Here is a 55136-nt window from a genome sequence, read left to right as displayed (position 1 = left end):
CGCCATTCACGGCTGCCACAACCTCACCTTTGCGACGGATGACCCAACGGGTCGTTGTGGGCGGAGGGAGTGTTTCCAGCGTAAGGGGCTCACCAAGGGGGCCAATGACCTGCGCGGGCCGGAATTTCTGGTTCTCGATCATCTTACACCTGTCATCGCAGATCGGCTTGGAGGTCGCGCCTCCGTTGGCGAAGAATAGCCATGACACGCTTGTTTTGAGGTGAAGAAAACTGATTAACGCCGCATGCGCCAGATTAGCGAGGTGTGCGATCATGACTTGCCGCTAGCCTCCCCCGCCTCCCCACAGCGGGGATATCGAGCCAATCCTAGTGGGATTGACTGTCGCATCTGGTCTGACGGCAGTCCCAATCGATATGATCAGCTTCAGAGTTCGGAAGAGCCTCGGCAGACGTTGCCCCTCTTGGTGTGTTCTGATCGCAATTCGCAGCGGTGCGCGCAGAGCGGCGGGGCTGGTTCCTGTGAAAACCGCACGGAAATCCGATGGCCAGTCCGTTACGGATCGATTTTAATGGCCTCCGGCCGAGGCTTTCTTGCATTTCTTAAGAAATTTGGCCTAGTTTGAAGGCAGCCGTGGAGACATGGCCGGAGGCGTGGAAACCTTCTTAGAGTTAGAGCCGGTCAAGCTTCTTGACCGGGTGGCGGACGCGTATGTCCAAGGCCACCCGGCCCAAAGGCGTCCGCGCCTGAACTAACTCTCAGGTTTCCAACACCCGGTTTCGGGGGCCGGCACGTCTCCGAATAGGGGGCGTGCCGCCGGCTGGGCACTTCCCAATCAACTCTCGAGCCGGGACGATGAGAAACGAGTAGGGACAAGGTGTGGACAGCCATCTGCCGGTTGGACGACTTGCTCAAGCACTGGAATCCATGTCGCGAGAGAGCGCCTGGGTTGCAATTGTGGCGACGACCGCTCTGCTCACCTGGGCGAATTCGAGGTTCCCGGACGCGGGGCTCGCACCGCTATACATACCCGCAATCTGCGCAGCATGCTGGTCCTTGGGCGAGCGCGCCGGCTATTTTGTCGCGCTCGTCTGCGCAGTCTCGGCCATCATGCCTCATCTTCCGATGTCGGATTCTTCGCCATTGGCATTGGCAGTCAGGACGACGGTTCGGGTTGGAACCTACCTTTTCGTGGCCGCCACGATTGCGAGTTTCCGGCGCTCGTTTGATCGTCAGCGTCATCTTGCCCTGCGAGATCGAATGACCGGCGCGCTCAATGGGGAAACATTCCACTCCTACCTCGAGGAGACTCTCGACGCTGCGCGCGAGGACCAAGGGATCCTGCTGCTCGCCATTCTCGACCTCGACGATTTCAAGGCGATCAACAACCAGCACGGGCATGCCGCCGGCGATACGGTCCTTCGCACCTTCGCACGCGGCGCGAGAGAACTCGTGCGGCGGGATGATGCGTTCGGCCGAATAGGCGGCGATGAGTTTGTTCTCCTCCTTCGCGTCCGCCCATCCGATGCCGGGGAGAGCTTCGCACGCACTCTGCACGGAAGAGTGTCGGTCGTCCTTGCAACGGGAGAATATCCTGTCACCTGCAGTATGGGTGCACTGATCATCCAGCCTGACAATGGGCAGAACGCGGCATCGCTGATGAACGCGGTCGACCAGATCATGTACCGGGCCAAGCGTGGCGGCAAGAATGCGGTCGAGATTGGATGGGCCGAGCGCGCGCAGGAGATTAAAACCCGGGAAATGCCACTCAGCACCCGTGAGCAGATCGCGTGACAGGGCAGCGTTCTGATCTCGAGCGGGCCATCAACCTGATGACGGAAGTGCGCCGGATCCTGGATCGATGGGGGCTCAATGTCGCGGCGGCTCATCTCGAGCGCGCGCATGATGTCGCTGCGCAGGCGGTTTTGGCGCCGTTGGAGGGGCAGGCCGACGAGGCAGGATCTGCGGACCGCCTCCCGCTTGATCGGACCGCGATCCTTGCCCTTGGGGGCACCTTTGCCGTCATTGCCGCCGTTCTTGGCCGTGCCAACGTCATTCCGATGCGTGAACTCGCGGAAATTCTCGCCATCTATGCGACGACGACATCGGAGACCGACAATTCGCAAGGGCTCCTGATCGCATGCTGGGCGGGCATTCTGCGCGAAGCAGCCGAAGTTGGAGAAAAAGGCTAGAGGGGCGGTAGATATGCGGCATCTTCGTCCGGCGCCCGGGTAGCTGCCGACGAGGAGAGCGGGAACCCGGGGTGGGTCGGGTTCCCGCTCAACAGAATCCAAACGGACGTTCATCGCTGAGATGTCGAGTATGTCCTTGTTACCGGCTTCTCCGTCTCGGCGCCGACATAAAAGCGGGAAGGGAAATGGAGGTGCAACATGATGCATTTTACCGAGCGCGTGCTGACGGACGAGTTAGCCGAAGCCAAGTGCCTTCTTCAGCGTGCGTTGGCCATCCTCGATGCGCACGACGAACACGCTGCGGCATATTGCGTCTGCGATGGCATTGAACGGTTGATCGGAGCACCAAGCACAATCGAGCAATGGTATCTGATGACCGGAAGGGATCCAGAGGGAGAACCCTTGGATGACTCGGCCTGAGGCTACAAGAATGGGTTTGAACTCTGCTGAGGGTACCCTGGCCCGAACCCAACGCGATAGTCGCGTCAATTGTGTGGGCTCTATCAAGAAGCTAGAAAGCGACCGAAAAAAGGCGACACCACTTGGATGCCGCCCTTTCGAGTTCAAAAGGGCTTCGAATTTTCATTCTGCCCCTCGGGTCGCGATGAATCGTTACCATTGCGAGACGATATGATATTGTATAAATACGACACAATGGGTCTCACACGGTGATTTTACATCGAGTGTCAATTGGCAAGTTCGTTAGTCTTAGTCCGCCTCTTCGATGCTACAGATTATGTCGAATTCTTTTCAACAGTGGCCACGCCGGGGCTCGGTCAGCGCAATAGGCTGGTTGCAACATCTTGATATCGCTTCGGGTGAAGCCCATCATGTGACGGGAACCGGAGCATATCGAGGGTTTCGTCGCGAAAACTAACGGCTACCGAGCTCACGACATAGGAGCGAGGACGCGAATAGGGCAGAATCCAGATAACGCGGCGTGAGCTGATCGATGATCGAATGCGTATGAGTCGTTCCGACAGAAGGCCATCCGGCATATCGTTCGAGCCGATCGCTATTACGGTGACACCGAAACGTCTTGCGGGTTTCCGCCAAGCCAAAATCTGCTTGGCTGTCGCGCCTTCAGCCGCGACGACTGTGCATGGCCGCGCGAGGCGGGCATTGGTGAATTGAGCGGTGCCGACTGCGAGGCTGTCGCCTAAAAAGAGGCATTCGAACATCAGGCCAACCTCCTCAACCAGTGTCCCTCAGGGCGCCAAGGCTGCCAATGGCGCCCTGAAGAATGCTGCAGATGGCACTTTCGAGACTATCGGCGACATTGGTTATGTCACGTGGAGTTGCTGATCGCGCTCGGCTAGCCGCTTTTTTTCACGCGTTCGCCAGCACCTTTTCAAGCGCGGCACTTTTAAGGCATTCAATCGGGTTCATCGGCAGCTATGTTGTCGATGAAGCCCTCGAAGAGCCCTATGACGTGGCGTGACGAGATGGCCTGTTCGAAATCTCGCGGATGCACGAACTCGTCGCGAAACCACGGATATATGTCCCCGGCGAAGCAGCTGGTCAGCCATGTTATCACCGATTGCACGCCGGACGAGGAGGCCTTGGCCGGATTGGCCACGCAAAATATCTCGCGCCGCAATCGAACGTCCAGGTCCAGTGGACGCACCCGCCTGCTGATCGCACGGGCGTAGGTTGGGAGGATGCCAATGCCTCCGCCGGTCGCAATCGCTCGAAAATGAGCGGAACTGCTGTTGGTCCTTATGCTTATCAGCCCCGGCACTTCCGAGCGTCCCAGGATGAAGGGCAAGAGGTACGAGGCGACCTGGTCTGCCTCCTGCCATACGAGCTTATGGTTCGGCCATTCGTCAACAGATGTCGGGGTGCCCGCAACCTTCAGATAGCTCTCTGCGGCGAAGGGCATGAGATGCAAGCAGCCGATATGGCGGACGATGGCCGTCCCTTCTGCGGGGGGCTCGAGTTGTACGGCCAGGTCACATTCGCCGCCGGCAACATCGCTGCGACTCATGTCGCAGTGGAGATCCACGTCGAGGCCAGGATTTGCGCGCTGGAACTCCACGAGGCGAGGCATGAGCCAGTACGTACCCAGGCCCTCCGTAACGGCCATACGGATTCGCTCGCGTTCGCCGGCGGAAGGACGAACTGCCTCCGCGCTCTGCCGTGTCAGCCGCATCTCTCGGGCGGTGAGGAGCAGCTTCTCGCCGACCCGCGTCAATCGCAATCCGGAGGGGCCGCGCTGGGCGATGACTTCGCTCAGCTTGTCCTCGATTCGCTGCAGCCGGCGGCGGATCGTCCCGACGGCGCGGCCGGTCTTCGACGCACCAGCCCGCAGGCTGCCCGCCTCGACCACGTCGAGAAAAAGCTCCAGATCGGTCCAGTCGACGAGCTTGAGCTTTTCCTGAAAGGACTTGTTACCGGAAGAGGAGCGTGTCTCGGATCGGCGATTGCCAACTTTGGCCGATGGGATGGGTATCTTTCTAGCGTTTCGCGCTTTCTTGGACGTGGGCAAACCGCTCTCTCCTCTATTTCGGATCACAGCAGAATCCGCTGCAAGAGAGTTCATGCGATCTTTCAAAATCAATAATAAGTTCGGTCAATCCGGATGTTTCTGTTTGGGTCAACGTTTGCGAGGAGATCCGGAACCCGGATGTGTCAGTCATTCCCTGGCGCCGTGACATTTAGGCACATCGATGGCGGGGTGCGTCAAAAGTGAACCCGCCATAGCGAAAGATGACCTCGCCTCAAGGTAAGCAGATGTAGGTATTTGGGTAACCCTTTCAGTCACGAAGGGGGATGCATGTACCGGGCGAACATACAAACCGCGGCGATCGACGGCTTCCACACGATGGCATTTTCCGAGCGTGTCCAGAGGCTATGTGCTGCTGGTGATAGGACAATTCCCGTGACGCGGGCGGCGAGTTTGGATGAAGCACTTGCCGCATTGGCTTTTGCGAGGCGCCAACTCAGGGGCTTGGTACCCAACGATGTCGCTGCGGCCGCTATCGCGCATAACCGGGAGATTTTTCATATCGTGGGGGAGCAGGACGAACGATCAGATCGACCGGCGTTCCTCGCGTATCTCCCTCTAAATCGGCAGGGAGCTTCGGCGCTTGTAAACCGACAGTTCAGCGGAATGGAGCCGGACCTGACGATGGTCTGCCGAGCTGATGAACGGCCCCACGCAATCTACATCTGGCTGATGTTCGCCCCCGGCACGCTGACGCCGACGCTCCGTGCGCTGGCTCCCCTTCTCGGGCGCCTCGCGCCGGAAGGTTGTCCGCTTTTTACGCGAGGAGTGACTGGACATATGTCTCGTCTATTCCCTGCCTTGGGTTTCATTGAAGCGCGCCACGTCTACCCAAATGCTGCAGCGGATCTGCTGGCCTTGTCCCCCCGTTCGGGGTTTCCGCTCTTTGAGAACGAACTGGTTGCACGACCTGCCGGCGCGATCACGGTGCGCGTAGCGCGCACGATGGAAGACATTCTGAAATGCTTTACGGTCCGGTCGGCGACTTACATGGCGGAACAGGATTGCCCGTTCGACGAGGAGTTCGACGGAAATGATTTTTGCGCGACACATTTCCTCGGCGAGATCGATGGTGAACCGGCGGGCTGTATTAGGGTGCGCTATTTCGCGGACTTCGTAAAACTGGAACGTCTCGCTGTGCGGCATGAATTCCGGAACTCGAGGTTGTCTTTTCGCCTCGTCAGGGAGGCGATTAGCTATTGCCGTCGCAAAGGATATCGCCGCGCCTACGGTCATTCTCGCAGCGACCTGGTCCGCTTCTGGGGTATATTCGGTTTCAGGGCAATTGCGGACCGACCGCGCTTCACCTTCTCCGAGGTCGAATATGTCGAGCTCGAGGCGAGCCTCGCGGCGACGGAGGATCGGCTCGCCATTGGTGCCGACCCCTACATACTGATCCGTCCGGAGGGAGATTGGGATCGGCCTGGTCCGCTGGACCGATCGTCATCGCGGCCCGCATCCATCGGGTCGCGCAGGCGCAATCGCGGACCGTCTGTCGAGCGCATGGCGCAGAACCTTACATCCTCCTCCACGGCGGGTGCATAATGTCAGGGTCGGAGAGGCAGCGGGACCGCTGGGCGCCAGTTCCCGACATAGAGGACCCGGGCGTCGCATGCGGTTGCGCAGGCGGTCTCGCGCGAGACGTGTCGGCAGATCCGGAGTGCGCTCTGCCCGGTGCCCGGCTGGCACATTGGGCGCTGATGGCCCGGCGCTTACGGGAAGAGGTGATCGGCAGTGATCTCTTCTCCGACCCCGCATGGGACATCCTGCTGGATCTTTATGCCGCGCTTGGACGCGGTGTATGCGTGAAAGCCAGCAGCGTCTCGCTGATTGCTGGCGTGCCCCCAAGCACGGGCCGCCGCTGGGTGAGCAAGCTCATTGATCTTGGCCTCATTGAGCGCGCGAAAGGGCAGCCGGATCAGCGCTTCACCTATCTCGGGCTCAGTGCGAAGGGACGGGAGATCATGGAAGTCTTCATGGACCGCCTGGCAGGTAAAGGCATGCCACCCTGTTGCATCGCTAGATTAGGCTGTCCTTATCGCTCGAGCGACCAGGCCGTGGGATGAACGGCTAAATGGCCGCAGGGCGTGCCTCTTGGTTTGGCGCGATTGACGGCCCGCTGAAGGCTACTCCGTCGTCGACGCCGCAGTCTATGTCGTCGAGCAGATCCAGTCCCTCGTCCAGCCGCCGGATGAATCCAACGGATGCACTGTGTGTCGCGATCCGATGCCATGCTCAGCTTGGCCTCTCATCGGGAATGGCGGGACTCCCGCTCGGGCGCTGCCACTTCGCAGCTTCGCGCAGCGCGCAACATAGGCGTCCTAACCGGCCAAGAATTTGTTCGGAGCGTCTGAAATTCAGGCCCGCGCCCATTGCGGTGATGCGCGCATGGTCACTTGACTTGTCGTGCGGCGGAATGTCGGGAAACCATGGATAGGATTTATTCGTATATATCGAATATATACAGGGCTGCCATGCATCAGCTTACCCAGATCGAACTGTCCAACTGGCTAGCGCTTTATCTCGCCGCAGGCTTGTGCTGCGCGCTCGCCTTCGCGCTCGCCTGTGCCACTGCCGCTATCGAGATTTACCGGGACCGTTCATGGTCGACGATCAAATCCGTCAGATCCGCGGTGCTTTTCATACCTCGGACATGGTGGCGCTGGCAGAAGCTCTATTTGACCTCGACCCCGGTGACTCTCGGTATCGTAAGCTTATTCGCTGCGTCGATGAGGTGGGGCTGATCGCGGCAGTCTGGCCGTGCTGTCTGGAATAGGATGATAGTTCGAGCGGCAGTGCGTCGAACGAGCTCTCCTCTGATCAAAGCCCGAACGCGCGCGACACCATCGGTCCTATCCGATCCTCATTCGCGTCTTTCTGGGAAATGCAAAGTAGGGGTGCTATCTGCTCCATACGCGGATGGGTGGTGGCCTTTGCTGCAAGATAGGCATCGTCCGTCGACCCCATCGCTTCGACCACGAGCTGCCGGATTTCCCCGGTGCTGCGGGAGCGCGCTTCAAGCAGGAAGTCGGGACGACATGAGCCAATGTCGGTGAGCGTGTCGAAAACAGGCTTTTCGAGCACAAGATCGATCTGTCGTCGATCGAAGTCGCGCCGGAGCTGGAGCAGGTCGCGCAGGACGGTGCGCTCAAACTCTGAGTCAACCGGAATGAAACGCCTTCCCGAGAAGATTGGCTGGGCATAGCCTCGAAGCGGGGCATATCCGTGCGCTTCGGGATATTCGCCGGCCACGATGAGGACCAGATAGGGGCCTTTGATCGTGTTGCCCCGCACGGATGGCGATTGCACACGGTTAGCGAGCACAACCGGGTCGCAGCCCGCCACCTGGATTGTCGATCCACGAAATTCCTGGGCGAAGAGCGCGAGAAAAGCCTGCGGAGCATGCGCGCGCGGCCAGCGCCGCGCAAGTTCGCGCAGGCTCGCATAGACCCGTTTGCTGTGGAGCGCCTGTGCGTGGGTCCAGAAGGCGCGACCAAGCTCCATTCCCGGCGCGATCTCGACCCGCTTGGCCGCCTTGGTCAGACATCGAAACTCATCGCCGATAGAGTGGTCAGGCGCCTCGTGCGAGAGGGGCATCGTGCGATTGAGGCCCGCGATATGGATGAGGCGCCAGAGAAGGCGGGCCAGACGCGGCACGGAGGCTTGGCGGGTTCGATCGTCGCTGCTCTCTTCTTCTGGTCGTTGTGCCAGCTTCTCCGGCGCGGGCCTCAGCACTTCAAAATAACCCGCGGGGGGATCGGCGGGGCTCTCGGGCGTGCGAACCTCGGTGACCCGGTTTGTCGCCTGGTCGCGAAAGAAGGGGCAATCCGGCAGGTGCTCCGGCCGGTTGGGGCTGGTGAGGCGACGGAGGTAGTAGGTTTCCGCCTCTGATAGGAAGGCTGGAGTGAGGATCGGCGGGGCTGCCTCTGGAGCCAGGCAATCGCAGGCGATCCATTTTTCGCCGAGCCGAGCTTGCTGGACGAGCATTATCCCGGCTTCCTCATCATGCCGGGAGCCCTTGCCGACGTACCACCTCACAAGCGCGTCACGAACGGGGGCGGGAAGTGGAATACGACCAGCGCCTCGGCCATCGCTGTGGCGTGCGATCAACCACATTTACCTGCCCCCCGCGAACAGGGAAGCCTGTCTGAAGCGCCCAACGGTGGATTGACAAGCTGGCATCTGCTGATCTTCCCTTTCCTCAGTTCGCAAAAAGGGAGGTCTTTATGCGTGTGTTTCTCCTGGGCTTGGTTGCGGCGAACCTCGTCTGCTCCGCACAAACGCAGGCCGCGCCGAGAACTGCACAGACCGCGCGGAGCGTGCAGCTCATTGCGATGGGGGCGACAGCAAAGCCAGATCCCGGCCCACCGGCTCCGCCAGACGATCAAGCCGTCGGCGGCGCCCCGCCGGCTGATTTCAAGGTGCATGACCTCAGCCGCCGTTGGGTCGAATTCGAGATGGCCAACAGTTTCGCTGGCGAGAATACCGCTCATCCGCCGTTGCAGGACGAGGACCCGTTCGCGCATGTCGGAGTTGCGCAGCCGGCCGTGCATCCAGCAGAGATGCCACCTTATCCAATGTCCTCGATCCCAGTGCCGATCTGGATGCGCGGAGGACCGGTGTTCGCCTCGGCCGCCTCCAGCTACGTGCCGGGCTGCTACGCGCCCGGCTACAGACCCACAGGCTTTCTCGCCTCCGATGCCGAGATCCGGCGGGCGAACTACTACGGCATGATGAGCAATATCGCCTGCCAATACGGCATTCCCGTGGGACTGTTCGACGCGATGATCATCCGGGAAAGCCGCTATCGGCCTGATGCCTTCTCTCCCAAAAGTGCCTTTGGACTGACGCAGCTGATGCCGGGTACGGCGGTCGCGCTTGGCGTCAACCGTTACAGCGTGGAAGAGAATCTGCGCGGTGGCGCAAAATATCTGCGTCAGCAGCTCGACCGCTTCGGCCACTACCATCTCGCGCTCGCCGCCTACAATGCTGGTCCGGGACGGGTTCGGAATGGACTGGTGCCTCGGATCACCGAAACGCAGGCCTATGTGGATAATGTGCTGCTGAACTGGTCTCGTCTGAGCGGCATCAACCGGCCGGTGACGGTCGTTCCACGGGTCCGGGGAGCGCCAGCGAGCGCCGATCAACGCGCATTCGGCCGGACCGCGGCAGTTTCCACTTTCTAAGGAGACGAGGGGTTGACGCGCGCGGCCGGCATTCAGGCCGCTTGCGCGAGATGGCTCAGCGCCAGAGCTCATCGCGCTGGGTGATTACGGTGCGGCGGCCCATGACGAACGCGACCGCCTTGGCGATATCCTCGATCCATCCGTTGCGGAGGATGGCTGCCCATTCGGGCCGCGCTTCGGTGCCATCGAGGCCGTTCATGGTCTCGAGTGTCTGCACCAATTCCTTGCCTAGGTCTTTGACGATATCGCCAACGAGATTGATGACGCTGTCGTAACGCGCCTTATCCGAGGGATCGAGGTCGCGTAACGCTTCGGTGCGCATGAACGCCTTGAGGATATTCGTTCCCAGCGCCAGCAGGATCGCCTCCAGTTCATCGACTGTCATGGAGAGGCGCTTCTGCGGGGTCTGATGAAGAATGCGGCCCAGCCTTGATTTGCTGATGCCGGTTTTCTCGGCCAGGGAACGATGCCGTGTATCGTTCGCGGCCATCAGGTCGCGGATCAGACGAATATAGTCTGGCTCAAACGAACCGACAGACAGCGATTCCGAGGTTTCCGACATGCAGATCCCCACCACACCTTTCCGGTGGATGAAGAGAACATGACAGATTCTTCATTTGCAAGCCTGCTTGGGGCCAAAATGAGCGGCATTCAAATCACTGAGAGCCGGTCACATCTCGCCTAGTGACGCGGGCTGCTCGGCGGAATGGCAATTCTGGCCGGTATCACCCGTTCCAGGTCCATTTTTGCCAGCACCCGCGCCGCTTTCTGTTCGACGACATAGTCGAAGAGCAACACGGAGAGGGCATCGCCGACGGTGAGATCGGCGTCGAGTTCCCTGCTGAGAAGGTCTTTAACGTCATCCAGGCAGTCAGCGCTGGTCTGTGAAATTTGAAGTTCGATGCGGATCTCGCCTTGGGTTGGAATTGCGACCAGATGCTCTTTCAGGGTGGTCATGTCGCGATCTCGGATTCGCGAAAGGCTTCCGATCCGAGCCTCCAGGAGGCGCTCAAGGGTTTGGTAGGACTTTGTCTCGTTGGATCTGAGCCGGAGACTTTCCGTGGTCAGGCGAAAAAGATGCTCGGAAATGTCGAGCGTGCAGCCTGGAATGTCAGCGCCGATCGTGCCCACGTCTTGATTAGCCTCGTATCGAAAGGGCCCGTTGATCGTCGGGCGCTGCGGAGGGTTAATGAAACGATAATGGTTAACATTTTACGAGTCCGCCCTGCGAATCTATCGCCGTTACGTCGCTTTCGCAATTCTGAGGCAGTGTGCCCTAGAGCGCGGGCGAGGCGTCCCAAATCTGGGGCAGTATGGCCTGAAACCGGGGCGCGGTGTCCCGCTAAGGCGATCGCTCGTCAGCTAAGCATACAAAATTTTACGATTCGCAAACGGTCGGATCGACGTTCGGTTGCACAGCCGCGAGCCGATTGGTCACCCTTTGCTTGGGCGCGGTTCCGTCGCGTCTCCAACCGAAGGAAATCCACATGCAGTCTGTCCTCAAAAAGAGCGGACACGCGGAGCTGGCGATCCTCGCCCTCGCCGTGCTTCTGTTCGCATTCCTCTTCTTCGCAGGCCCCGCATTCGCCGGTGCCGACACGACGTTCAACACCGCGCTGACCAAGTTCACCGACTTCCTCGAAGGGTCCGGCGGCAAGATCATCACCGTGCTCAGCCTGGCCGGCGGCATCGTGGCGCTCGCATCGGGCCGGTTCTCGATGGGCCAGATCGCCATTCCGGTCGGTGTCGGTGTGGGCGCCGGTACCGGCATTCCGATCGTCACCTCCACCGTGACCGCAACGATCTGAACCGATCCTAGGCCCCGCGCGGAGTAGCAGCTCCGCCGGGGCGCAAGGAGGGGGTGGTGCAATGGCCGCAGACAAGTACGTCATTCCAACTCATCTCGATGATCCCGAGCTGATCGGGCTGTGGACCCTCGATGAGTTCCTGGCGATGGTTATTCCGTTCGTCTGGGGGATCCTGTCTCAGCACATCCTCATCGGCATGCTTCTTTCGGGTGCGGGCTGGTGGGGTCTCAGAAAAGCTAAGGCGGGCCGGGCGACATCTTGGCTGCTTCACCTGGCCTATTGGCATCTGCCGGCCGGTTTCACCGGTCTCAGAGCCACGCCACCCTCATATCTTCGACTGATGGCGGGGTGATATGGAACTTTCCTACAGCCATACGAACAGCCAGCGTATCCTGCGCCAGCGTAACATCCTGGCCGTCGCTGCGGCCGCGCTTGGCGTGCTCACCCTGCTGCTGTTCACAGTCAGCCTGTCACGCGATCGGGAGGTCGTGCTGCAGCCGGTGCTGCGATCTTCGCTGACAATCAGCTCCGCTGGCGTCAGCCACGAATATCTCGAGATGATCACACGCGACACGGTCGTGCTGACGCTCGACCGCAGCCCGCAGAATCTCGAATATTGGATGAATGCGGTACTCGATATTGCGAGCCCGCGAACGCAGGGCAAGATCAAGGCCGATCTGCTCAAGATCGTCAGTGAGCAGCGGGGCTCGTCGATTTCGCAGTTTTTCACGATCCAGAAGATGGAGATCGACACCAAGAACCTCCGTTCGGAGGTGACCGGCGAGCTTCACACGATCGTCGGGGACAAGGTCATCTCCAACGAGAACCGCACCTTCCGCTACGACTGGGAATATTCCGGCCTGTCGCTGAAGCTGGTCGGGTTTGGAATGGTGAAGACCGGCGCCGCCAAAGACCAACAGGGGAGCGACCAATGATGCCGGTCTATGCCATCGGGAGTGCCGCCCTCGGCACTGCCTTCCTCACGCGCGTCTATTGCCATGCGAGCCGCTTCATCGGCGCCGGTCTCGTCGCGCTGGCGATCTTCCTGATCGCCGAGCCGGCCTTCGCCGATCAGACGATCATGGCGAGCGACAGCGCCCAGGTCGATTGCACCGCGTCGGCCAAGGATCTCACCCGCATCAGCCTCGTCGAGGACGAATTCGCGAGCGTGTCGAAGATCTCGACCGGCAATCCGCAGGACGACTTCTCGGTCGTCAACGAGCCGGTGCGCGGCGACATCTATCTCTCGGTACCCGATGGCTTCGGGCGTCCCGCGCTCTCCTTCTTCGCGACAAGCAAGCGCGGCTATGTCTACAAGTTCGTCTGCCGCATCAGCGGCGACCAGGCCGCCCAGGTGTTCGTGTCGAACCCGGCGATCGCAAACGAGCGGGCCGCGGAGAACGGTCCCACGAACCAGCTTGGTCCGCAGGATGCGGCGGTCGAACTTGTCCAGGCGATGTACTCCAACGCCGTCGCGGACGGATATGAGATGCGCCAGCGCACTCTTCGCCCGGTCTATGTCGGGACTCTCAAGGTCCAGATGATCGCCGAGTATCGGGGGTCAGAGCTGACCGGCAGGGTTCTCCGGATCGAGAACAAGGGCGACCAGAGCGTCGAGCTCACCGAGAGCATGATCGCTCCATCGAGCGCGCTCGCCGTGTCGATCGCCGACAGCAAGCTGGCGCCGGGCACGGTCACCACGGCCTATCTCGTCTCGCAGAATGGCCCCAGCCCGCTGGCTGGCCAAAACACTCTCACGGGAAGGTGAGGACATGGCTCTTTCCGACATCCTGAACCGCAAGCGCCGCCCGCTCGATGATGGCTCCGAAGAGGGCGTCTCCCCGGTCGCCGGAGACCTTGGCGGCAATGACGCGGTTCGCCGCCGTCAACGCCTGCTCCTGGCCGGCGCTGCGGGCGTGGGTCTCGTCATCTCCTCTTTCTGGATTTTCGGCGGTGACGACAACAAGTCCAAGCTCGCCGATGATAGCGTCAGCGAGGTCAACGTCTCGACCAAGGATCTCGTCAACCGCAATCTCTCCCAGCAGGAGTGGATGGCGCTTTCCGAGAATCGCTTCCAGTCCACCGAGAACCAGCTCAAGTCGATCGACGGTCAGAACCACCGGCTCGAGATGCTGACGGCGCAGGTCGAGGCCCTGAAAGGCCAGAACCAGGCGATGCAGGCCGATGGTCAGCGCGTGCTGTCAGCCTATCAGGCCGAGAACGAACAGCTGCGTCGGCAAGTTGCGGACCGGCGCGCGGCGCAGGCGCCGACGCCAGGGCCCTCAGCGATGTACGGCCCCAATGGACCGCAGGCCTATCAGCGTCCCGACGGACAGGGCAGCGCACAGGGGGCCGCTCCGGTTGCCTCGCCCGCCGAGGTGAAGCTCGTCAATTTCACCACGGCCGACAGCGGAAACGCTTCGCGGGTCGCCAAGGGCAACACTGTCTCCGCCGACAGCGTCAACTATCTGCCGCCCAACAGCTTCGCGCGCGCGAAGGTCATCGTCGGCGTCGATGCCAGCGCCGGGGTCAATAGCCAGAGCGATCCCTTGCCAGTGGTGCTGCGCGTCACGGGCCCGGCGCGCTCGGTCTACCAGAATGGCCGCCTGCTCACGACGAAGATCGAGGGGTGCCTCATCAACGGCGCAGCCCGTGGCGATCTCTCGAGCGAGAAGGTCTACGTCAAGCTCCAGAAGATGACGTGCCCGCAACCCGGGGGCCGCTATGCCGTGTCCGAGGTCAAGGGCTTCATCGCCTTCGGCGGCAAGACGGGCGTGCGCGGCCGAGTGGTCTCGCGCGAAGGATCGCTCGTGACGCAGGCCTTCCTGGCAGGTCTGGCCGGCGGGTTCGGTCGCGGCTTCTCCGCCAACGCCAACTCCGTCTTCCAGGGCACCAATATCACCACCAACGGCCAGCGCCAGAAGCTCTCGACCGGCGACATCCTGGAAGGCGGTTTTGGCGAAGGCGTCGCCCAGACCGGCGACATGGTCTCCAAATATCTGATCGAGCGCGCCGAGCAGTACCAGCCGGTGATCGAGATGCCGACCGGCATCGACGTCGAAATCGTTTTCCTGGAGGGTGTCTATGTCCGCAATTGACCGCATACGCACGCTGGCGCGTCCATCGCGCCTGGTCCTCACCACGCTTCTTGGGCTCAGCGTTGCCGGTATCGCGCTTGCGGCCGACACCAACAGCCCGGAAGATCGGGTCCGGCTGCTGCTGAAGACGCGGTTGCCCAAGACGCCGGTCACCGCGATCGATTGCGGGAAGATCAGTGGCCTGTGCGAAGTCACCGCAGGGGCCAATCTGTTCTACGTGGACACCGGGGCGCGCTTCCTCGTCATCGGGCGTGTCTATGACATGCAGACCCGGCAGGACATCACCGCCGCCCGGCTGCTCGAAATGAACCCCGACATGCTGGTTGGGGCAGCCGCCAAGGCGAATGCCACCGCAAATGCCGGCGGGGACGACGAGTCCGCCCAGCTTGCGGCGGCGACACCGGGCCGCACCGAGAAGCTTGCGCGGCCAGAGGTGCCGCAGAAGCTTTCGCTGGCTGAACTGCCGCGCGAGGGTGCGATCGTTTGGGGCAACCCTTCGGGCCAGACCGTCACGATCTTCACGGACTTTCGCTGCGGCTACTGCCGGGCGCTCACGAGCGTGCTCAAGGACATGAACGTCCGGGTCGTCGAGCGGCCGATCTCGGTGCTCGGAAGCCGCGACGTCGCCGATCGCGTCTACTGCGCGAAGAACCGCGAGGCCGCGCTCCATGCGGCCTATGCTGGCGAGGATCTGAAGGCGGGTCCGTCCTGCGACACGTCGGGTCTCGACGCCAACGAGGCCTTCGCCCACCGCCATGGTCTGAGTGGCACGCCCGTCATCGTTCGCGGCGACGGCGCGGTCATCGAGGGGTTCCGGCCGCGGGCCTTCCTCGAGAACTGGCTCAAGGGAGGGCAGTCGTGAGCCGGCGGCCTGCCATGCAGTCCAGGCACAGGCGGCAGCGCCTTTGTCTCACCGCTGGGCTTGGCTTCACCAGCCTTCTCGCGCTGAGCAGCTGCGCCAGTTTCGGAGGTAATGTGCGCGGGAGTTTCTCCTGCGCGGCGCCGGACGGCATTTGCGCGCCGAGCTCGACGATCGACGATCGGGCGCTTGCACTCATTTCGGCAGACCCTTCGGACGGTGATGCCATGCCCACCGGCAATATACGGCAGCCGATGCGCGGCCGGACCAACCGGGCGCAGGTCGGCCATCCGGCGCGCCTGGCATCGGCGGACGCCGGACGCACCCAGGAGAAGGTCCTGAGGATCGTCTTCCAGCCCTATATCGACGAGCGCGGGCGGCTTCATGAAGCGAGTGCGGTCCATGCGGTGGTCGCGCGCGGCGAATGGCAGCAGCAGGCGCTGACGGAGGTGGCCGTGCCGCCGCGGCGATCTGCCGCCGCACAGGGCTTGACGGAATCGCTGGCTGACGCGGTCGACCGCGTCGACCCGCCGCTGGACAGTTTTGCGCTTTCCGATCCCGACGCCCCGGGTCCGGCGGCGGTGGCAGCCGCGCGGGCGCGCAAGCCCGATGCGGTCCCAGATCCGGTCAGTGCGATCAAGGCGGATGTCCGCGCGCGTCTCGCTCCCAAGGCGCAAGCGGCATCCCGCCCGGGAACGGCGGCGGCTTTGAGCCACACACCGTCGGCTGCCGCCTCGCCGGTGCTCCAACCCCCCTCCGGAGCATCGACGGGCGGCAGTCCCCAGGCGAAGGCATCTCCGACCCCAGCGCCAGTCCCGGCGAGCGGAACCGGCGCCGCCGCCGTTGCCCACGTCAAGGCCGATCCCCGTTACCAGGAGGTCGCGACCGGGGCCGCGAAGGGCGCGCGGGATGCCGCCGCCGCGCAGTCGGGAGTGCAGGCCGCACCCGCCGCGATCGCTCCGACCGTGAAGGCCGCGAACTTCCCCGCTGCCGTCCAGGAGGATAAGTGAGATGGCGGGGGGCGTCTTCGAAAGCCTGCTTGCCGGGATACTTGGCGACGCCAAGCGGCCTGACGCCGAACGGCCGGAACTCGGTGTCCCGATGCTCGCGCACTGGCTGCCCTATCGAAGCTATGATCCCAAAACCGGGATCTTTTACAACAGCGCCTCTCGGGGTTTCGTGATCGAGGCGGCGCCGCTCGTTGGTGCTGATGAGCGGACGGGTGAGATCCTCACGCAATTCCTGTCGGAAGCGATCCCCGCGCCCGGCTGCCTGCAGTTCCACCAATGGATGAGCCCGCGGATCGGCGAGCGTCTCTCGAAATGGTATCTGCCGCGCTATTCGGCACGCGGCGTCTACGAGCGGATGGCCAAGCACCGGGTCGATTTCCTGACCGACGGGGTCTGGAAATCGTTGTCGGCCGATGCGCCCTTTTCGTTGCGCAACCACCGGGTCGCGATCTCCTATTCGACGCCCGAAACCTCGAGCGTCACGACCGAGGAGATCGTGGCGGTCATGGACGGCCTCATCTCGGCGCTGGCGTCGATCAACGTCTCGGCCCGTAAGATGGACCCGCCGGCGCTGATCGCCTGGATCGACGACATCACCTCGCCCACGACCGCGGCCGGCGAGGATGTCGTCAGCTACAATCCGCTTGATCCCATCGCCGACCAGGCCATCCGCCGCGACGTCGAGCTGCATGTCGAGCCCGACCGCATGCTGCTGCGGACCGAGCGCTTCCGCCCCACCGGCAAGACGATCGACGAAGCACCGGAGATCGGCGAGATCCTGCCCGACGTTTTCGACGTCCGCTCCTTTTCGGTCCGCAACCTGCCGGCGCGCTGGGCGCCTTGGGACGTCGCGCGCCTGATCGGCGACATGTTCACCGATAAGCTGCGGATGCCCTGTCCGATCGCGACCAACCTCTGCGTCGAATTTCCCGACCCGATGGCCGCGAGCAACAAGGCGAGCTTCAAGTTCATGCGAACGACGAGCCTCGCCGATTCCAAGTCCTCGCGTTTCCTCCCGCAGCTCAAGGACCAGAGCCAGGAATGGCGCTATGTGAATGACGAAATCCGCCAGGGCCGCAAGCTCGTCCGCGTATTCTTCAGCGTCACTTCCTTCTCGCCCAAGGGCAGGGGCGATGCCAACGAGCGGGTGCTGAAGTCGGTCTACGGGGCTGCGGGCTGGGACCTTCTCGACGATCGATATCTGCAGATCATGGGGCTGCTCTGCGCGATGCCCATGACGATGGCGAATGGGCTTTCGCGCGACCTCGAGCGCATGAAAAGGATGCGCACGTTGCTGACCACGACGGCCGCCAATCTCGCGCCGATCCAGGGTGAGTTTCTGGGGAGCCAGGTTCCGCATCTGATGCTGATCGGGCGGCGCGGCCAGCCCTATTTCTGGAGTCCCTTCGAGAACAAGGCGGGCAACCATAATGTCGCCGTCGTCGGCAAGTCCGGGTCGGGCAAGTCGGTGACGCTCCAGGAACTGTGCGCGTCGCTGTGCGGCGCCGGCGCGCGTGTCGTCGTGATCGACGATGGCCGCTCGTTCGAGCACTCGGCCAAGCTGCAGGGCGGCGCCTTCGTCGAGTTCACCATGTCGTCGGGCTTCTGTCTCAACCCCTTCAGCATGATCGACGAGGAGCTGGCAAGGCAAGACGAGGACTATCTGCTCGACTGCATGGCGATGCTGAAGGCCATCGTGAACCAGATGGCACGTCACATCGACCGGCTGAACGACACCGAGCGGGGCCTGATCGACGGCGCGGTCAATGCGGTCTGGGAAGAGAAGGGAAGGGCCGGTTCGATCGACGATGTGATCGCCGCGCTCGATGCGACCGGCAACCACCAGGCGAGCGACCTCGGCATCGCCATGCGGCCGTTCTCAAGCGGAGGCACCTATGGCCGCTTCTTCCAGGGCGAGGTGTCGTTCGAACTGTCGGCGCAGCTCACCGTCTTCGAGCTTTCGGACCTGTCGTCGCGCGAGGAACTGAGGAGCGTGGTCCTAACCGCGATCATGTTCATGTCGCAGCAGATGATGCGCAAGATCGATCGTTCGATCCCCAAGGCGCTGCTGCTCGACGAAGCGTGGCAGATGCTGCGCGGCGGCGCGATGGCCGACTTCATCGAAACCTATGCGCGCACCTGCCGCAAATATGGCGCCTCGCTGGTGACGGCGACCCAGTCGCTCAACGACTATTACAAATCGGCCGGCTCCGTTGCCGCGCTCGAGAATTCCGATTGGTTCGTGATCCTCCAGCAAAAGCCGGAGACGATCGCGGATTTCAAGAAGCACGACCGCTTCGAGATGGACGATTACACCGACGCGCTGCTGCGCTCGCTCAAGATCAACGGCCGCGAATATTCGGATATCCTGATCAAGGGCCCCGAGACGCTGGCCGTCGGGCGTCTGGTGCTCGATCCCTTCTCGGCCACGGTCTATTCGTCCAGTCCCGCCGTCTACGCCGCGATCGAGGATCTGGTCGCGCAGGGCCTCAGCATGGACGAGGCGATCGAGCGGATCGCCTTCCCCGACAATCCCGAGAAATGGGCCTCGCACGGCGATGCCGAGCTCGCGCAGGCGGCGGAGTGAGCAATGGCCACCAAGAGCCCACAGACTAAGGTCAGGACGCGCAGCCATCCCTGGGTCGACACGCGCGCCCTGCTTTACTTTGGACTACATTTTGCGGGATTCCTGGCCTCGACCCTGCTGATGACCTGGGGTCTCTTCGCTCTGTTCTTTCTCGCGCTCGGCGGCTTCTCGCTCGACGGGCTGATGAACCAGCTCAACAACCTGACCACCCGCTACGTCATCGCGACGCCGCCCCGCGTCGCGTCCTTCAAGACAGTCTTCGCCGTGGCCCATGTCATCCTCTCTGCAGGGCTCATCGTCCTGCGGCGCGGCAGGATCATGCCCCCGGCCCGGACGCAGGGAGATCCCCGCCATGGCTGAGCAACCCGAACTCGATCTTCCCGCGCCGCCGGCGGCCCCTCTCGAGCCGGCAAGGGCGCCACGACGGACTTACTTCGCCGGCTATAGCCGGATGCAAATCCTTGGCGGACTGATCCTCCTGGCTGCAGCCATCTGGGGCATGTGGGTGACGAAGACGCTCGTCACGCCGAAGCAGGATCATATCGTCTCGGCCCGTCTGTCATCGATTGTCGGCGAATATGTGCAGGCCCTGGCGCGCTCGGCATCGCCACCGGCGCAGGTCGAAGCCGAGATGCGCACCTTCATGGCGTCGCTCGACAAGGAACTGCAAAGGCGCAGCGCCGGCGGCCAGATCGTCCTCGTCGGGGAGGCCGTGCTGACGAAGAACGTGCCGGACATCACCGACAGCCTGAAGAATGCGGTCTATGCTTCGGGCGTGCCACGGCCTCGTCAGGCGTCGGCCGAGGAGCTCCAGCAGCTCGAACAGCAGGCAATGGCGGCCGCTCAGCCGCAAGTCGTTCCCCAGGCACAGATCGCCGGGCAGTTGCCGGGGGCTTCTGTGCCGATCGATCCGATGCTGGCGGCGCAGGGCATGCAAACCGGGCCCATGCAACAGCAGGCTGCGCCGCAATATGCCCCGCCGGCGGCGCAGGTGTCCACCTTCGGAGGTCCCGATGGCAGCGGCGGCCAGTAAACCCGCTGCCGCGCCGGCTCCAGCCTGGCGGCCGCGGATGCGGCTGTGGCAGCTCTTCGGCCTTTTCGTCGCGGGCAGCATCGTCCTGAGCGCGATCGCCGAGTGGCGCAGCGACCATCTCCTGCTGATCAATACGACGGACTCGCTGCCGAACTGGGCCTTCCTGATTCAGCGCCACAAGCTGCCGGCGCGCGGCGACTATCTGTTCTTCGACCCGCCGCAGAGCGCGCTTCTGCGCCGCCATTTCGGCGCGAAGCCCCGGATGTTCGGCAAGATCGTCTACGGCATGCCGGGCGACACTATCAGCCATGCCGGTAGCGAGGTCGCCGTGAACGGCCGCACGGTTGCGCGGATGAAGCCGCTCACGCGGTTCGGCGAGCCGCTGACCCCGGGCGCGACCGGGGTCGTGCCACCGGGATGCTATTTCGCGGCGACGCCGCACAAGGATGGCTTTGACAGCCGCTATGCCGAGATCGGCTTCGTCTGCGCGCGCCAGGTCATCGGAACCGGGGAGCCCATCCTATGAGGATGCTCGTTACAGGCGGCCTCGCCGTCGCCGCGACGGTCGGAGCGCTCGTCGTCATAGGCCCGATGCGATCGGAAGCGAAGGATTACGGCCAGGCGGCGCAGACCTTCCCGGTGATCGAGCCTGATCTGCTCTCGACGATCGAGAACCGCCTGAAGCGCGCGGAGGCGAGCGGCGAGCTCGCGCGCACGAACGAGATGTTTGCCAAGCGCGTCGAGGCCAAGGTCCGGCGGCCCGATCCCGTGTCGGGCATCACGCCCGCGCGCACCGCCCGAAGCTGGGACTTCGATCCCTCGATCACGATGGAACGCGACATTCGCGACCAGAAGGGCAATCTGATCGCCGCCAAGGGCCAGCGGATCAACCCGCTCGATCTCGTCACGATCCGGCAGGACCTGGTCTTCATCGACGGCGACGACGCCGACCAGCTTTCCTGGGCCACGGCCCGCTATTCCGACATCAAGGCCAAGATCATCTTTGTGAATGGCTCGCCGATCGAGCAGATGACCGCGAAGAAACGGCGCTTCTACTTCGACCAGGAAGGCAAGCTCACCTCGCGCTTCGGCATCGAGCACACGCCTGCGGTCGTTGCCCAAGCTGGCAAGGTGATGAAGGTCACAGAGGTCGTCCTCAGGACGGGAGGCCCCAGCTGATGCCGCTGTGGCTCGACATGCTCCGCACGCCGATGGCGGCGCCTGAGACGGCCGATCTTCGGCGGCTGCGACGGATCTGGCAGCTTCTCTGCCTCCTGTTGGGCGTCAGCGTCCTTGCCCTGCAGCCCTTGCTGCGCCTGATCGGCCGGGCGGCGCCCTGCGCGATCGCCGCGCTGCTCATCGCGGCGGTGTTGACCACCGCGCTCTACCTCGCGCGCAAGCACCGCGCCGACTCCGCTTTTCTCGACGCTGCCGGGGAGGATCAGTGATGCGCGCCGTTCGATCCGCTGTGCGGCTCTTCGTGATGATGATCGCGGCCTTCGTCCTCGCGCCGAGCGCCGAGGCGGCCGGACCGACCTGTCACGGGAAATTCGTTAATCCGATCACCGATGTGTGCTGGTCCTGCCTGTTTCCGCTGTCGGTGGGCGGCCTCAAGATCTGGCCGAGCAGCCGGCCCGATACCTCCAATCCGGCGTCGCCCATCTGCCTGTGCGGCAGTCCCATTCCGCGGATCGGGATTGCGGTCGGCTTCTGGGAGCCCGCGCGCCTCGCCGACGTCACGATGAAGCCCTGGTGTTTCCCGAACCTGGGCGGCATGCGCATCGCGCCGGGTTTCGACATCGGACAGGGCTATTTGACGGGCCCCTCCATGGTCGGCGGCCGATCCCAGAGTACCGCGAAGTGGCACGTCCACTGGTATGTCTACCCGCTGCTCTACTGGATGGAGATACTCACCGACTTCGTCTGCTTCGAGCAGGCGAGCTTCGACATCGCCTATATGACCGAGATCGATCCGCTCTGGCAGGACGACTCGCTGACGGCGCTGATCAACCCGGAGGCGATCGTCTTCGCCAATCCGATCGCGCAGGTCGCCTGCGCCGGCGACTGCATCGCCGGCACCGTCCATCTCCCACTCGACCCGCTGTTCTGGTGCGCGGGCTGCCAGGGCAGCATGTATCCGCTGAACGGCAACGTCCCGTCTTCGATCGGTCATGTGCAGTCCTCGCGGCTCGCGCTGTCGCGCTTCGCCTACAAGATGCACCGCGAGGCGCTGGCCTGGGGCACGATGGGCTCGGCCGGGCTCTGCAAGAAGTACCTGATGCCGATCATGCGGAAGCAGCAGTACCGCTTCCAGATGGTCAACCCGATCCCGACGGTGAGTGGCCGCTTCGCCTGCTCCGCGATCGGGGCATCCACCATGCCGCCTGACGCAGGCCGCGCCTATCCCGCCGGCGGCGAGGACATGGGCTACCTTGTCTGGCGCAAGCGCAACTGCTGCGTCCTTTAGGAGGAACGATGCGCACCTATCTCTGGGTTCCGGCCGCCATTCTCACCATAGCCGGCATGTCGGCGCTGTTGGCGCAGAACGTCGACGGGATCGACATTCAGGCGATCAAGCAGCGCTCGGCCGATCTCCAGGCCGATGCCGAGGCCTTCGTCAACCAGGTGAAGGACCGGGGCGATGCCTTCCGCGAGGATGCGGCGCAGTCTCGCGACGGCGGAATGGCGAACATGCAGCGGGTCGCGAAGAGCGAACTGCCCAAGGGTCCGGCCGGGCCCGTCGACTTCGATGAGATCGTCGCCGGCGCTGCCTCGAACGCGACAGCGGGCAAGGGCGAGGCGCCCCAGCTCATCGTCTTTGCCAGCCTCTCGATGCCGCCCCAGTCTTTGAAGAAGCTGATCGCCGATACCGCCAAGGCCGGCGGCGTGGTTGTCTTCCGCGGATTCCCGAACAATTCGATGAAGGAGTTCGCCACGAGCCTCGGCAAGATCGTCGACCGGCAGGACGATTTCGCCAATGTCGGCATCGATCCGCGCCTCTTCCGCGCGTTCGACGTACAGGCCGTGCCGACCTATGTCGCGGTCTCGTCCGATTTCGACCTGTGCGCCGGATTTTCCTGCCAGACGAAGGTGCCGCCTTATGACCGGCTCGTCGGCAACGTCTCGGTCGAATATGCGCTCGAGCAGTTCGCCGACGGCAATGGTCCCGGTGCGCGGATCGCGGCTGTCGGCCTTTCCAACATGCGCAAGACTGCCCCGTGAGGCGCGCTCTTGCCTCTTCTGTGCTGTTCATGGCGCTGGCGATGGGATCGCCGGCATTGGGGCAGATGACACTCGATGAGGCACGGCAGCAAGGCAAGGCGCTCGGCACCGAGAAGCGGAACGACTCCACGCTGGTGCCTTCGAACGATGCACAGGCGGCCGCCGTGCCGGGCTATTCGGGCACGAACCTGCCGGAGGGCTCCTATTTCGACGATCCGGAGAGGCTGGAAGCGGCGGCCCAGTCGGCCAAGTCGTCGAACGAGCAATATCGCATCACCACCGACGCCGATCGCACCCGAGCGACCTTCAGCAATTCCGAGATCCTCTCGACGACGGCCCGCGCGACTTCGGTGGAGAATGACCCATCGACCTATCTCGCCGGCGAGTCGATGGGAGGAACCAAAGGCACCTGCGTGCCCTTGCCGCCCGCGACCGGCAGCGCGGGATATTACGAGGCGAGCTGCAACGCCGGCAGCAAGGTCACGACGGAGGCGCGAACCTGCAACGTCACCCTCGATGTTCGTGCCGAGCCGCGGACAGTCTACACCTATTATACGGGCCGGTTGAGCTTCCTGCCGACCGATGGTGGCCCTTATCCCGCGCGCGCCGCGTTCGACGACGAGATTGCATCGGGCGTTTGCTGGGAAAGCCGGGTCATCGACTATTGCGACAATATGAGCGCCTATGGGTACACTGCGGCGCCCAACTGCAAGAGCCTTGGCCATACCGCCGTCGAGGTCAAATGTACGGCGGAGGCCCAGGGGATCACGCCGGGCGAATACCATCCAGGCTATGTGCTCTCGACCGGCAATTATTGGCTGACCAAGCAGGACGAGCCGGCGGTGCCGGTGGTGACGCGCAACGAAGGTCTGTGTGCCGCGAATGCTGCCGACGCGAACTGCACGCTCGAGACCGAGGTCTGCACTTCCAGCGATCCGGTGACCAGGATCGTCAATGGCGTTCCCGTCACCCAGCCCTGCTGGGCATGGGAGCGCACCTATCAGTGTCATCGCATTTCATCGGCCAACGACTGCGGCGACCTCGAGGCAAACGGCAGCTGCACGTACCTTCGGACCGAATGCCTGGACGAGGAACCCGACGGGGGTCCCTGCAAGGTCGAGAACCGGGTCTACAAATGCCCGACGCCGTCAGGCGGCCCGAGCGATGCGCCCCAATATATCTGTGGCGACGACGTCTACTGCATCAACGGTGACTGTGAACCGATCGTTCGAGAGGCGTCCACCGAGTTCAAGGATGCGCTGGTTGCTCTCCATTCGATCGACCAGGCCGGCAAGGAGTTCGATGAGACCAATTTCACGGTCTTCAAGGGCAGCCGCGAGACCTGCCACAAGCCGGTCTTCGGTCTGATCAACTGCTGCGCGGGCAAGACGTCGGGTCTTCTCACCGTCGGTGCCGGTGCCGCGGCGCTGGCGGGAGGACCGGCCGCGATCGCCGCGCTGGCGACGCCCTTCCTGACCTTGTTCGCCTGCTCACAGGACGAGATGAAGCTCGACATCAAGGACCGCATGGGCCTCTGCCACAATCTCGGCACCTATTGCTCGTCGAGCTTCCTCGGCATCTGCAGCACGAGGCGAACGGCCTATTGCTGTTTCGAAAGCAAGCTCAGCCGGGTTCTTCAGGAGCAGGGCCGCCCTCAACTGGGCAAGTCATGGGGCTCCGCCAAGAAGGAGCAATGCCTCGGCTTCACGATCGATGAGTTTTCCCGTCTCGACCTGTCGGTGATGGATTTCACCGAGGTCTACGCGGACTTCATGGATGCGGCCAAGCTGCCTGATGAAGTCCAGACCATGACCGAAATCCAGCAGAAAATTCAGAATTACTACGACCTTCACGGCAAGTGAGATGGGCGAAACCATCTCCTTGCCGCCGAGCCGCAGCACCTGCCCAAGGACATAGGACCATGCCGTTCTTCATCATCGAGCTGCCCGCCCTTCTTGCATCGCTCACGGTGCCGACCCCGGCAGCGGCGCAACCCCATCGCTGCGGCACCCCTATAGCCAGCGTGGCCGATTGCTGCGTCCACTTCTCGGCCTGGGACGGCGGGCCAGCCTCCACACCACCTACCCATTCTTCCGCGCATTCTGCCTCAGCCGCTGAAAGGACGATGAGCGATGTCGATGATCGCTAGACTCTCGATGCTGGTCGCCCTGGGCGTTGGCCTGGCGTCGCCGCTCATGGCGCAGGACGCGTCGCCGCCGTCCGATACGATCGAGCAGAGCCGGCCTGACGACTTCTACTGCGGCGAGCGAAAACTCGGCCAATGGTTCTATTGCGACAAGCCGAAAGCCGTGCCGCGGGAAGCGCCGGCTGCACCGCCACAGCAGAGCGCCGTCGACCGCATGGCGGCGATCACCAAGCATCTCGACGAACTGAAGGCGAAGGCGATCCTTGAACCGTCGGAGGAGAATGTCATCGCTTATGTCCGCTTCCAGCGCGAGCAGCTCGACCGGGCGTCGACCTTCTCCGACGTCTGGCAGCGCGCGCTGTGGCAGAATCCCGACATCGACTACACGCTGCAAAGGCCGGTCTCGACGGTCGGCAAGCGCGCCTGGCTCGATAACCGGAAGGCCGATCGTGACGCGGTCCTCACCAATCTGGGTCAGCGTTACGGGCTGTTCTATTTCTACGCTCAGAGCTGCGGCGCCTGCGAGCTGTTCGCGCCGATCCTGCGCTCGGTGACCGACAGCCATCGCATGGCGGTGATGGCGGTGTCGATGGACGGCGGGCCGAGCCGGGAATTCCCGAATTATGTCGTCGACTCTGGGCAGCGCGCCCGGATGGGTGTGCCGGGCAACGAAACGCCGGCGCTCGTCCTGTTCGATACCGTGACGAAGCGCACGATTCCGATCGGCTACGGCATTCTCAGTGCGGATGAGATCATGGACCGGATCTTCACGCTCACGAACACCAAGGTTGGGAGCGATTACTGATGGCACAGCATCGTGGCAAAGGGCGTGCGCGCCGCTTCTTCCGCTCAGCGGGCGCCTCCATGGCGATGGTCGCCGCGCTCAATTTCGCGATTGTTGGCGTGGCGCGCGCCGATGTCGCCTCCGAGATGAACAATTTCTTCTCGGACGCGGGCGGCGCTGCCAATGTCACGGGTCCGTCGGCCTATCAGGGGCAGTCGGCAGGCTACTATTCGCTCGGCAATGTCTGGACGCGTTTCCCGCAGAAGAGCGTGCAACCGTTCAATCTCCAGCTTCCCAGCGCCCGGGCCGGCTGCGGGGGCATCGACCTCTTCTCGGGCAGCTTCTCGTTCATCAACGCCTCCGAAATCGTGGCTATGCTCAAAGCGACGGCCAACAATGCTCTCGGGTTCGCGTTCAAGCTCGCGATCGATTCCGTTTCGCCGGAGATCGGGAAGGTGATGGATGAGTTCAGCCAGAAGGCGCAGCTTCTGAACCAGATGAATATCTCTAGCTGCGAGACCGCGCAGGCTCTGGTCGGCGGAATCTGGCCGCAGATGGATTCGACGCGGGCGACGATCTGCGAGGCCGTGGGCAACAGCCAGGGCGTGTTCTCCGACTGGGCCGCCTCCCGCCAAGGCTGCAATAACGGCAACCGGCGCGATTCCACCATCGCGGGCAATACCGACGCATCGATGAAGGATCAGCTGGTCGGTGAGCCGCACAACTACACCTGGGAGGCGCTCAGAAAATCGGCCAAGTTTGGGGCGTTCGATCAGTCCTTCTCCGAATATGTGATGACACTGGTGGGCACGGTCGTGACCACGCCTTCGACCGATCCGAGCGTCGGCGGCAAGGTCGTGATGTTCGGTCCGGCCGAAGAGGCGGTGGTGACGGCGCTGCTCGACGGGACGGCGGACGCGCCGCCGGTCAAGATGCTCAAATGCAACGACGAGAATTGCTACGACGTCGGCGAGCAGACGCTGTCGGTCCCTGCGTCCTCGGCGTTGCGCCCGCGCATTGCGACGATGATCAAGTCGATGAGCGACAAGATCCGCTCCGACACGCCGCTCAACGCGGCCGAAAAGCAGCTGCTGAATCTGGCGACGGTGCCGATCTACAAAATCCTCGCCGTGCAGGCCTATGCGCATTATGCGCTGACCGACGGCGAGATCCAGACGCTGTCCGAGATCGTCGCGGTCGATCTCCTGTCCGCCATGCTCGACAATATGCTGGACCGGGTCGAGCAGGCGAAGGTCCACTACCAGACCTTCGACCAGGAAACCGCGACGCAGTGGAAACAGCAGATCGCGGCCACGCGCGCGAAGTTCAGCCAGCGCGATGTGCGGCTGAACAACAAGCTGCAGGTGACGATGCAGATCATCAACCGCAGCATCATGCTCGAGTCCACCCTGCAGAACTCGATGACGCCGGGCATGGCCTCCGCGCTCAATTTCTCGCGCGGGCTGAATGCGCAGGGGCTGAACTAGGGCGGGAGCGCGGCGATGCTGGAGGTCTTCACGGTCGGGGGCGGCGAATATCTCGTAAACGTGTTCAATGCCGTCGCGGCCTGGTCCGGGGGAGGGGGCTATCGCTCGCTCCTACGGGTGGTGATGGTGATGGGCCTGATCTACTCGCTGCTCGTTGTCGCCTTCACGCTCAACTACAAGGCGTGGATGAATTGGTTCTTGCAGGCGACGGCCATTTACCTTTGCCTGATGGTGCCAACGGTCAGCATCAAGGTGACCGATCGTATCAACCCGAGTCTCGCGCCGGCGACGATCGACAATGTGCCGATGGGTCTGGGCGTGTTGGCGAGCTTCACCACCCAGGTCGGCGACTGGCTCACCCGCACGGCCGAGACCGTGTTCGTGATGCCGAGCGAGCTCAACTACTCGACGAACGGCATGGTCTATGGTGCGCGTCTGTTCGACGCGACGCGCAATTTCGTGGTGAGGGACGCCGAATTCTCGACCAATCTCGAAAGCCACTTCAAGAACTGCGTCTTCGGGGATGTGATGCTCTACCAGAAGTCGCTCACCAATCTCGCCAAAGCGCCTGATCTTTGGGCGGCAATCGGGCCGGGGTCCGAGGCGCGCTCGCAGGAATGGCTCGAGCGGCAGGGCGATGGCACCGTCCAGAACTTCATCGTCACCTGTCGGCAGGCCTATCAGGCACTCGACGCCCAATGGGCGCCGATGATCGAGGCAAACGCCCCGCTGTGGGGCAAGGAGGTCTACCCCAAGCTGAGCAACGCCCTGGCTGCCGACAAGCTCAAGCACGACGTGCCGATCGCGAACACGGCCTTTACCGGATCGGGGAGCAATTTCACCGAAACGATGCGCCAGAACACGGCCATCAACGCCTTCATGCAGGCGCGCAACAGCATGGCCGGCGGGGCCGGCGCCGCGGCAATCGACACCTTTGCGCAAACGAGGGCCGACATTCAGGCCCGCAACACCTACAACTCGATCGCGCAGCAGGCGATGGCCTGGGTGCCGATCCTGAACATCGTGCTGACCGTCGTCTTCTTCGCGATGTTTCCTGTGATTTTCCCGCTGTTCCTCATGCCGCAGACAGGCGTCGGCACGCTCAAGGGCTATGCCATGGGGTTCTTCTATCTGGCGGCATGGGGTCCGCTCTACGTGATCCTGCACATGATCTGCATGACGAGGGCTGAGTCAGCGGCCAACGGCGTGGCCGGGGGAGGGGTGACGCTCGGCAGTTATGCCGGTATCGGCGCGGTCAACGGCGAGACAGCGACGATCGCCGGTTTCATGCTCATGAGCGTGCCGTTCCTGGCGGCCGGTCTTGCGCGGGGGGCGATGTCGATCGCCGGCCAGTCCATGTCGATGCTGGCGCCCGCGCAGAACGCAGCCGAGGCGGCGGCGCTCGAGCAGACTACCGGCAACTATGCCTATGGCAATGTGAGCTGGGCGAACTCGACGTCGAATATGCGCCAAGCCGATCAGTGGACCACAGCACCGAGCTATATGGGCGGCGCGCCCAGCGTGGGATGGCGCCAGGACAATGGCGCCATGATCAACGGGTTCGGCAATGGTCAGGAGGTGTTCGACACCTCCAGTGCGATCTCGCGCCTCGGCTTCACGCCGACGATGACGACGGGATCGGTCGCCGAATGGCGCGAGATGGCCAGCGAAGCGCACCGTCAGGCGCAAGCCTATGAGAATGCTGCGGCCGAGGTACTCACCGCAACCCACGCCAATCGCAGCGCCTTTGGCACATCGACTGAACGGTCTTCCGGTTGGGATTCCAGCAGCGGACGGCAGGCGAACACCTCCGTCGATCAATTCGATCGGCGGACCGGAAGCAGCACACAGGGTCAGGAGGAACGGGACACGATCTCGCAAGGCCAGCGAATATCTCAGGGCCATGATCGCCAGGCGCAGACTAACGATCAGATCATGGGATCGGTCACTGCAAATGTCGGCGGGAACCAAAATGGGGGGCGGGCAGGTGGTCGCGGCGGAGCGTTGGGAAGACTGCCGGGGATTGGCGGCAGCGTATCCAAATCCGGCAGCCAGATCGATGGGCTCCGTTACGGGACGGAGGAAACCCGCGGCAGCGACAGCGCCAATACATCCTCAAGTGGCGTGCGGGACGAACATTCAAGCGGAACCGGTGCGTCGATGTCCGACGGGACATATTCGCGCAGCGGCAGCTTCAGCCGGGCATCGGCCACATCTTCGGCGTCGGCTAGCACTGAAGATTCCCTGGCGCTTGCGAAGTCCTATTCGGAAACGGCCCGCCGCCTTGAGGAGCTTTCCCAGCAGTTGTCGCGTGATGCCAGCTATGCCGAGACGCATGGCATGCAACTCAGCGAAAATCTGAGCCAGGATCTCGCTCAATGGTATCGACGCCAGCAGGTCGAGAATCCTGGGCTTGATGCGCCGGAGCTTTGGGCGACCGACTTGACCGACCAGCAGCGGGTCGTGCGCCAGGAGATGATCACGCGCTGGATGCACGACAAGCAGGACGGCATTCGGGCCGAGATCGAAGGCCGTCTGCACGATCCGGACCTCGTCGACGTAAGCCGGCCGAGCATCTCAAGTGCGGCAGACGTGAGAGGGTCTTACCGGCCACATGGACCTGGGCGTCTGCCCGCGGGCCCCGGCGGGGGCGGCGACGTGGGCGCCGCCGCGATCATCGAGGCGGGCAAGACCGAACTCAGCGGCGATCGGGCTGCTGCGCAGACAATGCGAGGACAGCGCGTTCAGGGCTCCACCGATCTCCAGCAGGAAGTGAACCGCGACCACGATCGTGGGTTCTTCCAAGACCCTAAGCTTCGCGAATAAAGCTTAGAGGAGGTAGAAAATCGCTCCAACGAAGCCGGCCATCAGAAGATACGCAAGCGCGTAGCCGATCATTCCTCCGCGAGTAGGATTGCCGTGCTGATCGGTGAACATCTCGATGTCAGCCAGTTCCTCTTCAACGACACCAAAGACGGGGCCTCCCGGGAGGTCTTTAGTCTGGTTGTATGTGTTGAGATCAAATTTGAGGATGCGCATGGCCATCTCCTGGCAGCGGAGAATAGCCGGTTCGAGCTTTGTTCGCAACGGATTGCAGGGGATTATTGGGAGATTGGCGAGTTTATGAAAAAGCCATAGACTGCCGTAACCTCGCTATAGATCCATGACCGTGGGCTTCGCTGTGAGGCCATCGTCTCGGGACAGAGGGCGTCCGATATCTTGAATTATATGTCCCAAATATATCTCTGACATATTAGTTCATGAAATTCCGAGGGATTGAGGAACCTTGGAATTTATGCCAAAGATAGACCATGAAGGTAGGTCGAACCGATAAATTGAAGTCGTTGCTCGACGCTTGGGAGCCGCACACCGTGGCGACCAGCCCGCATCTCAAGGCGCTTGGGCTGACGGCGCAGGATCTGCAGAACTATACCGCCTCACAATGGCTGGTCTCGCTTGGCCGCGGAGCTTTCAAGCGCCCCATGGAAACCGTGACCTGGCAAGGCGCGCTATACAGCGTTCAATCGCAGCTCAAGCTGCCGGTTCATGTAGGCGCCCTGACGGGCCTCGAGATGACGGGGAACAGCCACTATCTGCGCTTCGGAGAGAGCAAGGCCTATCTCTTCTCTCCGCTGCATGTCGTCCTGCCGGCCTGGTTCCAGACGCATTGGGGGGAAGAAGTTCGGCACATGCAAAGCAAGCTCCTGCCGAATGACCTCGGCCTCACCGAGCAGCGAAGTCCGGAAGGCTATCCACTGACCACGGCGACGCCCGAACGGGCCATCCTGGAGCTGCTGCACCTTGCGCCCAAGGAATTCGATCTCGTCGAGGCCGGCCAGATCGTCGAAGGCATGACGTCGCTTCGCCCCAAGCTCATGCAATCGCTGCTCGAGGCCTGCGCGTCGGTGAAGGTCCGGCGGCTGTTCCTCTATCTTGCGGAGCGAGCGGAACTCGCCGTCATGCGCCATCTGAAGGTGGAGCAGATAGACCTGGGTTCGGGTGATCGCAGCCTTGCGAAAATGGGGCGCTATGTCCCGAAATACCGACTGCTCTTGCCCAAGGAGCTCGTTTCGGGTGGCAACTGAGCAATATCGCGATCAGGTCCGGCTCCTGCTGGACGTCCTGCCGCTGGTCATGGCCGAGCCCGTCTTCGCGCTGAAGGGCGGCACCGCGATCAACCTGTTCGAATGGGATCTTCCACGCCTCTCGGTCGACATCGATCTGACCTACCTACCGATCCACGACCGGGCCCAATCCTTGCGCGCGATCAGTGAGGCTCTCGCCCGGATCAAGGCGGACATCGAACGCCGCCTGCCACCGACCCGCGTGACCCAGACACGCCAGGGCCAGGAAGGGATGGAGGTCAAGCTCAACTGCCAGCGCGGCAAGACCCAGATCAAGGTGGAGGTTAATCCCACCCTGCGCGGCCATCTCCTTCCCCTCCGCGACTTGCCATGTTCGGACCAGGTGCAGGAGAGGTTTGAGGCGTTCGTCGAGGCGCGATGCCTCTCGCACGGTGAGCTTTTCGGCGGAAAGATTTGTGCCGCGCTGGACCGGCAGCATCCGCGCGATCTGTTCGACGTGAAGCGCCTGCTGGACGCAGAAGGGCTGGTCGACGAGGTTCGTCACGGCTTCGTCGGAGCGCTGGTAAGCCACGGGCGCCCGGTCGCTGAGCTGGTCAGCCCGAGCCGAAAGGATCAAAGCGCTACGTTCAAGGCTCAGTTCGAAGGAATGCCCTTCGAGCCATTCACCTATGAGGATCATGTCGAAACGCTCGATCGCCTTGTGCAGACGATTCATGCCTCGCTCGATGCCGACGATCGACAGTTTCTCAGGAGCTTCGAAGCTGGGGATCCGGAGTGGGAAAGCTTCCCGCTGCCCGCTGTCCGTGAGCTTCCAGCGCCGCAGTTCAAATTGATGAATATCCTTAGGTTCAGAGACGCGCAGCCCAAGAGGCATCAGGCCGGTCTGGCAGCGCTGGAAGCGGCGCTTTCGTAACCAATCCATCTCGGTCGTGAACAGGGCGCAGCTAGGCCGGCAGTTGGTCCAATTGAAGGCGGTGCGTGTCATGGGCAGTGACGGCGTATTCAATCGCGCCGGGGAGCCAAGGCCGGGGGAGGGGATTGGCGGCGAGTGGATTGTGAATGACGTAATATGGCGGTTGGCCACAGAATTTGTCGCGGTCATCGGGAAAGGCATAGAAACCGGAGCAGCCGACGATTGCGCTGACGCAGCGATAGTCCTCCTGGAGGAAGTTGTCGGTGGGAATCTCTTCGCCGTTGGCCTTGAGCACGGTGTCTTGCCATGAGAGCTGCCAGCCACCGAGCGGCTGACCTGTCTGCACGTCGACATGGGCCTGCGGGCTGCCGAAGGGAAGTACAGCCATAGCCGCGAGCGGGACGCCGCCAATGCCGAGGGTATCGCCGCCAAGCCGGCAGGTGTTCACCGCGATCACGAACGGGAGTTTCGGATCGACTGCCTCCTGCTCCAGACATTTGAGATAACCATCACGCTTGGCTTTGATGACAGACGTCCAGCGCAGGAGCATCTGATCGGTGGGAACCATACCGGCGCCGTTGGCGCCGCCATCCTGCCACTCCTGCGGCAAGCCGCCCTTGGCGGCGTCGCCCGGCTGCGCGGCGACCGCTTCGATATAGACCTGATCATCGATCAGGAAGTCTGGCCCCTTGTCCTCGCTGGCCATGTTCCAGCCGAGGTCCTGAAAGCGGCCATAGAGCATCGCTTCCCAGATCCGGCTCGCCAGCTTGCCGAGATCGCCGCGCTGGAACTCGACAAGGAAATGGCGGTCGCGGCAATCCGACCGCGCGAACCTCGCGACCATTGGCGTCAGATAGTTCGCGATGTCGGGATCGCTACTTGGCCAGATGCGCGAGAATGTTTCGCGAATGAGCGCAGTCAGTTCGTCGTTATCGCTCATTTCGTGCCGGGGCGACCATCAAGGCAGGGAAGGGGGCGACGCCTCGGTCCTCAGGGGGCTCGAGGCGTCAATCTCGACTAGCCGTTGAGCTTGTCCTTGACGGCTTTCGCCACAGTGAAGGTAAGTTTCCGGGAAGCGGCGATCTTGATGGTCTCGCCATTGGCCGGGTTGCGGCCTTCGCGGGCAGGCACGTCTTTCACCTTGAATTTTCCGAAGCCGTTGAGGCTTACTTCCTCGCCCTTGGCCGCCGCATCCGCGATCGCCGCGAAAACGAGATCGACCGCCTTGCGGGCATCCGCCTTGGTCGTGCCCGTCTGGCCGGCGAGGGTTTCAGCAAGCTCACTATTGTTCATTCGGATAGTCCTCATTTCAGTTGAAATTGCTCACTGCATAGCCGCCTGGACCGACCTGCGCCATCGGTGTGCTACGTCTGCATGAAAATGTCTGCCTTGTGGGTGTCCGACAGGCTCATCACACGATGGGCGAATGCTTCGTTTTCATCGGTCGCCTGATCAAACAGACGTGCGAGCTTTGCCAGATTTTCAGTCTGAAGGTCGCTGAGCGCCGCGCGATCAGCTCGAACGACGTCGATTTCGGTGCTGACGACATAGGAGAAGAACTTGCCCAACAGACCCGCGACGACGTCGCTGACCTGGATCAGCGGTTCGTCCTGCGAGTCCACGAACCTGAAGCTGTCGACTGGCACGCCGTCACGCATGAGGGGATCGGCCAGCAACTGGCGGCGGACGACTTCCTCGAGGTCGAGAACATGCGTCGAGTTGCGCAGCAGTGCGATCCTGTGGCGGAAGAAGATGTCGAACCCCTCGATCAGGATATGCCGATCCTCATCGTCACCTTCGATGAACGGAAAGCTCTCACCCTGAATGGCGTCCTCGAGAGCCTGGGCAAGAAGCCTCCCATAGAAGGGATGAAGGTGATCTGCTTCCTCTTCGACCATCTGCAGCACGACATGATAGAATTGCGGGCCATCGCGAGGATCGAGCGCGGGATAGTTGAAGAGCCGGAACAGGTCCGTGGTCGCCTCGAGGTCCCGGCGCAGGGCAAGGTTGAGCATATCCTTGAGAGCCGGTGCGACCAGCATCAGTTCTTCACGATCGCCCGCGATAAGTGCGGCGTCTACAATGTCGACGAGCGACCAGTAGATTACGTCCAGGCACTGGTAGTGGAGGAATAGCCCGTTGGCCGCGATCCAGTCGAGGAGGTCCCCCAGACGCCGTGAGCCCAGCAGGTCGAGAAAGTCGCCCTTGCCGATGTGCGCGAGCTTCATCTCCTTGGTGGTGGGCTGTAGTTTGAGAGCCGCGCGTAGAGGGGCGATGTCGATGGGTTTGCGAGGACCGCTATGGGCAACGCCGGCGAGGACAAAGCATCCCGGATTATCGACGTTCAACCCATCGGCCGTGACGTGCAAACGGCGGATGTTGTTCGTCTCGTCATAATAGAGCGTATAAGGCGCGTCGGCGCGATCCAGCCCGTGAAGGTGAATGTCGAGCCCGCGCAGATCTTCGATATCAATTCCCTGTTTGCTCTCCGTCATCCGCAATGTCAGCGTTTCGCGATCCTGAGGCCTGAAATGGCGCGTGCGCGAAACCGCGCGGCTCCGCCTGCCTCGCGCACCTTTCGAGCCTTTTCGGCATAGCGGCGCGCCATCTGCCGGTGCGCGAGAATGCGATCGATGCAGGTCGCCCGGCTAGCCGCACGATATTCATCCGTCGTGCGCAGCTCGTAATGTTTGAGACTGAAATCAGCCACGCTGGTCTCCGACAGTTTGCCATTGCCTTAGTGCCAACTGTGTCACTTTACCTCACGCCGGGTAAAGTGACGTAGATGGCAAACGTTACGATCCGTCTGGCTTGCGGTTGGATATGCGGATGATGTTGACGAAGGCCACGACGATGCCGAGGGCCATCACGATGAGCAGGCCCCAGGGACCGGTGCCGGCAAACCTGTCGATGATCCAGCCAAGCAAGGCACCGCCGGCAACGCCGCCGAGTAGTTCCGCCAGCACGCGATTGCCGAGGCTATAGCTGGCATCGGCACCTGTAGAGGCAGGGCGGGTTCGTTCCTCTTCGGCCGAATGCGCCGCCTCGAGGCGATCCTTCAGGCCATCCAATCGGGGATCCTCTCCGATAAGATCGGGGTCTGATTCATCTTTGCTCATGGGGCGGGTCTAGCATGGTGTGAAGACGAGAAAAATGATGAGGAGGGGTGAAGTGACACGGATGGCAAAAGTGCCGTCTCGCGTCTCCATGAGCATTTTGGGGGATTCACAAGAGTCCAGCTTTGTGCTTGATTCGTTCCATGATCCAGCAGGACCTCTTCGCGGCGACGCCCCAGCGAACGACGGGCATGCCCGATATCGTACGCATCATCGCCGAGCACTCCGCGCGGCCGCGCTATACCTTCATGGTGCTTGATCTGATCGCGCGGGTTGCGCGGGCCAACGGGCAGGCGGGACCGCTCGTTCGCGAAGGCGAAGCGCTTGTGCCGATCCGCGAATGGCTGGCCGCGACGATCGCACCCAGCGGCGCGCGTCATCATCAGCGCCGCGCGACCGCCGACAAGGTTCGAGCTGCGCTCGTCGGCCGGGGAGAGTTTCCAGGTGATCCGGCCGAGGCCGACCGCCTGGTCGAGGCGGAAGTCAGTGAGCGTGTCCGCGAAACCGGCATGACGGCAATCAGCCGGGCGGTGTCGGAGCTGGTGAGGGCCGGGCTGATCACGCGGCACTACCAGGGGTTCTTCGTCGATCATGAAAACCGCGGCGCCCAGCGTCATGCGGTCTACACCGTGACCGACGCGGTCCGAGCCGCGCTTCACCCAAGCATCGCCATTAGCGAGCACCGGCGGCAACCCTATGTCCGCGGCGCGCATGGGCAGCCCCGGGCAGAGGCAGCGCGCGCCTCAGGCTAAATCCCCGGTGCGTGCTGCGGCAGAGCGCGCTTTTCTTGGCGCTCCCAGGTCTCGATCAGGAACAGGGCCAGCGAACTGGCGGCGTTGATCGCGAGACGTGCGATGCGCGGGTCGATCCTCCGGAAGCCCTTTTCACGCCCGTGAGCGTCACCACCATGCGTTCGCAGCGCACCGATGCCTTTTGCAACCGATGTCAGGCCGCTCAGGATCTGGCGGACGTCTGCTTCCACTTCGGCGGGCAGGTCGCTGCGCCCCGGCGACAGGTTCAGCGGCTCCTGGACGGCGCGGATAAGGCCGTCGATATCCTTGCGGGGCGGCAGCGGCAACCCGAGCTCGATGAGGATGGATCTGCAGACAGCCTCGATGAGCGAGCACGCGGCGGTTACCGCATCTTCGGGGTCATCCTGAAGATTGGGGAGGGCGCGCGCTATCTCCATCTGCACCGTGTCGAAGTCCAGTGTTTCGACTTTCTGGATGAAGGGTTCGACGATCGTCCCGGAGCTCTGGCGTCTGGTCAGCACGGCCTTGCCGCCGACGATGACCACCGCCAGCTCGTCCGCTGCGAGCGCCTTGTTGAGATGCTCGCGAACCGCGGTCGCCTTATCGGGCTCCGTCAGATATTCGCGCGGATCGCAGACCTTCTCAATGATCCGCGTGATGTAGACATCGCCCTGGCCGTCATAGTGATTGGCTGCCTGGCGCAGGAAATCCGTCGTCGCGGGTACGCGAGAGCTCGCGCCGATACGCATGTCGAGGCCGCAATCGAGGAAGAATTGTTCGATCTTCGGGCCCGACCGATAGATTCCGATCGCCGGGCTGTTATCATTGCCGGCGCCGCCCGTGATCGTGTCGACCAGCGCCTTGATGACAAAGGCAGAGAATTTGCCGCTCATGGCTTGTCTGCCGCGAGAGAGAAGGACGCGAGCTTCGGGCAGCCTTCAATCTTCACTACCCACATGCTCAGCCTTGTCCGAGAGTGATTCCGTCAGAATTCGATGCGTAATTGCTTGGGCTGCCGTGACCAGATGGCTGTATCTGTCGCGGTACAGGAGTTGACCGATGACTGTTTCGACGGCCTTCGGGTTGACCTTTTCTACGACGTCTAGCGCCTTTTGGCATCGCTCGCGGCCGCATTCGCGCAACGCTGAGACGAGATAGTCGTCTCCATGATGCTCGGCGATTGCTGCCAAGTCGAACATGTCGCGTGGCTGCAAGTTCCAGCCCCGGAAATAGACCTTCTTGGCTGCGATTTCGGCCGGTGTCTCCAGGTCGACGATCTGCCCTCGCACATCGTGACGCTCGCTGGCGATATCGAGGATGGCGGAAGAGCAGATGAAGTCGATCTCGCCGAGTTCGTCAAAGGCCAGTTTGAGCGCCTGCGTCCCGTCGGTCTTATATTCGTCCGGTCGGCGGGTCATGGCGAAATCTTGGATCTGCGGATTGAGGAAGGGTAGGATTTGCGGATCATCGAGAAAGATGTCGATGTCGTGGCTTTCGCGATGGTCGATCTGGAGCATGAGAGCGGTCCCGCCGCCAAAGCTCCACGAAGGCGCAAAGCCTACGGTTTTCTCTAAATGGCCGAAGATTTCCATCGCGAGGTCGAACAGGACTGGCCACTGGCTCGGGCCCCGCTCGACCATACGTTACGCTGCCAGCGGGAGCGCGTAGCCCGACAGGTTGGAAAACTGGTCTGCGACCGCGCAGACCTTATCGGCATCGACACCCATTTCCTGGACGAACTGCAACTGCAGAGCCGGGCTCACTTCCGAGAAAAAGGAGAACACGGGCGCGTTGAAGTCGCTCGCGCTCTTGGGGTCGGTGATCAGCGCGGCGAGTTGATGCGCGGAGAGGTTCGCCCCATAAGGAGCGTTCACCGTCGCCAACACCAAGCTTGCAGCCTTTGCCATCTCACAACCTGTACCATGATCCCATCGATCACTCCGTCTATATAGCTCTGGGGCGTTATCAAAACAAGAACGGGGCAATCTGACGAGTAGCTGGGTGAATGTAGGCGTCAGATTTCCGGCTTGAATCCGCCCTCCCCGCGCGATTTTCCCACTTACCATAATGGGAGATTATGGTAAGTATAGGAGCGCGAAACCGGCAGGGAAGGGGCAAGTTCCGCAGATGAAGAAATTGCAGCAATCACGCGGCACAAATGTGCCGCGCATTGTGCCGCAGGCGACCGAGCGGCTGGCGTCACTCGGCGTCGGACTCAGGAACCTCGAACAGTTCGACCGCGAAATCCGCGATCTGGTCGGCGGCCAGGTGCATCATGGCGATCGGCGCGCTCTCCATATCAACGCGCTCGATCTTCCCGTCCTTCATCTGGACCAGGAAGCGGTCGCATTGCTCGAGCACGACCATGCGAATCCCGTCATCCTCGTCGAGCGTCAGCCGACGCACGCTTCCTTCATAGGCGATCCAGGCTCCGTCATGGCCGCTGGTCGTCCGCACATAACCGACGGCGACATGGCCGCCAGCCTCGACCTTCTGGACGATCGGCAACAGCCATCCGAAGCGCAACGGATCGGCCCTCGCCGTAATCGGCGATGTCCGGGCAATCGTTTCACAGATCCAGCCCATCAGCACCGCCAGTCCGAGGAAAAACAGCAGTTCCAGTTCGATCGCAAGCGAGGACAGCCCCTGTGGCGCATGGCCGCTGAGCAGCGCCTTATAAGGGTTGGGTTCGTAGGACAGCCTGATGAGTGGCTTCCAGGCCGCGATCAGTTCGTTGAGCGCGAAGATGCCAGCGCCGAAGACATGCGCGCCCAGCGCCAGCGCCACAACCAGGAAGATAGTGAGATTGGAGTTCGGCCGATCCGGTCGCGGCGAGACAAAATCGCGCGCTTCCCCGATCCGAAGTCCGAAATAACCAGCGAAGCCCGGAAGCAGCAGAACGAGCGCGCCGAGCAGCGCATATCCGAAGGTCATGCCAGCTTAGGCCGTTTCGGCGGTCTTCTCGGCCCTGGCGGCGCGAATCTTCTCGCGGTCGATGACATAGACGCCGTTGCGCTGGACGGCCGCCTCACGCGCTTTCCTCCAGCTCCCGAAGGTTTCATGGACCTCGCGGCCCAGTTTCAAGGCTTGTGCCGAGTTAAGCTGCATCATGTCCTCCAGAATGACATATAGCGAGCAATGGCTGAGAGTTCCACAAGATCCTCCGATATGGAAATCATCGTCGTCAGAACCGAGGACGCCGCACTGCCGATGCGGTCGCGGAACGCGGACGCCGAAACGGTCGATATGCGGTTGCTCCGCACGATCGGCGGCATCGTTCCCACAGATCTGCCGCCGATCAGCCAGCTCGGGCTCGAGACGACGCTTTCGGCCATGGCCGACGCGACCAAGGCGGCGATTGCCGCCGATCTCGATTGCTGGCGTGACTGGTGCGGCGAGGAAAGCCGAAAACCACTGCCCGCCGATCCCGAAGATGTGGTGCGCTATGTGAATGCGCTCGATGCCAGGGGGAAAAAGCCCGCGACCCTCGCGCGACGTATCGCGAGTCTCGGTTCGGTCCACCGCATGATGGGACTGACGGGCGATGCCGCGCCCACCGACGCGCCGATGGTGCGGGCAGCGCTCAAGGCCGTCCGCAGGCGCAAAGGTGCCCTCCAGCGCCAGGCAGCGCCCTTGCGGCTGGGCAAGGCACTCGATCCTCATGCCGCCAAAGGTTTTACCCTTGCCGCGCTGCTCGATGCCTGTGGCGGCGATTTGCAAGGGCTGCGGGATGCCGCCCTGCTTTCGCTCGGCTATGATGCCGGCCTGCGGGTCAGCGAACTCACCATGGTGGAGGCAAGACAAATCGATCCACAGGAGGATGGCTCGGCGACGCTTTTCATCCCTTACTCCAAGACCGACCAGGAACAGGAAGGCGCCTGGGCATGGCTTTCCGCGGAGACGATGCGGCGCGTCGGCGCATGGCTGGTTGCAAGCGGCATCGAAGAAGGCCCGCTGTTCCGCAGGGTCGGGGTCGATCGACGTCGCGCACGGGAAACCGTACCGGAAACTGCGCTCGCACGAACGACCTATTCCATCGGAACGACATCTCTAACCCGGCAGGGCGTCAACGGCATCTACCGCCGTGTGGCGCTCACGGCCTATGACAAGGGACTGGTTACGCTGGCTGTTGGCAAGCTGGACGACGCGATCCAGGCCTTGTCCACACATTCGCTGCGCGTCGGCCTTACCCAGGATCTCTTCGCGGCGGGAGAGGATGGCGCTGGCATCGCGCAGGCCCTGCGCTGGAGTTCGCCAACAACCGCATTGCGCTATGGCCGCAAGCTCGCCGTGCGCAGCAATGTTGCCGCACGCGTCTTGTCGCGGGTCCGTAAATGAGCTGCCAGCCCTGCCTTTCCAGGCCGGATTTGCAAAGACTCTCATATTGTTGGAGACTCCGACGAGGACGGTTTCCGAAGAAATCGAGGAGAATGAGTTTGCCGACCATCACGATCGAATTGAGCAAAGAGGATTCGGCGAACCTGGCCGAACTTACGCGGCGTTGTGTCGATGCAGATCAAGCACGAAATGGCGCAACGACTCATGGACCACTTGAGAGTGCCGCGGACCTTCTAACGATGCTGGCGCAGGATGCGGCGATGGTCATTCGCCGGCCCGGAAGCTGGGAAGGTGCCGGCATGGCTCGACTTCTCGCGGGTCACGGGTATGAGGTGTAGCGCGCCCGCCAAAAGCGGGGCGAAGATCTCGAGAGCGAATGAACGGCTCGTCCGAAGCGCAGCGCCACATGTTGCGGCAAGTGGATACCTGACAGGACCATCACATGACCTAGAACGGGTCTGGGCCTGTCTTGCGGCGGCGATTGAGACGGTCCCGGTGTCGAACCCAGCCTGAAGCGAACGGACGAAGGATAGAGGAAGGAATGTTCACGCTCGATGACGGTTTGGTCCACGCACAATCCGCCGGTACTTGCGCAGCCCTCTATTGTGCGAAACGCGTCCAACTTGGAGTGAAGGGGGATTGGAATATACCGCCGGTGATCGAGGCATGTCTGACGGGACCCTCTGCCCAGGCTTTGGCACTGGCCCACAGCATGCCTTACTGGAATTTGCGGAAACTTCACCGTGATAGGGCTCGCGTCGGCGTATATGCGCTCGTCCTGCGCTCGGGGAATCTGTCGGTTCGATGGCAGCCATTCGGTTGCGATTTCGATAGCAATATCGCCAGATTCGATTTCGAGGGGGACGATGATACGGACTGGATCCGTTCACCGATCCTGGGCCCGCAGGTTATGCAACGGCCGGACAATGAACTCTATTTCATCGAGGATTTCGCCGGCCTGATGCACCGCGTGGACCGAGCAGAGGAACTGTCGCCAAGGGAGCGGCTCCTTCTGGACATTGAGTGCGAAGCTCTCGTGGCATTGCTCAAGAATCTCATCGGAACCTTGTCCTGGTTCGTCAGGCCGATCTGGGAAGACACGATTGTCTGTCGATGGAAGCCCCGTCCGGAAGATAGCGGCAATAAGGGACTTCCAGCCTATCTTCTCCCTGGGCAGAGACACATTGCCGCGCTCGAGGTCCGAATGCGGCACGAGCTGGAGGCGAACTTCTTTGAGGGCATCCTGTCCTGGGCACTATCGCAACTGAAAATCGAAGAGGGAGATTTCTGTAGCGTGCTGGCTGACATCGATCCGAAAGAGCAGAGCCATCATGCGCGCAGCCAGCGCGTGAGCACGGCCATCAAAAACATGACCGGTGCCGGCGGCCCCAAGCGCGTGGCCCGCGCGCTTGGGGCGCTGAAAGCCCTGAACCGGCTTCCCAAAGGATGGTCTGAGGCCGTTGTCCCGAGAGAAGATGATCCTTGGGAAACCAGCATACAGCAGCACTTCGTGGACAGCATCAGCACAGCCGGCTAAATGCCAGTTGCGGCTCCTGGGCCACCGTACCTGCGTGGCGGTCGTAGACCCTCCTCATTGGATGAATGATAGACAGTAATTTCGCGCGCGACTTGGCGTCGATGGCGCGTTTCAACAGGCTGGCATTGTTCGTGGCCAGCACCTTGTTCCTGCCGCGGCCCACGCAATCAGTTCGAACGCGCGATCATATGATCCCGAAATTGCGCTGCCTCGGGTGGAAGCCCCCGAAACCAGTAGCGCCGGACGGGGTAAGGGAGCCAGCGCATCGGCACTCTGCCGAAACCGAAGAACGCCAATATGCACCCCGCAATGAAAGCCGTCATCACGCCGGTGCGGATCAGATCGCCCGCCTGTGTCGCCGGATAGACGGGGAGGTAGATGACGACCAACAGCATGATCAGCACGGCGAGGGTCAGCCTGAATGAGAGCCGCCACCAGTCATCCATCCGATGCTCGAACGTCACCAGAAAGGCCTCCCGATCCGCACGCCCCTGCGGGCTGTCAAGATACACCATGTGGGGGTTCTCCGGCTCCGGCGCGGCCCCGACCGGCACCGGCGTTGGCGGATACCGGTCCGGCGGACACGGCGTCTTTCGCCAGATGACAAAGCCCAGAATCTCTTTCCGGTTCGCCTGACGCTTGCGGTACGGCCAGTAGATTTCGTGCCAGTAGGTCAGGTTCGATTTGCCTTGAGCGGCCAGCCACTCGTAAATCGGTTCTGGCGGCGTGGGTGCCGGACCGTAATCCGTCACTGCCCCAAAGGTGCAATGATAAACGAAGTGGAGGAAGGCGCCGACGAACACGACCTTGGCGACCACGGTCGGAACGGCGCCGGCAAGAACCCCAAAGAAGGTCTGCCAAAGTTGTGGTTCGAACCAGCAGAGAAAACGCGCTCCCAGAATGACCGTGCTGAGCCCAAGCAGGAGCTGGCCAAGCCAGAATAGCGCGCGGCTGCGATTCAGCGGGCCATAGCGCGCGCGTTGCAGGGTGAGGATCGCCGTGTCGATCTGGCGCTCCCCCTCGCCCGGATCGTCCGGAGCCAGATGGGCGGCCAGTGCGTCATAGGCGCGTGGTTGTCTGGTCATTTCTGTTTCTCCTGAAGGGCGCCGACAATTTTTGAATGCCTCGGGCAAGGCCCGCCTCGCGGAGTCCGGCCATCTCGTCGCGCCTGCGGCAGGAGCGGAACAAGGATGCCCGACACACGGGTATGGCTTCTGCTGCCTCCATCAGAGGCTCTCAGGCCGGGTAAGCATGATGCGCGTCTTGAGATTGCCATCGGGCCGGCGATGCAGGTCGATGATATGCCCGGTCCGCGGCTCGAAGCTCATGAGCTCCGCAACCGTCTCATAGGATGTGTTCGATCCGAAAAAGTGCGCCGGGCCATGCCATTTCTGGCCCTCGATCAGCCGCATCCTGAAGGTGCCTTGCGGGACCGGAACGCGAATGCGGTCGTTTTTTGAGACATAGACCGAGATGATGTGCCGGCCTGATGCCGGATCGAAGAGCTGCACGACCGCGTTCGCATCCGCGGTTTCGATGGTGAGGAAGCTGGAAATGCGCTTGCGCGTGACCCCGTTTTCGACGGTGACCGAACCCGATTCCGGGAAAGGCATTGCCGCCGCGCCGTCAGGCAGCCATCCCGCCCTTTGGGCTTCCCCTAAAAAGGGAATGGCAATGAGGAGCAGGCTCAACGCGAAGGGCAACCAGCGCAGTGTCCCGCCGGCATTACCGCGCAGGCTCCAGTACCGGCTACGCTGATAGTCGAAGCCGCGGTTGACGGAATCGAACCAGGCGCCTTCCATCCGCCCGGTCGGGGTTTTCTTCGCACGGTCGCGATAGCGCTCGCGCATATAGTCGCGATCATCGAGTCCCATGGCCGGGCTACCCGTTGATCGCGGCGGTCGGCGCCGCGTCGCGAAGATGCCCGATCACCCCGAATACGGCCTGGACGGTCGGTCCCGTACCGGCGGGAATCCGAAAGGTCCGGTAGCCGGCCCGGGCTGTCATGGCGTCGCGCTCCCGATCCTTTTCGGCATCATGCGAGCGGTCGTCGATCTCGATCAAAGCGATGACCCTGCCTGTGGTGGGATCCTCCACCACGAAATCGACGATCTTGCGCGCGAAGGGATTCCAGTCTGCCGGGATGACCCGCCGGCCAGGCACGGAAGGCACCTTGAGGAGCGCACCCATCGCGACCTGTGCATGGATGCGGTACATGGGCAGCACATGTTCGAGCGCCGCCAGCATGGCCTGTTCTCGTTGCGTCATGAACGGCCTGGCGACAGGCGCCAGAGGCTGCTGAGGGGTAATATTGCCCGACAGCCGCGACCAGCCGAGCGCCACGAGCCCGCTCACCAGCAGGAGCGAGGCCAGAAGTTGAAACATGTTCACAGCTCTCTCCTTCAGCCCCAGCCGTCGCGCCGACCTTCCCCGTTGTCCCGCAGATTCCGGCCATCGAGCGCCGAGCGGCGGATGTTGAGCTCGACCTCTTCGCCCTTGCGGGTGATCTGGACGTCGCGCGGATCGAGGCCGTTTCGCCGGGCATAGTCGTTTGCCGCCTTCTCGCTGCCGAACTTGCCGGCTTCCTCGAATTCCCAACCCATTGTTCATCTCCTTCTCTTGGCCGCCGGCACCGCGCCGGCGGCTTCTCCATTCACAAGTCGAGGCCGAGGCTGCGTTCGGGCAGCGGCGGCAATGGATCGCCGCGATCCGGCTTCAGATCGGACGGCGCTGGCGGGGCCTTCGCGGCCGGCATGGGCGCGGCGCCATCGGGCAGCGGCGGGAGGTCGGTCGGAATCGGTGGAAGGTCCGAAAGGTCGATACCATCGATCGGGCCCGGGTCGAATTTCTCGCGCGGCTGAGCGCCCGGCCCCTTTTTGCCGTCGATGTCGAGACGGCCGAGCGTCTCGAGGGAGGAGGTCTTGTTACCCGGGTTCATGTCGAGCTGCCGGGTTAGCTTCTCCTTGTCGTCCACGATCATCGTGAGCTCGTCGCGCACGCGGGTGACGCCGACGTTGAAGAGGCGCTGGTTCGAGAGGTTGCGCTCATGGGACGACATGACGGTAATCGCCTTGTCGGTGGTGATCCCCTGCGCCATGTGCATGTTGAGGCTGTAGGCAAGGTCGAGCCGAGACAGCATCGGATCACCGAGGCCGAGCGTCACGAGTGCCTTGTCTGCAGTCTCAACCTTCACGCCATCGGCATCGATGCCGACAACGCGCGCGAGAGCGGCATTGAGCAAGCCGCGCTCCTTGTCGTTGGCGGTCCAGCGGATACGGTCGCCGTCGCGCAACTGCAGGTCCTTCTTCTGGGAGAGCTGGAGCCGGTCGCGCTGTTCTGTCGGCGACAGTTTCTGGGGATCGAAACGGATCCGACGGCGACCGTCCGACAACTCGACCTTGCCGTTGGCATGGACTTTCAGAACATCGTAGCGGCCCGCCCTGATGCCGACATCCTGCGCGCCGCCCCGGCCGACCTCCAGCGTCTGGCCCTGCCGATAGGTCGACGCATAGCGCAGCTCCTCCCGGGTCGTATTGACGCGCTCGTAGACGGTGAGATGGATCGCCTGGCCCTTGACGCTGCCTTCCGCGATCAGCCCGTCCTGAATGCGCTGATTGATGATGGCGCGCGCATCGCGGCCCGAAGCGAAGACGGCGGTCGCCTCGCGCTCGAGCGGATCAAGCCCAAGCCACATGTCGGAGGCGGCGGCAGCAGGCTCGGCCGCCTCGACGACGCGGTCCCCCAGCACCTTTAGCGCATCGCCGGCCTTGCCGATATTGGCGAGCGCGGCGACCGTGCGCAACTGGTCGGTGCGCTGACGGATATTCTGGTCCATGCGCGCCACGGTCCCACCGCCGACCTGGATCATGGCGAAGGCCTTGCCGGCATCGATCGAGGAGAGCTGCTGGCGATCGCCGACCAGCACCAGCTTGTCGACACCCAGGGCCGCCGTGATCTGGTGGAGCTTGAGCATGTCGTTGCTCGAGACCATCGACGTCTCGTCGACCAGCAACATGGTGCCGGCGAGCTTCTCGCGCGCGGCGTCATATCGGGGCGTGTCACGCTCGGTGATGAAACGCTCATTGGCGAGGACGAAGGAGGCGATCGTCTGCGCCTTGATGCCCGCCCCTTCACCGAGGTCCGCCACCATTTTGTTCTGAAATGCGAGGCCGGTGATCGATCGGCCTTCGGCTTCGGCGACCCGGGCGACCGCCTGGAGCATGGTCGACTTGCCCGCGCCCGCAACGCCCTGGACCGACACGGTCCGATCTGTCGACGACAGGATCATTGTCGCCGCTGCAAGCTGACCCGGATTGAGGGGCAGAGCCACCGCTTCCTGCAAGCGCTGCGGCGCGTCTGCTGCCGCCACGATCGGCTCCGCTTTCCCTTTGCCTTCTTCGACAGCACCGAGGATCTTTTCTTCGGTCCGCAGAGCCTCCTGCGTGGTGCCCATGCGGCCCGTCCGATCCGCGGCGGTCGCAACGCCGGGGATGAGCTGACGGTTCTGCACCAGCCGATCGATCCGCTTCTCGATCATGTCGACGGTGACGCCTTTGAGGCCGAGATCGAGCGCGGTCTTGCTCAGCAGATTGACGGGCCAGGCGGCTTCGCGTTCGGAGAGCATGCGCACGGCAGACGCGACCGCAAGCTGCGCGCGTGCTTCTCCCGGCGACTTGACCGCCCGGGCGAGCGCGTTGTCCACCAGAGGATCCTGGGGACGAAGCAGCGCACCCAGGGTCTGGCGGGCGCCATCCACGGCATCGACGATGGCGCGGTAGCCGCGCTCCAGGGCGCTTTCCGGAGCCGCTAGCCCTGCGCGCGCCTCGGCCGCCGCCCGCAGGTCCTTGCCGTCGAAGCCGTGGGCCGCAGCCTGGTCGATCCAGCCCTGCTTGAGCGCCGCGCGATCCTCGACATCGAGTTTGGGATCGCGCGAGCGCTTGGTGATTTCGCGCAGGCCCTCGGGCGACTTGATGCCCAACCGCGTCGCGTGATCGAGGATCTCTTCGCGGCGCTGACTGAACTCGCCGATGACAGCCTTGGGGACACCCGATATCTCGAACGTGCCATGCTTGCCCTTGAGCTCAACCTGATAGCCGATCCGCTCGAGCCCGGCGCGCAGGAAGGCGTGGTAGATCGAGCCGATTATGCTGTTGTGGCTCCAGAGCTTGTCGGCATGGAGCGCCTGCCATTTGCCGTCGGGCATGCGCGTGAGATTGGCGATCACCGCATGGATATGCGCCTGGGGATCGAGCGCCCGGCTGGTGTCGTGCTGGAACAGCGCATAGACGAGATTGCCGGTCTGGACCGGCACCTTGCGGCCTTCGATGTCGCGCCGCCCCTCGGCGAGGTTCTTCTCGACCCACGCCATGGTCTGCTTGACGGCCGCCATATTGGCCTCAAGCACGCGCTTGTCGCCGGCGACATAGGCCATGATCGAGGCCGACTTCGGCATCGAGAAGGTGAGGTCGTAGCCCGCGCGCCGGTTCTCGACCTGGGCGACCGCTTCCCCGCTCGGAAGGATGCCATTGAGCACGCCCTCGAACGCGTCCTTGGACACCTCGCCGGACAGACCGAGGTCTTCCGACCCCTCCCCCGCCCACAGGCTGATCTCTGAGGATCCCTCGACCGTATAATAGTCGTCCTTCGCGAAATAGTTCGCGGCACCGGAAGCGGAGCGGACGCCGGCGACCGAGAGCATCAGATGCCCATATCCATGCCGTCATCGTCGCGGCCGCTGGCGAAAGCCTGGCGCAGCTCAACCAGCGTCAGATCCTCGACCTGCGGGCTGGTCTCGCCGTGCCGATGACCATCGCGGCGGTCATCCCTGTCGCGCGCGGAGACCGGCTGTTCTTCGCCGCCGGTGCGCGCCGCTGCCGCCTTGTCCGCCGCATGGGTGCCGGGCGTCGCCTGTTCGTCACGATCGTCGGCGCGCTGGGCCGCGCGCCGGGCGGCATCGTCCTCCTCCTCGACCTCGGCCGACAGGATGCGCGCGGCCAGATCGCGGGCGAGATTGGTGGTCTCGGCCACCTCTTCCACCACCTGCAACGAGCCGTCGCGCCCGCCTGCCTCCCCTGCCCCATCCTCGTCGAACGCTTCCTCTCCGCGCTTTGACCGCACCGGCCCGACATCGGGCCGTTGGACGAAGCCCTGGGCGACCTGGGGATAGTCTTTCCACTCGAGCAGGATCCGCGCCGCGGGAAAGCCGTCGGGGAACTTCACGAAGCCGTGCATCGAGGGCAGGTTGGTGATGTCGTCGGCGATGACGAGCGGCTCGACCTGTTTGCGCGGGGTCAGGGTCGAGGCGTCGCGGGTGTTGTTGTAGCCATAGCTATAGGCCTCATCCATCTGCCGAACCTCGCGGTTGCCGATGTAGCGGGCGCACTGCTCGGCCGTGTCGAGATCGGCGGTCGCGAGGATAAGCTTGGAGCGGGCAAGCGAGGCGAGATTGCGCGCTCCTTGCTCGCCATAGACTTCGACCAGTTTCTCGAAGCTATGGATGCCGAGGATCATAGCACCGCCGAACGCGCGGGCGGTCTGAAGACCATTCTCGATGGCGGGCAGGCGGTGGAGAGCGCCGAGCTCGTCGAACATGAACCATGTGCGCAGGCTGCGCGTGCGCGGCAGCGTCATCAGCCGGTTGATGGCGAGGTCCATCCAGAGCGTCAGCAGCGCCCGGTTCATCGGCAGATCGACATAGTTCGAGGTCACGAACAGGATCGAGCCGGGCTTCTTGTCGCGGGTGATCCAGTCGCGGATCGAGAAGGGCTCACCTTCGTCCGGCAGGAAGCGCAGGACCTGCGCGTTGGTGTTGAAGACGGCGCGGATCGATTCCGCCATGCGGGCCGCTTCTGGGGCGGTCAGCGGATCGGCGATGGTGTTGGCGAGGAAGCGGTGAACGCGCTTCAGGTCGGCCGTCATCAGGTTCTCGGACAGCGCGAGGTTGCTGGTCTGTCCCCGCTCCATGAGGCGGATGCACATCTCGATGAAGAGCGTGCGCGCGGCGAGCGCCCAGAAGGGTTCGGAGGAGCCGCCGTCAGACGGGATCAGCGCCGCCGCGGCGGCGGTGAACTCGCTGTGCGTGCGGCAGTCGTTGAAGATCGACCAGGCCGGGCAGCGCGCGTCCATCGGATTGAGGATCGTGTCGCGCGTGGGATCGTAGAAGGCTTCGACATAGGCCCCTGTCAGGTCGAAGATCACCGCCGTGTCCTGACGCTCCCGCATCTGGGTGACGAGGCTCCTCAGCTCCGTCGTCTTGCCCGAGCCGGTGGTGCCGATGAGCATGGCATGCGACTGCTCGGTGCGGTGCGGAAAGGGGATGCCGGCGAGCGTGTAGGGATGATGGATGCCGGCTTCCTTGCGCGCGCGGAACGGGAGCGCCAGAACCTGCCGCGGGGACAGGCTGGGGAAGAGGTCGGCGGCTTCCTCTTCGAACTTGATCCGGTTGTGCTCATTGATCTCTGCAAGGAGGACGGTGCGGTCGACCAGCATGGCCCCGCGTTCATGGCGTTCCTGAAGGATCGAACGCCCCCGCCGGTGCGAGATGTCGACGAACCAGATGGCCGCCGGAATGGTGATGAAGATCGAGACGAGGAAGGCGCCGATGAGGCCGCGCATCGCGACGGCCCAGGCGGTGATGACCTCGGGCACATAGGGCACCGCTTTCATCACGGTGCGCAGGATCTCGCCATTGGGAAGCGTGACGTTGACGCGCTTGCTCGGATTGAGATCGACCCAGTTCCAGAGCGTCGCGTAGATCTTCATGCAAACGAGCTGGAAGCCATGCTCATCGAGCTTGATCGACATGATGATGAACCAGGCTGCGAGGAAGGCGAAGAACCACAGGATGAAGGGGAGTTTCGTGCCCGAGAACCACATCAGCATTTCGTGGGTAAGAAGCTGGCTGCCGCGGGTGAAATTACCGGCATTGCGCTGGACGCGGCCGCGCGCGGAATGATGGGTGAGCGGGACGGGACGCCCGTCCGTGCGGATGTCCTCACGCGCCATGATATTGCTCCAATCGCTTGTCGGTTTCGGCGATGATGCGATCGCGATATTCGGGGAATTGCTCGCGGATGATGATGTCGAGCGCGAGCTGCTGGAACTCGCTGATGCGGGCGATCCGGCGATGGCTGGAGCTCAGCAACTGGCCCGATCCCAGGAAGGCATCGACGGCCGCGCGCAGCAGGTCCGATGGCGTGCATCCGCGTTCCGCCGCGAGCGCGACGAGGCGATCATATTTGCCGCGGTCGAGCCGGACCGAGCAGTGCTTGTAGGGGATGGTCAAACCGAGCCTCCTAGCAGGGAGGCTGGCGGGGTCTCAGAAACCGGTCCGGTGTATAGCGCAATCGCTGTGGTGGAGCAAGGAAATCGGCTTCCCCGCAGCAAGCGTGTGCGCCTGTAACACGCGAAAATGGCGGATTTCCGTGGGTTTCGGGAACGGCGAAACCATGTCCCACAGTGTCCCACCGAGCGGAAACGCTATAACCTGTTGGAATTGTTTCAGAACCTATGCACCGAAGGTGCGTTCGGTGTGCTTCTCTGCACCAGGGCTGAGTCCAGACCCTCGGAGCGTCCAGGACGCGATCGGAATGGTTGGGATAGCGCCTCCGGCGGGGCACCTTGCCGGCCTGCGGTCGGAAGGAATGCCGGCTGGCAATTGACGGGCCACGCGATCGCGGGTGCGTTTCAGCGCTTTCGGCAGGCTCGATGAGCGCCTATAGTGGGACCGTTCATAGCCCGATCAGCGTGAACCAAGAGGCCCATCATGGCACGCACATTGGAACAGGAAAGAGCCGCACTTGAAGAAGAAGGCCGCAAGCTGGAAGAGCGGCGGCAACGATTGGAAGAGAAGGAACGCGAGGCCGCGATACAGGCAATCGAGAAGACCGGTCTTCTCAAGCTCGACGGCAAGCGATTGAGTGGGCTGGTCGCCCGCATAAAGTCGCTGGGAATCGAGGAAGTGGAAAAGCGCCTGACGGCCTGAACAGCCCCCGCCGCGACCCTTGTCGCGGCACGGGCATGGGGGGCTCGATGCCCCTCATGCCCGTAACATCGCCACATGAAAAAAGGGGAGAGGCGCCCGCGCCCCTCCCGTCTGTCTCAGAATTCGTCAAGCCGCCCGCCCGGCACGCTGTGGACGATCCGGTCGATGATCGTCATCGGCAGCGCGCCGTAATCCCCTTCGTCGATGGTGATGTAGCCGGCCTCCTCGTCCGCCACGACATGCTGGTCGAAGTAGCTGTGAAGCGCGCGGCGTTCGGCATTCACGATGGCGGCGAAGAAGGCGGCGTTGTCGGCGGCGGCGCTGGTCGAGATCATCTGCATGGATTCGCTCCTGTCGGTCTTGAATGACAGGAGCGGCGCGTCGGACGGCCGAGGCCGGGTCAAGGATCGCGAAGCGACCGCGAAGCGGCGGTGGGGGTCACGATTTTCTTGGGCGGCCACGGATGCCGAAGGAGAAGCGCTGCGCCTGATCCGCCGAAGAAAATGGTGGGGCCCCGCCGTCCTTGAGGCGGTCTCGGGCGTCCGACATAATGGGAAGTCTGTGAGAGATGTTTCCTCTCGTCGGGAGACCCCGGCAAGGCGTAGCGGCGTGCGAACCGACTGGTCCGCTTGGGCCGCGAGCGAGCCGGAACTTGATGCCAGCGGTAAGAAGAAAGGGACCGAGCGCGGGGCCCGGTCCCGGATGGCGTCAGGGATGACGACCGCAGTGGCAGTAGTTCTCGTCGATGCCGCTGATCGAGCAGAGGCCGGGTCCGAAACCAGCGGCCATGACCTCGGGATCGTCGATATAGCCAAGCTCGGTGGCGATCGCGATTGCCTGTGACCGGAGCGCCGGATCGAGCTTGTCGATGGTCGGCTCCAGCGCCTCAGTGAACCAGCGCTCATACATCTCGTAGCTGCCGCCGGCGGTCTGGCGCATGATCGCTTTCGAGACGCGGTCCGCCTCCTCCCGAAACTGCGCCAGATTGTCCGATTGGGCGGCTGCGGATAGCGGGTCGTCCTGCGGAGTGTGCGCCTGTTGTGGGCGGTGTTCGGCTGCGACCTGGTATGTCCTGCCGCAGTTCGAACAGCGGGCGCATTCATCGACCTCGTCATAATGCTCAGGATCGTAGAGCGTCGCGCAGTACGGGCAGATCGGAGCGTTGAACAGCGGCCGGAGATCGTCGGAAAGTTTGTCCATAAGAGCCTCCATCGGGATGATGCCGTGCTCCCCATTTCTCATCGATGAGGATGGGCTCATCGGGACGCGGTGTTGAGGCGGTCAGGGACGGCATGGCCGCCGCGAAGCGGGCAGCGGGGGAGCCGATTTTGTTGCCGGGTAGCGGAGCGGATCGGCGGCAAAATTGGGGGGACCGCTGATCCTTGACGGCCGAGAGACACCCAGCGTCATGCTGTGGCGATGAAGCCCCGTCTGATGGCGAGATGTGAGAGTGGTTTGGCTTTGCCCCGAGTGCCGGGCGGACGTTCGGGATGGACCGAAGGGCACCTCTCAGAGCGGCTCCCGCAGAGGCAACTTGGTGTCGTTCCATCTCTGTGATAGGCGAGCGCTTGCGCCACCAAGGCCGTGGCGCCGGGACTGGTAATCCCGTCGAGAAAGGCAGCTCGGTGTGGTTTCACGCCGGGGTGCCTGCGCACATGTCCAGGTGCCTCGGTGCTAAAAGCGTAGGCGCATGTCTCGACGTGTTACCAGCCCCGGCTCCCGCGCCCAGAGCGCGGGAGTTTCGGCAAGGGTTCGGCCCTTACGCAGCCGGGGAGCGTGGGATGAGCAAGTCAGGACAGAAGGTGGAGTCTCGTCCGCCGGAGATGGCATCGCGAGTGGCAGAAGGGTCGGACGCGATCGATCACCTGAGAAACGATCCGGAGATCCGGCGCGCGCTGGCTCTGGTCCTGATGCGGCAGGCGATGAAGGCGCTCGAAGAAGCCGAGGAAGACAGGGCCTGTTGTCATCTGCAGGCCGCGATCGACAGCCTTCTCGAGCGTTATGTCGATGGCGTTCCGTCGGCGACGAACTGACCGTTCAGGCCCACGCAAACCGAGCGTCATCATGCGCCGGCGCGCTCGCGATGAGACGTTCGAGCCGGGGCAGATAATGATCGACGCCGCGCAGTGCTGCCCGGCTTGGCGTGGCCGGATCGGACAGCCGGGCGCGTAGCAGATCGACGGGAATATCGCCGACGCTTTCAACTTCGATCGCGAGGGCTTCGAGCAACGCATAGGCATTGCCATAGGCGAGATCGAGTTCGAGGCCCTGATCCGATGTGAGGGCGACGCACAGCGTGATCTCGGCGCTGGCGGGGCAGTGATGGATGGCGATGCGCCGTCCTCTGAACTGGGCTTCCTCGATGACCGCGATCACGGCGGCGTCATGGTCGAAGATGCTGGTGATGGCGGCGAGCGCGAGCGGACAGACGCGCGCCTCGAAGCTGTCGCCGAGATACTCGTCGGGTTCAAGCAGCGCGACGCCGATGCGGTCTCCCTCGGAGCGGAGGAACCGCCGGAGCGCCGCGAGTTTCCGCGCCGTGATGATAGCGCTGGGCGAGAGAGCATCGTCGGCCGGTTCGGTGATGCGAAACAGGATGGACACGGTCTTGGTCTCCTCGACTGAAGGCGCTTTGCCCCTCCCCTCTCCTCTTTCTGGCGGCCGCCCACGGTCAGCTTGTCGGGCCCGTCTTGGCGGGACGCTGCAGTCGCGGCGCACGGGGGTTCGATGCCCGCGTGCGCCGCTTCCTCGCAGCAAGAAAGAAGAGAGGCTCCGGCGGATGCCGGAGCCTCTCGAGGGTGCGTCAGCGACGACGCTGGCGACCGCCGTTCACCATGTCGCGGTAGTAGTCATCCTGCGTCCAGGGATCGAACTCGTCGCGGGACTTCGGGAGATCGGTCTTGGGCTGGGCGAGCCGCGCCTTCACGGTCTCATCGAGCTTCACGACATGGAGAGGCACGCCTGCCTGCCGCAGCTTCTGGGCGAGGTTCATCTGGATGCCCGAGCCTTCGCAGACGACGGCTTCCACCGGCCTCAGGGCCAGCAGCCGGTCGTTGCGGACGAAGGCGGCCTTGGCGCCCAACCGGCGGTCGAGCTTGAACAGAATGACCTTCACGCCGCGCGCTGCCGCCCATGCCTGCGCAATCGCATCGCAGCCCTTGGTCTGGGCGGTCGTTGCGAGGATCATTTCCGGGATGCGCGCCTTGATCGAGTCGAGCCCGCGCCAGAGACCCTCATGGTCTTCCCAGACCTGCCCGCCGGAGAATGCGACAACCGGACCTTCGGGCGCGAACTGCTCGCGGCGCTCTCGAATTCGGGAAGCGAGATAGTCGCGGGCATCGATCATCGACGCGGTGACGCCTCGGGACACCCGGCTGCCGCGGGTCGGCGAATAGGGCCGTCCGGTCTCGACGCGATAGACTTCGGAGGCGTGGTCGCGCATGCACTCCATCGCATCGCGGCACCCTTGCAGCGTCTGGCAGAGAAGCTGGGCGTCTTCGAGCTGCGCGGCGTAGATGAGGGCATCGCGTGGAAGG

Annotated in this window: 62 protein-coding genes (1 of these 62 running past the window's edge); 34 read left to right on the top strand and 28 right to left on the bottom strand. The window is 62.9% G+C overall.

From position 1 onward, the window contains the following. Positions 1–142, bottom strand: the beginning of a protein-coding gene (sciP, locus tag C100_RS0125015) for a CtrA inhibitor SciP (RefSeq protein WP_031309906.1). 158 nt of this gene lie to the left of the window's left edge; 142 of the gene's 300 nt are visible here — the first part of the coding sequence; it begins with the start codon at positions 140–142; its stop codon lies beyond the left edge, outside the window. Between the two features lie 695 nt (positions 143–837). Between sciP and C100_RS49190 the strand changes: the two genes are divergently transcribed. From C100_RS49190 to C100_RS40470, 3 genes are all read left to right on the top strand, one after another. After that, complete coding sequence (locus tag C100_RS49190; RefSeq protein WP_052028338.1) at positions 838–1752, top strand: GGDEF domain-containing protein; 915 nt, start codon at positions 838–840, stop codon at positions 1750–1752. After that, entirely contained in the window at positions 1749–2150 is a 402-nt protein-coding gene (locus C100_RS48780; protein ID WP_024020815.1) for a hypothetical protein, read from the top strand. The genes C100_RS49190 and C100_RS48780 overlap by 4 nt, the downstream gene beginning before the upstream one ends. A gap of 198 nt (positions 2151–2348) precedes the next feature. Beyond that, complete coding sequence (locus C100_RS40470) at positions 2349–2570, top strand: hypothetical protein (protein WP_024020814.1); 222 nt, start codon at positions 2349–2351, stop codon at positions 2568–2570. Positions 2571–2926: 356 nt separating this feature from the next. Here the strand turns inward: C100_RS40470 and C100_RS47960 are convergent, their stop codons facing one another. Further along, entirely contained in the window at positions 2927–3331 is a 405-nt protein-coding gene (locus tag C100_RS47960) for a hypothetical protein (RefSeq protein WP_084625445.1), read from the bottom strand. A 194-nt stretch (positions 3332–3525) separates the two neighbouring features. Beyond that, positions 3526–4638: a LysR family transcriptional regulator gene (locus C100_RS40465; RefSeq protein ID WP_235219115.1), complete on the bottom strand. Its 1113-nt coding sequence runs from the start codon at positions 4636–4638 to the stop codon at positions 3526–3528. Positions 4639–4926: 288 nt separating this feature from the next. Between C100_RS40465 and C100_RS47595 the strand changes: the two genes are divergently transcribed. The 3 genes from C100_RS47595 (at position 4927) to C100_RS49385 (ending at position 7432) form a co-directional block, all read left to right on the top strand. Next, positions 4927–6201 (top strand): GNAT family N-acetyltransferase, encoded by a 1275-nt coding sequence (locus C100_RS47595; protein WP_024020812.1) that lies wholly within the window; start codon positions 4927–4929, stop codon positions 6199–6201. Positions 6202–6299: 98 nt separating this feature from the next. After that, positions 6300–6722: a MarR family winged helix-turn-helix transcriptional regulator gene (locus C100_RS0125005; RefSeq protein WP_152536494.1), complete on the top strand. Its 423-nt coding sequence runs from the start codon at positions 6300–6302 to the stop codon at positions 6720–6722. Between the two features lie 536 nt (positions 6723–7258). Then, on the top strand, positions 7259–7432 hold the full coding sequence (locus C100_RS49385) for a hypothetical protein (protein WP_161633929.1): 174 nt from the start codon (positions 7259–7261) through the stop codon (positions 7430–7432). 44 nt (positions 7433–7476) lie between these two features. Here the strand turns inward: C100_RS49385 and C100_RS40450 are convergent, their stop codons facing one another. Further along, on the bottom strand, positions 7477–8772 hold the full coding sequence (locus C100_RS40450) for a hypothetical protein (RefSeq protein WP_031309899.1): 1296 nt from the start codon (positions 8770–8772) through the stop codon (positions 7477–7479). A 110-nt stretch (positions 8773–8882) separates the two neighbouring features. On the opposite strand from C100_RS40450, the gene C100_RS40445 reads away from it, so the two are divergent. Further along, positions 8883–9842, top strand: a complete 960-nt coding sequence (locus C100_RS40445; protein WP_019054298.1) for a lytic transglycosylase domain-containing protein — start codon at positions 8883–8885, stop codon at positions 9840–9842. 55 nt (positions 9843–9897) lie between these two features. On the opposite strand, the gene C100_RS40440 is transcribed toward C100_RS40445, so the two are convergent. Further along, positions 9898–10332, bottom strand: coding sequence for a helix-turn-helix domain-containing protein (locus C100_RS40440; RefSeq protein WP_157410293.1), 435 nt, complete (start codon positions 10330–10332; stop codon positions 9898–9900). A 191-nt stretch (positions 10333–10523) separates the two neighbouring features. Then, on the bottom strand, positions 10524–10973 hold the full coding sequence (locus tag C100_RS40435; protein ID WP_019054296.1) for a hypothetical protein: 450 nt from the start codon (positions 10971–10973) through the stop codon (positions 10524–10526). A 356-nt stretch (positions 10974–11329) separates the two neighbouring features. On the opposite strand from C100_RS40435, the gene C100_RS40430 reads away from it, so the two are divergent. The 19 genes from C100_RS40430 to C100_RS40340 all read left to right on the top strand — a co-directional run bounded on the left by C100_RS40430 (position 11330) and on the right by C100_RS40340 (position 30702). Then, the gene (locus C100_RS40430; protein ID WP_024020808.1) at positions 11330–11650 is read left to right on the top strand and encodes a TrbC/VirB2 family protein; all 321 of its coding nucleotides are present in this window, start codon (positions 11330–11332) and stop codon (positions 11648–11650) included. A gap of 61 nt (positions 11651–11711) precedes the next feature. Further along, positions 11712–12002, top strand: coding sequence for a type IV conjugative transfer system protein TraL (gene traL, locus C100_RS40425; RefSeq protein WP_017184781.1), 291 nt, complete (start codon positions 11712–11714; stop codon positions 12000–12002). A gap of 1 nt (position 12003) precedes the next feature. Then, on the top strand, positions 12004–12585 hold the full coding sequence (locus tag C100_RS40420; protein WP_024020807.1) for a type IV conjugative transfer system protein TraE: 582 nt from the start codon (positions 12004–12006) through the stop codon (positions 12583–12585). Continuing rightward, positions 12582–13418: a type-F conjugative transfer system secretin TraK gene (locus C100_RS40415; protein ID WP_019054293.1), complete on the top strand. Its 837-nt coding sequence runs from the start codon at positions 12582–12584 to the stop codon at positions 13416–13418. Before C100_RS40420 ends, C100_RS40415 begins: the two co-directional genes overlap by 4 nt. Positions 13419–13422: 4 nt before the next feature. Then, positions 13423–14748 carry a TraB/VirB10 family protein gene (locus C100_RS40410; RefSeq protein WP_019054292.1) on the top strand — a complete coding sequence of 442 codons (1326 nt, stop codon included), beginning with the start codon at positions 13423–13425 and terminating at the stop codon, positions 14746–14748. Then, positions 14735–15610, top strand: a complete 876-nt coding sequence (locus C100_RS40405) for a DsbC family protein (protein WP_019054291.1) — start codon at positions 14735–14737, stop codon at positions 15608–15610. The genes C100_RS40410 and C100_RS40405 overlap by 14 nt, the downstream gene beginning before the upstream one ends. A gap of 113 nt (positions 15611–15723) precedes the next feature. Further along, the gene (locus C100_RS40400; RefSeq protein WP_019054290.1) at positions 15724–16617 is read left to right on the top strand and encodes a TraV family lipoprotein; all 894 of its coding nucleotides are present in this window, start codon (positions 15724–15726) and stop codon (positions 16615–16617) included. A 1-nt stretch (position 16618) separates the two neighbouring features. Then, complete coding sequence (gene traC, locus C100_RS40395; RefSeq protein ID WP_019054289.1) at positions 16619–19204, top strand: type IV secretion system protein TraC; 2586 nt, start codon at positions 16619–16621, stop codon at positions 19202–19204. A gap of 3 nt (positions 19205–19207) precedes the next feature. Further along, the gene (locus tag C100_RS40390; RefSeq protein WP_019054288.1) at positions 19208–19564 is read left to right on the top strand and encodes a hypothetical protein; all 357 of its coding nucleotides are present in this window, start codon (positions 19208–19210) and stop codon (positions 19562–19564) included. Then, a complete protein-coding gene (locus C100_RS40385) occupies positions 19557–20237 on the top strand; it encodes a type-F conjugative transfer system protein TrbI (protein WP_026149937.1) in 681 nt (226 codons plus the stop codon). Before C100_RS40390 ends, C100_RS40385 begins: the two co-directional genes overlap by 8 nt. Beyond that, on the top strand, positions 20218–20763 hold the full coding sequence (locus tag C100_RS40380; protein ID WP_019054286.1) for a S26 family signal peptidase: 546 nt from the start codon (positions 20218–20220) through the stop codon (positions 20761–20763). The genes C100_RS40385 and C100_RS40380 overlap by 20 nt, the downstream gene beginning before the upstream one ends. Next, positions 20760–21416 carry a type-F conjugative transfer system protein TraW gene (gene traW / locus C100_RS40375; protein ID WP_019054285.1) on the top strand — a complete coding sequence of 219 codons (657 nt, stop codon included), beginning with the start codon at positions 20760–20762 and terminating at the stop codon, positions 21414–21416. The genes C100_RS40380 and traW overlap by 4 nt, the downstream gene beginning before the upstream one ends. Further along, positions 21416–21685 (top strand): hypothetical protein, encoded by a 270-nt coding sequence (locus C100_RS40370; protein WP_019054284.1) that lies wholly within the window; start codon positions 21416–21418, stop codon positions 21683–21685. Before traW ends, C100_RS40370 begins: the two co-directional genes overlap by 1 nt. Then, positions 21685–22704, top strand: coding sequence for a conjugal transfer pilus assembly protein TraU (gene traU / locus C100_RS40365; protein ID WP_019054283.1), 1020 nt, complete (start codon positions 21685–21687; stop codon positions 22702–22704). The genes C100_RS40370 and traU overlap by 1 nt, the downstream gene beginning before the upstream one ends. A gap of 8 nt (positions 22705–22712) precedes the next feature. Then, complete coding sequence (gene trbC / locus C100_RS40360; RefSeq protein ID WP_019054282.1) at positions 22713–23459, top strand: type-F conjugative transfer system pilin assembly protein TrbC; 747 nt, start codon at positions 22713–22715, stop codon at positions 23457–23459. 29 nt (positions 23460–23488) lie between these two features. Then, a complete protein-coding gene (locus tag C100_RS40355) occupies positions 23489–25321 on the top strand; it encodes a conjugal transfer protein TraN (protein ID WP_019054281.1) in 1833 nt (610 codons plus the stop codon). A gap of 270 nt (positions 25322–25591) precedes the next feature. After that, positions 25592–26410, top strand: coding sequence for a conjugal transfer protein TraF (locus tag C100_RS40350; protein WP_019054280.1), 819 nt, complete (start codon positions 25592–25594; stop codon positions 26408–26410). A gap of 65 nt (positions 26411–26475) precedes the next feature. Beyond that, positions 26476–27876 carry a conjugal transfer protein TraH gene (locus tag C100_RS40345; RefSeq protein ID WP_026149935.1) on the top strand — a complete coding sequence of 467 codons (1401 nt, stop codon included), beginning with the start codon at positions 26476–26478 and terminating at the stop codon, positions 27874–27876. Positions 27877–27891: 15 nt separating this feature from the next. Further along, positions 27892–30702 carry a conjugal transfer protein TraG N-terminal domain-containing protein gene (locus C100_RS40340; RefSeq protein WP_019054278.1) on the top strand — a complete coding sequence of 937 codons (2811 nt, stop codon included), beginning with the start codon at positions 27892–27894 and terminating at the stop codon, positions 30700–30702. Positions 30703–30705: 3 nt separating this feature from the next. Here the strand turns inward: C100_RS40340 and C100_RS40335 are convergent, their stop codons facing one another. Then, a complete protein-coding gene (locus tag C100_RS40335) occupies positions 30706–30915 on the bottom strand; it encodes a hypothetical protein (protein ID WP_026149934.1) in 210 nt (69 codons plus the stop codon). A 272-nt stretch (positions 30916–31187) separates the two neighbouring features. Here C100_RS40335 and C100_RS40330 point away from each other — a divergent pair, with 272 nt between their 5' ends. Together C100_RS40330 and C100_RS40325 are read left to right on the top strand one after the other, a co-directional pair. Continuing rightward, the gene (locus C100_RS40330) at positions 31188–31961 is read left to right on the top strand and encodes a type IV toxin-antitoxin system AbiEi family antitoxin (protein ID WP_019054276.1); all 774 of its coding nucleotides are present in this window, start codon (positions 31188–31190) and stop codon (positions 31959–31961) included. Then, positions 31906–32874, top strand: a complete 969-nt coding sequence (locus tag C100_RS40325; RefSeq protein WP_235219114.1) for a nucleotidyl transferase AbiEii/AbiGii toxin family protein — start codon at positions 31906–31908, stop codon at positions 32872–32874. Before C100_RS40330 ends, C100_RS40325 begins: the two co-directional genes overlap by 56 nt. A 31-nt stretch (positions 32875–32905) precedes the next feature. Here the strand turns inward: C100_RS40325 and C100_RS40320 are convergent, their stop codons facing one another. The 5 genes from C100_RS40320 to C100_RS40300 form a co-directional block, all read right to left on the bottom strand. Beyond that, on the bottom strand, positions 32906–33814 hold the full coding sequence (locus C100_RS40320; protein ID WP_019054640.1) for a hypothetical protein: 909 nt from the start codon (positions 33812–33814) through the stop codon (positions 32906–32908). A 77-nt stretch (positions 33815–33891) separates the two neighbouring features. After that, positions 33892–34167 (bottom strand): HU family DNA-binding protein, encoded by a 276-nt coding sequence (locus C100_RS40315; protein ID WP_019054639.1) that lies wholly within the window; start codon positions 34165–34167, stop codon positions 33892–33894. Between the two features lie 71 nt (positions 34168–34238). Beyond that, the gene (locus C100_RS40310) at positions 34239–35369 is read right to left on the bottom strand and encodes a DUF3800 domain-containing protein (protein WP_019054638.1); all 1131 of its coding nucleotides are present in this window, start codon (positions 35367–35369) and stop codon (positions 34239–34241) included. A gap of 8 nt (positions 35370–35377) precedes the next feature. Beyond that, on the bottom strand, positions 35378–35584 hold the full coding sequence (locus C100_RS40305; protein WP_019054637.1) for a hypothetical protein: 207 nt from the start codon (positions 35582–35584) through the stop codon (positions 35378–35380). Positions 35585–35669: 85 nt separating this feature from the next. Next, positions 35670–35993, bottom strand: a complete 324-nt coding sequence (locus C100_RS40300; protein WP_019054636.1) for an AtpZ/AtpI family protein — start codon at positions 35991–35993, stop codon at positions 35670–35672. A 140-nt stretch (positions 35994–36133) separates the two neighbouring features. Here C100_RS40300 and C100_RS40295 point away from each other — a divergent pair, with 140 nt between their 5' ends. Beyond that, positions 36134–36742, top strand: a complete 609-nt coding sequence (locus tag C100_RS40295; protein WP_019054635.1) for a hypothetical protein — start codon at positions 36134–36136, stop codon at positions 36740–36742. Here the strand turns inward: C100_RS40295 and C100_RS40290 are convergent. The 5 genes from C100_RS40290 to C100_RS48880 form a co-directional block, all read right to left on the bottom strand. Then, a complete protein-coding gene (locus C100_RS40290; RefSeq protein ID WP_019054634.1) occupies positions 36739–37635 on the bottom strand; it encodes an abortive infection family protein in 897 nt (298 codons plus the stop codon). The two genes, C100_RS40295 and C100_RS40290, sit on opposite strands and share 4 nt — an antisense overlap. A gap of 45 nt (positions 37636–37680) precedes the next feature. After that, entirely contained in the window at positions 37681–38334 is a 654-nt protein-coding gene (locus C100_RS40285) for a nucleotidyl transferase AbiEii/AbiGii toxin family protein (RefSeq protein WP_235219113.1), read from the bottom strand. 51 nt (positions 38335–38385) lie between these two features. Further along, positions 38386–38649 (bottom strand): hypothetical protein, encoded by a 264-nt coding sequence (locus C100_RS40280; RefSeq protein ID WP_019054632.1) that lies wholly within the window; start codon positions 38647–38649, stop codon positions 38386–38388. Between the two features lie 292 nt (positions 38650–38941). Beyond that, complete coding sequence (locus tag C100_RS40275; RefSeq protein ID WP_019054631.1) at positions 38942–39676, bottom strand: hypothetical protein; 735 nt, start codon at positions 39674–39676, stop codon at positions 38942–38944. Positions 39677–39682: 6 nt separating this feature from the next. Beyond that, positions 39683–39853, bottom strand: a complete 171-nt coding sequence (locus C100_RS48880; protein WP_019054630.1) for a hypothetical protein — start codon at positions 39851–39853, stop codon at positions 39683–39685. Positions 39854–39910: 57 nt separating this feature from the next. Between C100_RS48880 and C100_RS40270 the strand changes: the two genes are divergently transcribed. The 3 genes from C100_RS40270 (at position 39911) to C100_RS40265 (ending at position 42617) form a co-directional block, all read left to right on the top strand. Further along, entirely contained in the window at positions 39911–41080 is a 1170-nt protein-coding gene (locus C100_RS40270; protein ID WP_019054629.1) for a tyrosine-type recombinase/integrase, read from the top strand. A 92-nt stretch (positions 41081–41172) separates the two neighbouring features. Next, positions 41173–41418, top strand: coding sequence for a hypothetical protein (locus C100_RS48345; protein WP_019054628.1), 246 nt, complete (start codon positions 41173–41175; stop codon positions 41416–41418). A gap of 203 nt (positions 41419–41621) precedes the next feature. Continuing rightward, entirely contained in the window at positions 41622–42617 is a 996-nt protein-coding gene (locus C100_RS40265; RefSeq protein ID WP_026150008.1) for a hypothetical protein, read from the top strand. A 167-nt stretch (positions 42618–42784) separates the two neighbouring features. On the opposite strand, the gene C100_RS40260 is transcribed toward C100_RS40265, so the two are convergent. From C100_RS40260 to C100_RS40230, 7 genes are all read right to left on the bottom strand, one after another. Next, positions 42785–43750, bottom strand: coding sequence for a hypothetical protein (locus C100_RS40260; protein WP_152536493.1), 966 nt, complete (start codon positions 43748–43750; stop codon positions 42785–42787). A 93-nt stretch (positions 43751–43843) separates the two neighbouring features. After that, complete coding sequence (locus C100_RS40255) at positions 43844–44491, bottom strand: hypothetical protein (RefSeq protein WP_024020800.1); 648 nt, start codon at positions 44489–44491, stop codon at positions 43844–43846. Between the two features lie 7 nt (positions 44492–44498). Further along, positions 44499–45002, bottom strand: a complete 504-nt coding sequence (locus C100_RS40250; protein ID WP_019054789.1) for a DUF2726 domain-containing protein — start codon at positions 45000–45002, stop codon at positions 44499–44501. 17 nt (positions 45003–45019) lie between these two features. Beyond that, positions 45020–45220, bottom strand: coding sequence for a hypothetical protein (locus C100_RS40245; RefSeq protein ID WP_019054788.1), 201 nt, complete (start codon positions 45218–45220; stop codon positions 45020–45022). A gap of 50 nt (positions 45221–45270) precedes the next feature. Next, complete coding sequence (gene mobF / locus C100_RS40240) at positions 45271–48315, bottom strand: MobF family relaxase (protein WP_024020799.1); 3045 nt, start codon at positions 48313–48315, stop codon at positions 45271–45273. Next, the gene (locus C100_RS40235; RefSeq protein ID WP_024020798.1) at positions 48315–50621 is read right to left on the bottom strand and encodes a type IV secretion system DNA-binding domain-containing protein; all 2307 of its coding nucleotides are present in this window, start codon (positions 50619–50621) and stop codon (positions 48315–48317) included. Before C100_RS40235 ends, mobF begins: the two co-directional genes overlap by 1 nt. Further along, positions 50611–50901, bottom strand: a complete 291-nt coding sequence (locus tag C100_RS40230) for a hypothetical protein (protein ID WP_019054536.1) — start codon at positions 50899–50901, stop codon at positions 50611–50613. Before C100_RS40230 ends, C100_RS40235 begins: the two co-directional genes overlap by 11 nt. A 480-nt stretch (positions 50902–51381) precedes the next feature. On the opposite strand from C100_RS40230, the gene C100_RS40225 reads away from it, so the two are divergent. Next, positions 51382–51600, top strand: coding sequence for a hypothetical protein (locus tag C100_RS40225; protein WP_019054537.1), 219 nt, complete (start codon positions 51382–51384; stop codon positions 51598–51600). 116 nt (positions 51601–51716) lie between these two features. Here C100_RS40225 and C100_RS0125000 read toward each other — a convergent pair whose 3' ends face one another. Both C100_RS0125000 and C100_RS40220 read right to left on the bottom strand, forming a co-directional pair. After that, positions 51717–51941, bottom strand: a complete 225-nt coding sequence (locus C100_RS0125000; RefSeq protein WP_031309893.1) for a hypothetical protein — start codon at positions 51939–51941, stop codon at positions 51717–51719. Positions 51942–52308: 367 nt separating this feature from the next. After that, positions 52309–52800, bottom strand: coding sequence for a hypothetical protein (locus C100_RS40220; protein ID WP_024020796.1), 492 nt, complete (start codon positions 52798–52800; stop codon positions 52309–52311). A gap of 581 nt (positions 52801–53381) precedes the next feature. On the opposite strand from C100_RS40220, the gene C100_RS48775 reads away from it, so the two are divergent. Next, positions 53382–53633 (top strand): hypothetical protein, encoded by a 252-nt coding sequence (locus C100_RS48775; RefSeq protein WP_031309889.1) that lies wholly within the window; start codon positions 53382–53384, stop codon positions 53631–53633. 4 nt (positions 53634–53637) lie between these two features. On the opposite strand, the gene C100_RS40215 is transcribed toward C100_RS48775, so the two are convergent. Beyond that, entirely contained in the window at positions 53638–54204 is a 567-nt protein-coding gene (locus tag C100_RS40215) for a hypothetical protein (RefSeq protein WP_024020794.1), read from the bottom strand. Positions 54205–54403: 199 nt separating this feature from the next. Further along, on the bottom strand, positions 54404–55136 hold a 733-nt coding region (locus C100_RS40210), incomplete at its 5' end, for a DUF2493 domain-containing protein (protein WP_024020793.1).

This window comes from Sphingobium sp. C100 (genome assembly GCF_000508185.1).
Lineage (GTDB): Bacteria > Pseudomonadota > Alphaproteobacteria > Sphingomonadales > Sphingomonadaceae > Sphingobium.
Note: the sequence above shows the minus strand (reverse complement) of the source record. Positions and strands in the feature narration are given on the sequence as shown.

Bases quoted from the DNA above. Each gene is read 5' to 3' on its own strand.
- C100_RS49385 (WP_161633929.1), top strand. From the start codon at position 7,259: ATGGTCGACGATCAAATCCGTCAGATCCGCGGTGCTTTTCATACCTCG.
- C100_RS40235 (WP_024020798.1), bottom strand. From the start codon at position 50,621: ATGGCGCGTGAGGACATCCGCACGGACGGGCGTCCCGTCCCGCTCACC.
- C100_RS40445 (WP_019054298.1), top strand. From the start codon at position 8,883: ATGCGTGTGTTTCTCCTGGGCTTGGTTGCGGCGAACCTCGTCTGCTCC.
- C100_RS40350 (WP_019054280.1), top strand. From the start codon at position 25,592: ATGTCGATGATCGCTAGACTCTCGATGCTGGTCGCCCTGGGCGTTGGC.
- C100_RS40355 (WP_019054281.1), top strand. From the start codon at position 23,489: ATGGCGCTGGCGATGGGATCGCCGGCATTGGGGCAGATGACACTCGAT.
- C100_RS40450 (WP_031309899.1), bottom strand. From the start codon at position 8,772: ATGTGGTTGATCGCACGCCACAGCGATGGCCGAGGCGCTGGTCGTATT.
- C100_RS48880 (WP_019054630.1), bottom strand. From the start codon at position 39,853: ATGATGCAGCTTAACTCGGCACAAGCCTTGAAACTGGGCCGCGAGGTC.
- C100_RS40310 (WP_019054638.1), bottom strand. From the start codon at position 35,369: ATGACGGAGAGCAAACAGGGAATTGATATCGAAGATCTGCGCGGGCTC.
- C100_RS40295 (WP_019054635.1), top strand. From the start codon at position 36,134: ATGATCCAGCAGGACCTCTTCGCGGCGACGCCCCAGCGAACGACGGGC.
- C100_RS40410 (WP_019054292.1), top strand. From the start codon at position 13,423: ATGGCTCTTTCCGACATCCTGAACCGCAAGCGCCGCCCGCTCGATGAT.
- C100_RS40275 (WP_019054631.1), bottom strand. From the start codon at position 39,676: ATGACCTTCGGATATGCGCTGCTCGGCGCGCTCGTTCTGCTGCTTCCG.
- C100_RS40470 (WP_024020814.1), top strand. From the start codon at position 2,349: ATGATGCATTTTACCGAGCGCGTGCTGACGGACGAGTTAGCCGAAGCC.
- C100_RS40345 (WP_026149935.1), top strand. From the start codon at position 26,476: ATGGTCGCCGCGCTCAATTTCGCGATTGTTGGCGTGGCGCGCGCCGAT.
- C100_RS40285 (WP_235219113.1), bottom strand. From the start codon at position 38,334: ATGGAAATCTTCGGCCATTTAGAGAAAACCGTAGGCTTTGCGCCTTCG.
- C100_RS40250 (WP_019054789.1), bottom strand. From the start codon at position 45,002: ATGTTTCAACTTCTGGCCTCGCTCCTGCTGGTGAGCGGGCTCGTGGCG.
- traL (WP_017184781.1), top strand. From the start codon at position 11,712: ATGGCCGCAGACAAGTACGTCATTCCAACTCATCTCGATGATCCCGAG.
- C100_RS40370 (WP_019054284.1), top strand. From the start codon at position 21,416: ATGCCGCTGTGGCTCGACATGCTCCGCACGCCGATGGCGGCGCCTGAG.
- C100_RS40290 (WP_019054634.1), bottom strand. From the start codon at position 37,635: ATGAGCGGCAAATTCTCTGCCTTTGTCATCAAGGCGCTGGTCGACACG.
- traU (WP_019054283.1), top strand. From the start codon at position 21,685: ATGCGCGCCGTTCGATCCGCTGTGCGGCTCTTCGTGATGATGATCGCG.
- C100_RS40220 (WP_024020796.1), bottom strand. From the start codon at position 52,800: ATGGACAAACTTTCCGACGATCTCCGGCCGCTGTTCAACGCTCCGATC.
- C100_RS40265 (WP_026150008.1), top strand. From the start codon at position 41,622: ATGTTCACGCTCGATGACGGTTTGGTCCACGCACAATCCGCCGGTACT.
- C100_RS40405 (WP_019054291.1), top strand. From the start codon at position 14,735: ATGTCCGCAATTGACCGCATACGCACGCTGGCGCGTCCATCGCGCCTG.
- C100_RS47595 (WP_024020812.1), top strand. From the start codon at position 4,927: ATGTACCGGGCGAACATACAAACCGCGGCGATCGACGGCTTCCACACG.
- C100_RS40255 (WP_024020800.1), bottom strand. From the start codon at position 44,491: ATGGGACTCGATGATCGCGACTATATGCGCGAGCGCTATCGCGACCGT.
- C100_RS40390 (WP_019054288.1), top strand. From the start codon at position 19,208: ATGGCCACCAAGAGCCCACAGACTAAGGTCAGGACGCGCAGCCATCCC.
- C100_RS40330 (WP_019054276.1), top strand. From the start codon at position 31,188: ATGAAGGTAGGTCGAACCGATAAATTGAAGTCGTTGCTCGACGCTTGG.
- C100_RS40380 (WP_019054286.1), top strand. From the start codon at position 20,218: ATGGCAGCGGCGGCCAGTAAACCCGCTGCCGCGCCGGCTCCAGCCTGG.
- C100_RS40335 (WP_026149934.1), bottom strand. From the start codon at position 30,915: ATGCGCATCCTCAAATTTGATCTCAACACATACAACCAGACTAAAGAC.
- traC (WP_019054289.1), top strand. From the start codon at position 16,619: ATGGCGGGGGGCGTCTTCGAAAGCCTGCTTGCCGGGATACTTGGCGAC.
- C100_RS40280 (WP_019054632.1), bottom strand. From the start codon at position 38,649: ATGGCAAAGGCTGCAAGCTTGGTGTTGGCGACGGTGAACGCTCCTTAT.
- C100_RS40320 (WP_019054640.1), bottom strand. From the start codon at position 33,814: ATGAGCGATAACGACGAACTGACTGCGCTCATTCGCGAAACATTCTCG.
- C100_RS40325 (WP_235219114.1), top strand. From the start codon at position 31,906: ATGTCCCGAAATACCGACTGCTCTTGCCCAAGGAGCTCGTTTCGGGTG.
- C100_RS40300 (WP_019054636.1), bottom strand. From the start codon at position 35,993: ATGAGCAAAGATGAATCAGACCCCGATCTTATCGGAGAGGATCCCCGA.
- C100_RS40415 (WP_019054293.1), top strand. From the start codon at position 12,582: ATGATGCCGGTCTATGCCATCGGGAGTGCCGCCCTCGGCACTGCCTTC.
- C100_RS40245 (WP_019054788.1), bottom strand. From the start codon at position 45,220: ATGGGTTGGGAATTCGAGGAAGCCGGCAAGTTCGGCAGCGAGAAGGCG.
- C100_RS48775 (WP_031309889.1), top strand. From the start codon at position 53,382: ATGAGCAAGTCAGGACAGAAGGTGGAGTCTCGTCCGCCGGAGATGGCA.
- C100_RS40385 (WP_026149937.1), top strand. From the start codon at position 19,557: ATGGCTGAGCAACCCGAACTCGATCTTCCCGCGCCGCCGGCGGCCCCT.
- C100_RS40440 (WP_157410293.1), bottom strand. From the start codon at position 10,332: ATGGCCGCGAACGATACACGGCATCGTTCCCTGGCCGAGAAAACCGGC.
- C100_RS47960 (WP_084625445.1), bottom strand. From the start codon at position 3,331: ATGTTCGAATGCCTCTTTTTAGGCGACAGCCTCGCAGTCGGCACCGCT.
- mobF (WP_024020799.1), bottom strand. From the start codon at position 48,315: ATGCTCTCGGTCGCCGGCGTCCGCTCCGCTTCCGGTGCCGCGAACTAT.
- C100_RS40430 (WP_024020808.1), top strand. From the start codon at position 11,330: ATGCAGTCTGTCCTCAAAAAGAGCGGACACGCGGAGCTGGCGATCCTC.
- C100_RS40340 (WP_019054278.1), top strand. From the start codon at position 27,892: ATGCTGGAGGTCTTCACGGTCGGGGGCGGCGAATATCTCGTAAACGTG.
- C100_RS40225 (WP_019054537.1), top strand. From the start codon at position 51,382: ATGGCACGCACATTGGAACAGGAAAGAGCCGCACTTGAAGAAGAAGGC.
- C100_RS0125000 (WP_031309893.1), bottom strand. From the start codon at position 51,941: ATGCAGATGATCTCGACCAGCGCCGCCGCCGACAACGCCGCCTTCTTC.
- C100_RS40270 (WP_019054629.1), top strand. From the start codon at position 39,911: ATGGAAATCATCGTCGTCAGAACCGAGGACGCCGCACTGCCGATGCGG.
- trbC (WP_019054282.1), top strand. From the start codon at position 22,713: ATGCGCACCTATCTCTGGGTTCCGGCCGCCATTCTCACCATAGCCGGC.
- C100_RS48345 (WP_019054628.1), top strand. From the start codon at position 41,173: ATGAGTTTGCCGACCATCACGATCGAATTGAGCAAAGAGGATTCGGCG.
- C100_RS40420 (WP_024020807.1), top strand. From the start codon at position 12,004: ATGGAACTTTCCTACAGCCATACGAACAGCCAGCGTATCCTGCGCCAG.
- C100_RS40315 (WP_019054639.1), bottom strand. From the start codon at position 34,167: ATGAACAATAGTGAGCTTGCTGAAACCCTCGCCGGCCAGACGGGCACG.
- traW (WP_019054285.1), top strand. From the start codon at position 20,760: ATGAGGATGCTCGTTACAGGCGGCCTCGCCGTCGCCGCGACGGTCGGA.